This is a genomic window from Psychromarinibacter halotolerans, assembly GCF_029168315.1.
GTDB classification, from domain to species: Bacteria; Pseudomonadota; Alphaproteobacteria; order Rhodobacterales; family Rhodobacteraceae; genus Psychromarinibacter; species Psychromarinibacter halotolerans.
The window spans coordinates 1-56005 of record NZ_JARGYD010000001.1 but is presented as its reverse complement, the minus strand read 5'-3'; the positions used below and the strand labels follow the sequence as shown (position 1 = coordinate 56005).

At 66.8% G+C, this 56005-nt stretch carries 53 protein-coding genes and 1 tRNA gene (1 of these 54 cut by a window edge); 17 read left to right on the top strand and 37 right to left on the bottom strand.

All coding sequences use genetic code 11. The annotated features are described in order from the left end of the window. Nucleotides 1-333: the final stretch of an MFS transporter gene (locus tag P1K30_RS00270; protein ID WP_275630669.1), read on the top strand. It extends 966 nt beyond the left edge of the window; only the last 333 of its 1299 coding nucleotides appear in the window; its start codon lies off the left edge, out of view; its stop codon occupies nt 331-333. 106 nt (nt 334-439) lie between these two features. Next, nucleotides 440-937 (top strand): P-loop nucleotide/nucleoside kinase family protein, encoded by a 498-nt coding sequence (locus P1K30_RS00265; protein ID WP_275630668.1) that lies wholly within the window; start codon nt 440-442, stop codon nt 935-937. A 9-nt stretch (nt 938-946) separates the two neighbouring features. Here the strand turns inward: P1K30_RS00265 and P1K30_RS00260 are convergent, their stop codons facing one another. After that, nucleotides 947-1141, bottom strand: a complete 195-nt coding sequence (locus P1K30_RS00260) for a hypothetical protein (RefSeq protein WP_275630667.1) — start codon at nt 1139-1141, stop codon at nt 947-949. A 240-nt stretch (nt 1142-1381) separates the two neighbouring features. Between P1K30_RS00260 and P1K30_RS00255 the strand changes: the two genes are divergently transcribed. Continuing rightward, a complete protein-coding gene (locus tag P1K30_RS00255) occupies nt 1382-1852 on the top strand; it encodes a GyrI-like domain-containing protein (RefSeq protein ID WP_275630666.1) in 471 nt (156 codons plus the stop codon). A 6-nt stretch (nt 1853-1858) separates the two neighbouring features. On the opposite strand, the gene glmM is transcribed toward P1K30_RS00255, so the two are convergent. From glmM to P1K30_RS00230, 5 genes are all read right to left on the bottom strand, one after another. After that, nucleotides 1859-3208 carry a phosphoglucosamine mutase gene (gene glmM / locus P1K30_RS00250; RefSeq protein WP_275630665.1) on the bottom strand — a complete coding sequence of 450 codons (1350 nt, stop codon included), beginning with the start codon at nt 3206-3208 and terminating at the stop codon, nt 1859-1861. A 165-nt stretch (nt 3209-3373) separates the two neighbouring features. After that, a complete protein-coding gene (locus tag P1K30_RS00245) occupies nt 3374-4048 on the bottom strand; it encodes a cell wall hydrolase (protein WP_275630664.1) in 675 nt (224 codons plus the stop codon). Between the two features lie 195 nt (nt 4049-4243). Continuing rightward, nucleotides 4244-6790, bottom strand: a complete 2547-nt coding sequence (locus tag P1K30_RS00240) for a putative PEP-binding protein (RefSeq protein ID WP_275630663.1) — start codon at nt 6788-6790, stop codon at nt 4244-4246. A 138-nt stretch (nt 6791-6928) separates the two neighbouring features. Next, the gene (gene glyS / locus P1K30_RS00235; RefSeq protein ID WP_275630662.1) at nt 6929-8989 is read right to left on the bottom strand and encodes a glycine--tRNA ligase subunit beta; all 2061 of its coding nucleotides are present in this window, start codon (nt 8987-8989) and stop codon (nt 6929-6931) included. 1 nt (nt 8990) lies between these two features. Next, nucleotides 8991-9461: a DUF6446 family protein gene (locus P1K30_RS00230; RefSeq protein ID WP_275630661.1), complete on the bottom strand. Its 471-nt coding sequence runs from the start codon at nt 9459-9461 to the stop codon at nt 8991-8993. A gap of 145 nt (nt 9462-9606) precedes the next feature. Here P1K30_RS00230 and P1K30_RS00225 point away from each other — a divergent pair, with 145 nt between their 5' ends. Then, nucleotides 9607-10440, top strand: a complete 834-nt coding sequence (locus tag P1K30_RS00225) for a glycosyltransferase (protein WP_275630660.1) — start codon at nt 9607-9609, stop codon at nt 10438-10440. A 3-nt stretch (nt 10441-10443) separates the two neighbouring features. Here the strand turns inward: P1K30_RS00225 and P1K30_RS00220 are convergent, their stop codons facing one another. Together P1K30_RS00220 and P1K30_RS00215 are read right to left on the bottom strand one after the other, a co-directional pair. After that, entirely contained in the window at nt 10444-10911 is a 468-nt protein-coding gene (locus P1K30_RS00220) for a hypothetical protein (protein ID WP_275630659.1), read from the bottom strand. Next, entirely contained in the window at nt 10901-11833 is a 933-nt protein-coding gene (locus P1K30_RS00215; RefSeq protein WP_275631541.1) for a glycine--tRNA ligase subunit alpha, read from the bottom strand. The genes P1K30_RS00220 and P1K30_RS00215 overlap by 11 nt, the downstream gene beginning before the upstream one ends. A 159-nt stretch (nt 11834-11992) precedes the next feature. On the opposite strand from P1K30_RS00215, the gene P1K30_RS00210 reads away from it, so the two are divergent. Further along, nucleotides 11993-13864: a serine protease gene (locus P1K30_RS00210; protein ID WP_275630658.1), complete on the top strand. Its 1872-nt coding sequence runs from the start codon at nt 11993-11995 to the stop codon at nt 13862-13864. A gap of 70 nt (nt 13865-13934) precedes the next feature. Here the strand turns inward: P1K30_RS00210 and P1K30_RS00205 are convergent, their stop codons facing one another. The 5 genes from P1K30_RS00205 to P1K30_RS00185 all read right to left on the bottom strand — a co-directional run bounded on the left by P1K30_RS00205 (nt 13935) and on the right by P1K30_RS00185 (nt 20335). Beyond that, nucleotides 13935-14930, bottom strand: coding sequence for a molybdopterin-binding protein (locus P1K30_RS00205; protein ID WP_275630657.1), 996 nt, complete (start codon nt 14928-14930; stop codon nt 13935-13937). Then, nucleotides 14927-15907, bottom strand: a complete 981-nt coding sequence (locus P1K30_RS00200) for an XdhC family protein (RefSeq protein WP_275630656.1) — start codon at nt 15905-15907, stop codon at nt 14927-14929. The genes P1K30_RS00205 and P1K30_RS00200 overlap by 4 nt, the downstream gene beginning before the upstream one ends. A gap of 185 nt (nt 15908-16092) precedes the next feature. Further along, entirely contained in the window at nt 16093-18009 is a 1917-nt protein-coding gene (locus P1K30_RS00195) for an OmpA family protein (RefSeq protein WP_275630655.1), read from the bottom strand. A gap of 114 nt (nt 18010-18123) precedes the next feature. Then, nucleotides 18124-19389 (bottom strand): vWA domain-containing protein, encoded by a 1266-nt coding sequence (locus tag P1K30_RS00190; RefSeq protein WP_275630654.1) that lies wholly within the window; start codon nt 19387-19389, stop codon nt 18124-18126. 34 nt (nt 19390-19423) lie between these two features. Beyond that, nucleotides 19424-20335 carry an AAA family ATPase gene (locus tag P1K30_RS00185; protein ID WP_275630653.1) on the bottom strand — a complete coding sequence of 304 codons (912 nt, stop codon included), beginning with the start codon at nt 20333-20335 and terminating at the stop codon, nt 19424-19426. A 134-nt stretch (nt 20336-20469) separates the two neighbouring features. Here P1K30_RS00185 and P1K30_RS00180 point away from each other — a divergent pair, with 134 nt between their 5' ends. After that, a complete protein-coding gene (locus tag P1K30_RS00180; protein ID WP_275630652.1) occupies nt 20470-21498 on the top strand; it encodes an AbrB family transcriptional regulator in 1029 nt (342 codons plus the stop codon). Here the strand turns inward: P1K30_RS00180 and P1K30_RS00175 are convergent. Beyond that, nucleotides 21495-22307: a methyltransferase domain-containing protein gene (locus P1K30_RS00175; RefSeq protein WP_275630651.1), complete on the bottom strand. Its 813-nt coding sequence runs from the start codon at nt 22305-22307 to the stop codon at nt 21495-21497. The genes P1K30_RS00180 and P1K30_RS00175 overlap by 4 nt on opposite strands. Before the next feature lie 240 nt (nt 22308-22547). On the opposite strand from P1K30_RS00175, the gene P1K30_RS00170 reads away from it, so the two are divergent. Then, nucleotides 22548-23021: a GNAT family N-acetyltransferase gene (locus P1K30_RS00170; protein WP_275630650.1), complete on the top strand. Its 474-nt coding sequence runs from the start codon at nt 22548-22550 to the stop codon at nt 23019-23021. A 98-nt stretch (nt 23022-23119) separates the two neighbouring features. On the opposite strand, the gene xseA is transcribed toward P1K30_RS00170, so the two are convergent. Beyond that, on the bottom strand, nt 23120-24694 hold the full coding sequence (xseA, locus tag P1K30_RS00165) for an exodeoxyribonuclease VII large subunit (RefSeq protein WP_275630649.1): 1575 nt from the start codon (nt 24692-24694) through the stop codon (nt 23120-23122). A gap of 37 nt (nt 24695-24731) precedes the next feature. Next, on the bottom strand, nt 24732-25292 hold the full coding sequence (locus P1K30_RS00160) for a type 1 glutamine amidotransferase domain-containing protein (protein WP_275630648.1): 561 nt from the start codon (nt 25290-25292) through the stop codon (nt 24732-24734). A 138-nt stretch (nt 25293-25430) separates the two neighbouring features. Here P1K30_RS00160 and purD point away from each other — a divergent pair, with 138 nt between their 5' ends. Continuing rightward, nucleotides 25431-26696 (top strand): phosphoribosylamine--glycine ligase, encoded by a 1266-nt coding sequence (gene purD, locus P1K30_RS00155; RefSeq protein WP_275630647.1) that lies wholly within the window; start codon nt 25431-25433, stop codon nt 26694-26696. 7 nt (nt 26697-26703) lie between these two features. On the opposite strand, the gene P1K30_RS00150 is transcribed toward purD, so the two are convergent. Next, complete coding sequence (locus P1K30_RS00150) at nt 26704-27504, bottom strand: FG-GAP repeat domain-containing protein (RefSeq protein ID WP_275630646.1); 801 nt, start codon at nt 27502-27504, stop codon at nt 26704-26706. After that, nucleotides 27504-27827: a 2Fe-2S iron-sulfur cluster-binding protein gene (locus P1K30_RS00145; protein WP_275630645.1), complete on the bottom strand. Its 324-nt coding sequence runs from the start codon at nt 27825-27827 to the stop codon at nt 27504-27506. Before P1K30_RS00145 ends, P1K30_RS00150 begins: the two co-directional genes overlap by 1 nt. 169 nt (nt 27828-27996) lie before the next feature. On the opposite strand from P1K30_RS00145, the gene P1K30_RS00140 reads away from it, so the two are divergent. Together P1K30_RS00140 and P1K30_RS00135 are read left to right on the top strand one after the other, a co-directional pair. Continuing rightward, nucleotides 27997-28377, top strand: coding sequence for an OB-fold nucleic acid binding domain-containing protein (locus P1K30_RS00140; protein ID WP_275630644.1), 381 nt, complete (start codon nt 27997-27999; stop codon nt 28375-28377). Between the two features lie 69 nt (nt 28378-28446). Further along, nucleotides 28447-28989: a peptidoglycan-binding domain-containing protein gene (locus P1K30_RS00135; RefSeq protein ID WP_275630643.1), complete on the top strand. Its 543-nt coding sequence runs from the start codon at nt 28447-28449 to the stop codon at nt 28987-28989. Between the two features lie 16 nt (nt 28990-29005). Here the strand turns inward: P1K30_RS00135 and P1K30_RS00130 are convergent, their stop codons facing one another. The 3 genes from P1K30_RS00130 to P1K30_RS00120 all read right to left on the bottom strand — a co-directional run bounded on the left by P1K30_RS00130 (nt 29006) and on the right by P1K30_RS00120 (nt 32239). After that, nucleotides 29006-29767 carry an ion channel gene (locus P1K30_RS00130; protein ID WP_275630642.1) on the bottom strand — a complete coding sequence of 254 codons (762 nt, stop codon included), beginning with the start codon at nt 29765-29767 and terminating at the stop codon, nt 29006-29008. Nucleotides 29768-29999: 232 nt separating this feature from the next. Continuing rightward, nucleotides 30000-31421, bottom strand: a complete 1422-nt coding sequence (locus P1K30_RS00125; protein ID WP_275631540.1) for a Do family serine endopeptidase — start codon at nt 31419-31421, stop codon at nt 30000-30002. Nucleotides 31422-31792: 371 nt separating this feature from the next. After that, nucleotides 31793-32239 carry a hypothetical protein gene (locus P1K30_RS00120; protein WP_275630641.1) on the bottom strand — a complete coding sequence of 149 codons (447 nt, stop codon included), beginning with the start codon at nt 32237-32239 and terminating at the stop codon, nt 31793-31795. A 136-nt stretch (nt 32240-32375) separates the two neighbouring features. On the opposite strand from P1K30_RS00120, the gene pyrE reads away from it, so the two are divergent. Then, nucleotides 32376-32912, top strand: coding sequence for an orotate phosphoribosyltransferase (pyrE, locus tag P1K30_RS00115; RefSeq protein ID WP_275630640.1), 537 nt, complete (start codon nt 32376-32378; stop codon nt 32910-32912). Nucleotides 32913-32950: 38 nt separating this feature from the next. Here the strand turns inward: pyrE and P1K30_RS00110 are convergent, their stop codons facing one another. The 6 genes from P1K30_RS00110 to rpiA form a co-directional block, all read right to left on the bottom strand. Next, nucleotides 32951-33418: a GNAT family N-acetyltransferase gene (locus P1K30_RS00110; RefSeq protein WP_275630639.1), complete on the bottom strand. Its 468-nt coding sequence runs from the start codon at nt 33416-33418 to the stop codon at nt 32951-32953. Continuing rightward, nucleotides 33415-33609 carry a DUF2065 domain-containing protein gene (locus P1K30_RS00105; RefSeq protein WP_275630638.1) on the bottom strand — a complete coding sequence of 65 codons (195 nt, stop codon included), beginning with the start codon at nt 33607-33609 and terminating at the stop codon, nt 33415-33417. Before P1K30_RS00105 ends, P1K30_RS00110 begins: the two co-directional genes overlap by 4 nt. 1 nt (nt 33610) lies before the next feature. After that, nucleotides 33611-34657 (bottom strand): protease modulator HflC, encoded by a 1047-nt coding sequence (hflC, locus tag P1K30_RS00100; protein WP_275630637.1) that lies wholly within the window; start codon nt 34655-34657, stop codon nt 33611-33613. A gap of 18 nt (nt 34658-34675) precedes the next feature. After that, entirely contained in the window at nt 34676-35845 is a 1170-nt protein-coding gene (gene hflK, locus P1K30_RS00095; RefSeq protein ID WP_275630636.1) for an FtsH protease activity modulator HflK, read from the bottom strand. A gap of 78 nt (nt 35846-35923) precedes the next feature. Further along, nucleotides 35924-37396: an FAD-dependent oxidoreductase gene (locus P1K30_RS00090; protein WP_275630635.1), complete on the bottom strand. Its 1473-nt coding sequence runs from the start codon at nt 37394-37396 to the stop codon at nt 35924-35926. 4 nt (nt 37397-37400) lie between these two features. After that, on the bottom strand, nt 37401-38189 hold the full coding sequence (gene rpiA, locus P1K30_RS00085; protein WP_275630634.1) for a ribose-5-phosphate isomerase RpiA: 789 nt from the start codon (nt 38187-38189) through the stop codon (nt 37401-37403). 169 nt (nt 38190-38358) lie between these two features. Between rpiA and P1K30_RS00080 the strand changes: the two genes are divergently transcribed. From P1K30_RS00080 to P1K30_RS00070, 3 genes are all read left to right on the top strand, one after another. Then, entirely contained in the window at nt 38359-38715 is a 357-nt protein-coding gene (locus tag P1K30_RS00080; RefSeq protein WP_275630633.1) for a YbaN family protein, read from the top strand. Between the two features lie 109 nt (nt 38716-38824). Beyond that, a complete protein-coding gene (locus tag P1K30_RS00075; RefSeq protein WP_275630632.1) occupies nt 38825-40198 on the top strand; it encodes an L-serine ammonia-lyase in 1374 nt (457 codons plus the stop codon). 211 nt (nt 40199-40409) lie between these two features. Beyond that, on the top strand, nt 40410-41363 hold the full coding sequence (locus tag P1K30_RS00070) for a Hint domain-containing protein (protein ID WP_275630631.1): 954 nt from the start codon (nt 40410-40412) through the stop codon (nt 41361-41363). 79 nt (nt 41364-41442) lie between these two features. On the opposite strand, the gene P1K30_RS00065 is transcribed toward P1K30_RS00070, so the two are convergent. Then, on the bottom strand, nt 41443-41997 hold the full coding sequence (locus tag P1K30_RS00065; protein ID WP_275630630.1) for a fasciclin domain-containing protein: 555 nt from the start codon (nt 41995-41997) through the stop codon (nt 41443-41445). A gap of 317 nt (nt 41998-42314) precedes the next feature. On the opposite strand from P1K30_RS00065, the gene P1K30_RS00060 reads away from it, so the two are divergent. Next, complete coding sequence (locus P1K30_RS00060) at nt 42315-43118, top strand: class I SAM-dependent methyltransferase (protein WP_275630629.1); 804 nt, start codon at nt 42315-42317, stop codon at nt 43116-43118. Between the two features lie 294 nt (nt 43119-43412). Here the strand turns inward: P1K30_RS00060 and P1K30_RS00055 are convergent, their stop codons facing one another. The 9 genes from P1K30_RS00055 to yajC form a co-directional block, all read right to left on the bottom strand. Then, entirely contained in the window at nt 43413-47102 is a 3690-nt protein-coding gene (locus P1K30_RS00055; RefSeq protein WP_275630628.1) for a vitamin B12-dependent ribonucleotide reductase, read from the bottom strand. A gap of 683 nt (nt 47103-47785) precedes the next feature. After that, nucleotides 47786-47862, bottom strand: a tRNA-Pro gene (locus tag P1K30_RS00050). A gap of 121 nt (nt 47863-47983) precedes the next feature. Beyond that, nucleotides 47984-48637: a heme exporter protein CcmB gene (gene ccmB / locus P1K30_RS00045; RefSeq protein WP_275630627.1), complete on the bottom strand. Its 654-nt coding sequence runs from the start codon at nt 48635-48637 to the stop codon at nt 47984-47986. Beyond that, nucleotides 48634-49251, bottom strand: a complete 618-nt coding sequence (gene ccmA / locus P1K30_RS00040) for a heme ABC exporter ATP-binding protein CcmA (protein WP_275630626.1) — start codon at nt 49249-49251, stop codon at nt 48634-48636. Before ccmA ends, ccmB begins: the two co-directional genes overlap by 4 nt. Before the next feature lie 38 nt (nt 49252-49289). Next, on the bottom strand, nt 49290-49643 hold the full coding sequence (locus P1K30_RS00035) for an Mth938-like domain-containing protein (protein WP_275630625.1): 354 nt from the start codon (nt 49641-49643) through the stop codon (nt 49290-49292). Nucleotides 49644-49692: 49 nt separating this feature from the next. After that, a complete protein-coding gene (locus P1K30_RS00030; RefSeq protein WP_275630624.1) occupies nt 49693-50457 on the bottom strand; it encodes a sulfite exporter TauE/SafE family protein in 765 nt (254 codons plus the stop codon). A gap of 91 nt (nt 50458-50548) precedes the next feature. Then, complete coding sequence (secF, locus tag P1K30_RS00025; RefSeq protein WP_275630623.1) at nt 50549-51517, bottom strand: protein translocase subunit SecF; 969 nt, start codon at nt 51515-51517, stop codon at nt 50549-50551. A 1-nt stretch (nt 51518) separates the two neighbouring features. After that, nucleotides 51519-53180: a protein translocase subunit SecD gene (gene secD, locus P1K30_RS00020; protein WP_275630622.1), complete on the bottom strand. Its 1662-nt coding sequence runs from the start codon at nt 53178-53180 to the stop codon at nt 51519-51521. A 25-nt stretch (nt 53181-53205) separates the two neighbouring features. Further along, complete coding sequence (gene yajC, locus P1K30_RS00015) at nt 53206-53535, bottom strand: preprotein translocase subunit YajC (protein WP_275630621.1); 330 nt, start codon at nt 53533-53535, stop codon at nt 53206-53208. A gap of 357 nt (nt 53536-53892) precedes the next feature. Between yajC and serS the strand changes: the two genes are divergently transcribed. Together serS and P1K30_RS00005 are read left to right on the top strand one after the other, a co-directional pair. After that, entirely contained in the window at nt 53893-55179 is a 1287-nt protein-coding gene (serS, locus tag P1K30_RS00010) for a serine--tRNA ligase (protein WP_275630620.1), read from the top strand. Nucleotides 55180-55223: 44 nt separating this feature from the next. Continuing rightward, on the top strand, nt 55224-55916 hold the full coding sequence (locus tag P1K30_RS00005) for a hypothetical protein (protein ID WP_275630619.1): 693 nt from the start codon (nt 55224-55226) through the stop codon (nt 55914-55916). The last annotated feature ends 89 nt before the right edge of the window (nt 55917-56005 follow it).

Genomic DNA, 56005 nt, shown 5'->3' with positions numbered 1-56005 from the left:
GCGCTGATCGCCGCGTTCTCGTTCCTGCTGTCGCCGATGCTGGGCGGCGGGCTGGCCGGGATCTATGGCTTCGTGACCGTCGGGATGTTCCTGATGGGCCTGACCTATGGCGTCATCGGCGCCGCGCTGGCCGCGCCCTTCCCGACGCATGTGCGCTATACCGGGTCGTCGCTGACCTTCAACTTCGCGGGCATCTTCGGCGCCTCGCTGGCGCCCTATGCCGCGACCTATCTGCAGTCGACCTACGGCCTGTCCCACGTCGGCTATTACATGCTGGGCGCTGCGGCGATCACGATGGCCTGTATCCTTGCGATGGGCCGCAACAAGGTCTGAGACCAAGCCAAGGGCGATCCCCCGGTCTGCCGGACCCGATCCGGCGGCCGGGGTGTCCCCGCCCCCAAGGACGTGCCACTCTGCCCCGACAACACGGGAGACCGACGTGGCCGTCCTCATCTCATTCTCCGGTCTGCCCGGAACAGGGAAAAGCACCGTCGCGCGGGCGTTGTCGCGCGAGACCGGCGCCGTTTACCTGCGGATCGACGCGATCGACGCCGCCATTTGGGCCCGTGATCCCGACCGCGACATCGGACCCGAAAGCTATCACATCGCCGCCGCGCTGGCCGTGTCCAACCTTGAGATTGGGCACGACACGATTGTCGATTGCGTGAACCCGTGGGACCTGACGCGGGCCATTTTCACGGACGCCGCCACACGTGCGGGCGCACGGTTCCTTGGCGTCGAGACGCGGTGTTCCGATGCCGCCGTGCACAGGGCCCGCATCGAACAACGCAAAGCAGAGGTGCCGGGGCTGAAGCTGCCGGACTGGCAGGCGGTTCTGGACCGCGACTACACGCCGTGGGACACGGCGGACGTCCGGCTGGATACCTGCCGCCTTAGCGTGGCGGACAGCGTCGAGCGGATCACCCGCACGCTGTAGCCAGACCGATCAGGCGTCGCTGCCCTGCTTGAGACGGAACGCCGCGTCGATCTTCGGCGCATTGGTGCACCACTGGTCGCCTTTGACCTGCCAGACCGCATCGCGGACCTCGGCGCGGACGACGATCCGGTCGTCCGAGACGTCGACGATATGCGCCGGCAGCATTCCAATGAACAGCATGAGAGCTTCGGTGGTGAGACACATGGGATAGATCCTTTCTGCCCGGTCTTGTCCTCCCACATCTGAAAACTGTGCCGCGCAGTCGGGTTTGACCATGCCGGACCCCCGAAAATGCTGCACCGCAGCAAATGCGCGCGGCCCAGAGGTTCTGAATGCCGTTAAAGTGGGCGGCACGCCCGAAAAACCGGCACCTTTGGCCTAGATTTCTCTGTACCGGCGCCGGCATCGCCCTATCGTCGGAGTGAGACCCCGAGGGAGCCAGCCATGAAGTTCGAACGCGTCACCCTGCCAGAGCAACCCTATATGTATGTCGAGCGCGCGTGCCCGATGGCCGAGATCGGCCAGCACATGGGCACCGCCTTTACCGAGCTGTTCGATTTCTTCGCCCGACACGGTATCCAGCCGCAGGGCGGGCCGATGGCGGTCTATCCCTCGATGCCGTCCGCCGACACGGTGCGGTTCCGTTGTGGGGCGCTGGTGCGGGCCGAGGATCTGGGCAAGGGCGAACGCATGGTCCAAGGCGGCACCCTGCCCGAGGGGCCTGCGATGAAGACTGTGCACGTCGGACCCTATTCGACGCTGAACCAGACGCATGGCGCGCTGTGGGACCACATCACCGAAGAAGATCTGGATGCGGCGATGCCGGTCTGGGAAATTTACATCGACGATCCGCAGAAGACGCCCGAAGGCGATCTGCGGACCGAGGTGTACCGGGCCCTGAGCGAGGGACGCTAGGCGCGTTCAGGAAACGCCGGCTGCCTCGACCTCGGCGACGATGCCGTCGACGACCTGCGTCAGCAGCGCCTCGTCCTCGCACTCTGCCATGACGCGGATCAGGGGCTCCGTCCCGGATTTGCGGATCAGAAGCCGCCCGCTGCCGTTCAGGCGCGCCTCGGCGTCGCCGATGGCGGACTTGACGTTGGCCAGCGCCAGCGGTTCGGTTCCGGCGGCGTAGCGGACGTTCTTTAACAGCTGCGGGACGCGGTCGAAGCTGACCGACAGGTCCGAGGCCCGGCGGTTGCCTTCGACCATCGCCGACAGGAACTGCAGGCCCGCGATCAGGCCATCGCCGGTGGTGGCGTAGTCGGTCATCACGATGTGGCCCGACTGTTCGCCGCCAAGGTTCCAGCCGCCCGCGCGCATCCGCTCGACGACATAGCGGTCACCCACCGGGGTGCGTTCCAGCGTGATGCCCCGGCCACCAAGGAAGCGTTCCAGCCCGAGGTTCGACATCACCGTCGCGACCAGCGTGTTGCCCGCCAGCCGCTGGCTTTCGGCCCAGCGGGCCGCGAACAGCGCCATTATCTGATCGCCGTCTGCGACCTCTCCGTTCTCGTCAAGGATCATCACCCGGTCGGCGTCGCCATCAAGGCAGATGCCAACGTCGGCCCCGGTCTCGCGGATGGTGCGGGCGGCAAGCGCGGTGTCGGTCGACCCGCAGCCGTCGTTGATGTTGGTGCCGTTGGGCGAGGTGCCGATCGAGATGACCTCGGCCCCTAGTTCCCACAGCACCTCGGGCGCGGCGCGGTAGGCGGCGCCGTTGGCGCAATCCACCACGACCTTCAGCCCGTTCAGGCGGCGGCCCGTCGGGAAGGTGGTCTTGGCGAATTCCATGTACCCCCGGCGGCCATCGTCAATCCGACGGGCGCGGCCGATGTTCTCCGGGCGGGCATAGTCGATCTCGCCCTCCAGCAGTGCCTCGATCTCGGCCTCGGCGTCGTCCGACAGCTTGAAGCCGTCGGGGCCGAACAGCTTGATGCCGTTGTCCTGGTGCGGGTTGTGGCTGGCCGAGATCATGATGCCCACGTCGGCCCGCATCGAATGCGTCAGGAAGCCCACGGCGGGGGTGGGCACCGGGCCCAGCAGCAGCACGTTCATGCCGGTCGAGGTCAGCCCCGCCGTCAGCGCGTTCTCGATCATGTAGCCGGACAGCCGCGTGTCCTTGCCGATCACCACGCGGTGGCCGTTGGTGCCGTCCTTGCGGAAGAAGCGGCCGGCTGCCGCGCCAAGGCGCAGGGCAAGGTCCGCCGTCATCGGGTAGCTGTTCGCGCGGCCGCGAACACCGTCGGTGCCGAAAATCTTACGTGTCATGCCCTAACCTCGTTCCATGAACGGCCGGTGCGGGCTGATCGCCCGTCTTCCTGAAGCCTGTCTGCCGTGCAGCATATCATGGACCTACGACCGCTGACACCCGTCGCGGCGCGCACCGGCGACAGGGCGCCGGGCCGGAACGCAGCGTCGTCCGCCGCGCGCGGGTCAGGGCATGTGGTAGAAGTGGTGAACGCCGATGGTCGTGGTACGCGGAAAGCGGCTGGCCCAATAAGGATCGACAGCAACGGTATGGTAGTGCGTCGCGCCGCGCGTCAGGCGACGGTCAACGCCGCCCAGCATCAGCGCGGCGATCTTGCCCGCCCGCTCGAACGACAGGGGCTCGTGCACGGTTTCCGGGGCGCCGTCGCAGGTATAGCTGAACTGGCACTGGTATTTGCGGCCCGTGCCCTGCTTGACCACGCCGCAGACGCTGTTCGGGAACTCGGCCCGGTCGACGCGGTTCAGGATCACCTCGGCCACGGCGAACTGGCCACGGATGCTTTCGCCGCGCGCCTCGAAATACAGGGCTTCGGTCAGGCAGCTCCATGCGTCGCCGCCTTTCGGCGTCGGCAGAGCGTCGAGAAACGCGGCCGAGAATTCCACCCCTTCCGGTACGTCCGGCCGGGCGCCACGGGTCGGCAGGTTCGCAAGCCGTTCAAGGCGGCCCACGCCGATGCGTTCCAGCGCCGTGCGTTCGCGTGTGAGAAGGTCGGTCAGGCGGCCGTTCAGGGCGATGCCGGGATCGTTCGCTTCGCTAAGCACTTCATCGGCAGTCGCCACGCCGCCCACGGAGACCGCAGCAACAATGAATGCCGTCTGTACGAGACGCCGGATACCCATAACATTTCCCCCAGCTGTGCCCGCAACAGGCACAATCCAACCTGAGACGAGGGATAGTCTAAAAAACAAGACTGAGTCGAGTCTTGCCAGCCGGGCTAATGGCACTAGCGCGGCAAAAGCAAGCGTTAAAATTACAAATTATTGTTTTTTGCGAACCATGTGGTGCAAGGGATTCCAACGACTTGGCCGAATGGCCTAGTCCTTCGGATTCAAAAGCGCCAGATGCGCCGCGGCCAACCGCACCACGGGCACGCGGAACGGAGAGCACGAGACATAATCGAATCCGACGTCGCGGCAGAAGGCGATTGATTCGGCGTTCCCGGCGTGTTCGCCGCAGATCGACAGCACGATGTCGGGGTCCGTCGCCCGTGCCCGTTCGGCGCCCAGCTTCAACAGCTCGCCCACCCCGTCGACGTCCAGCATGTGAAACGGATCTTCGCGGAACACGCCCTGGTTCACGTAGTCCGACATGAAGCGGCCCGCGTCGTCGCGCGACAGGCCATAGGTCATCTGGGTCAGGTCGTTGGTGCCGAAGGACATGAACGCCGCGTGCTGGGCGATCTCGTCGGCGCGCAGGCAGGCGCGCGGGGTCTCTCCCATCACACCGAGGCGATAGTCGAACGGCTTGCCGCGTTCGTTGCGGACGGCGGCGGCGACGGCATCGATGCGGGTCTTCACCAGCTCGACCTCGCGGTTGGCGGACACCAGCGGGATCATGATCTCGGGGACGATGGGGTCGCCGTTGCGGCTGGCCTCGATCGTGGCCTCGAAAATTGCGCGGGCCTGCATCTCGTAGATCTCGGGCATGGCGATGCCCAGCCGCACGCCGCGCATCCCCAGCATCGGGTTGAACTCGGTCAGCTGCTCGACCCGGCGGGTGATCTCGGCGATCGGCAGGTCCAGCGATTCCGCCAGCCCGCGCATCGCGCTGCGGTCGGTCGGCAGGAATTCGTGCAGCGGCGGGTCGAACAGGCGGATGCAGACCGGCAGGCCCTGCATGATCTCGAACAGTTCGACGAAGTCGGCCCGCTGCATCGGCAAGAGTTGTTCCAGCGCCGCCGCGCGGTCGCCAGCGGATTTGGCGAAGATCATCTCGCGCATGACCGTCAGGCGGTCCTGTTCGAAGAACATGTGCTCGGTCCGGCACAGCCCGATCCCCTGCGCCGCAAAGCTGCGTGCCAGACGTGCATCCGCAGGCGTGTCGGCGTTGGCGCGGATGCCGATGTCGCGCACCGCATCGGCCCAGCTGAGAAGCGAGCGGAAGCTGTCGTCGAGCGCCGGTTCCAGCATCGGGACGGCGCCGGCCAGCACCTCGCCCGTGCCGCCGTCGATGGTGATCTCGTCCCCTTCGGCAAAGACCTTGCCCTCGGCGGTGGTCAGCGTCTTGCTGCGGTGGCTGATGGTGACGGACGATGCCCCCACCACGCACGGCAGGCCCAGCCCGCGCGCGATCACTGCCGCGTGGCTGGTCATGCCGCCGCGTTCGGTCAGGATGCCGCGCGCGGCGTGCATCCCGCGGATGTCCTCGGGCGCGGTTTCGCGGCGGACAAGGATGCAGGGCTCGTCCCGCGCCGCCGAGGCTTGCGCCGCCGTCGAGCTGAACACGATCTTCCCGCGCGCCGCGCCGGGGCTGGCGCCGATGCCGCGCGTGGCCAGCACGCGCTTGGCGGTCGGGTCGATCTGCGGGTGCAGGACCTCTGTCAGGGCGCGGGGGGCGATGCGCAGAAGCGCGTCGGACTGCGGGATGATGCCGTCGTCGGCCAGCGCGACCGCGATCCGCACCGCCGCGCGGCTGGACCGCTGGACACGCAGGGCATCAAGGATGCGCAGGTTGCCGTCCTCGATCGTGAATTCCAGCTGCATCTCTTCGCGCAGCTTCTCGCGGCACAGCGCGCCATAGCGGCACAGGTCCGCGAAGATCTCTGGCACGATCTCTTCCAGCGAGGGGCCGCGTTCGTCGCGGGTGAGATAGACCTGCCCCTTGCCGGGCTTCAGCGCGTCGCGGCTTTGGCTTTGGCAGCGGTAGCGGCCGGTGATCTGCGGCTCGCCCGTGGCGGGGTCGACGAACTGGATCACCCCTGCCCCGGATTCCCCCGGCCCCACGCCCAGCGCCATCCGCTGCACCACAAGGCCCAGACCGGCATCGGCGGGCGCGCCCTTGGCCTGCCGCAGCAGGCGCGCGGTGGTGCCACCCCACGCCCGCGCCATCGAGCGCAGGACTTCGCCCAGTTGCGCGGCGGGGTCTTGCGGGAAGGGATCGTCGGTTTCGTCCTGATAGGTGTCCAGCGCGCGGTCCAGCGCCTTGCGGTCCACCTTTTCCGGCTGTTCGAACATATCGGGGTCCAGCCGCGCGACATGGACCGAGTACGCCTGCACGAACCGCAGATACAGCGCCGTCGCCGCCGGTTCGCCAAGGCTTTCGGACAACGCCGCGTGGCGGTCCCAGTTCATGCCGATGTTCAGGATCGCGCCGGGGCCGCCCCAGTCGGGATCTTCGCTGGAGGGCCGCACCGACAGCAGCGGGTCGGACCCGAATTCCGACAGGATCGACGTCATCGACGGAAGCTGCCCCGCCGCGATCCGGGTCACCGTTTCGAAGCTTAGCGCGACGGTCGTCGGCACCGGCAGGTTCAGACGGATCAGCCGCTGCAGGCACTTCGCCCGGCCACCATGCGTGTGCACGCTGATCGGCGCGGTCGCTGTGATGTGGACGAATGGCTTGAGGGTGACGATCTTCTGCACTGCGGCATCTCCGCTCGGTCGCGTCATGATAGCGTTCGCGCCCCTTCGGGCAACATTAAAGCACGACTTCGCGGCAATCGCGTGGCATGTCGCCGCCCCGACCGGACAGGTCCTGCGGGGCCGAAGCAGCGGTTCGTGTCAGCCGTCCAGCCGGGTCAGGTCGGCGACGCCAACACAGGTCTGGCGGATACGGCTGAGCAGGTTCAGGCGGTTACGGCGCACCACGTCGTTGTCGGTGTTGATCTGCACAGCCTCGAAAAAGGCGTCGATCGGTGCGCGCAACTGGGCCATCGCGGCCATCGCGGTTTCGAAATCCTCGGACTGCATCGCGGGCTTGATCCGCTTGTCGGCGTCGTCCAGCGCCGCGAACAGCCCCTTCTCGGCCGGATCGTCGGCGAATTTCACGTCGGCGCCGAAGCTGTATTCGACGCCGTCCTTCTCTTCGGCCTGACTGAGGATGTTGTTGGCGCGCTTGAAGCCCGCGACAAGGTTCGCCCCGTCCTCGGTCTTCATGAAGCCCGCCAGCGCGGTGGCGCGGTTGACCAGCAGTGCAAGGTCGTCGTTGCCGTCCATCGACAGGCAGGCGTCGATGACGTCGTGCGGGATGCCCTCGTCGCGCAGGTGGACCTTCAGGCGGTCGTGGAAGAAGGACAGGAGGTCGGCGGCGTCCGCGCCCGGGTAGCCCTTGGCGAACACCTCGGTCAGGTTCAGGCGCAACTGGTTCGTCAGCACCAGCCGGATCACTCCCAGCGCAGCACGGCGGAGCGCATAGGGGTCCTTGGACCCGGTGGGCTTTTCGTCGATGGCCCAGAAGCCGGTCAGCGTATCGATCTTGTCGGCCAGCGCCACGGCGATGGACACGGGGCCCGTGGGCACCTCGTCCGAGGGGCCAAGCGGCTTGTAGTGCATTTCACAGGCTTCGGCGACGGCCTCTGGCAGACCGGCGTGGGCGGCATAGTATCGGCCCATGATGCCCTGAAGCTCGGGGAACTCGTAGACCATTTCGGACACGAGGTCGGCCTTGCAGATGCGCGCGGCCTCGTCCGCGAGGTCCGGAGAGGCGCCGACCATCGGCGCGATCTCGGACGCCAGCGCGGCGACGCGGCCCACCTTGTCGCCCACGGTGCCCAGTTGCGCGTGGAAGGTGACGGCGGACAGACCTTCGGCCAGCCCGGTCATCCCCTGCCGTTCGACGGTGCGCAGGTCGTTTTCCCAGAAGAACTTGGCGTCCGACAGGCGGGCGGCCAGCACCTTCTGGTTGCCCGCAAGGATCGTGGCGCCTTCGTCGGCGGTCTCGATGTTCGCGACGGTGACGAACTTCTCGATGCGGCCGGTCTTGGGGTTGCGGACCGAGAAGAACTTCTGGTGTTCCTTCATCGAGGTCTGAAGCACCTCGGGCGGCAGGCCAAGGAAGTCTTCGCCGATGTCGCCCATCAGCACGACCGGCCATTCGACCAGCCCCGCGACCTCGGCAAGCAGGCCCTTGTCCTCGACGACCTCAAGGCCCCGCGCGAAGGCGGCGTTGTGGGCGTCGGTCCAAATGTGGTCGGCGCGCTCTTCGGCGCGCAGGATCACCTTGGCGCGCTTGAGCTTCACCTCGTAATCCTCGAACGACGTTACCGAAAAACGGCCCGACCCCATGAAGCGGTGGCCTTCCGTCGTGTCGCCCGCCTTGATGCCGTCGACGTCCATCGGAACGACGGTGGCGCCGGCTTCGTCCGACATCAGGCACAGGATCGAATGCAGCGGACGCACCCAGCGCAGGCTGCCCGCGCCCCAGCGCATCGACTTGGGCCACGGGAAGTTGCGGATCGCGTTTTCCAGAACCTCGGCGACGATCTCGGCCGCCGGGCGGCCGGGGCGTTCGATCACGGCGAAGTAGACCTGCCCCTTCTTGTCGTCGCGCGCTTCAAGCTGGTCCTTCGTCAGCCCGGTCGAGCGCAGGAAGCCCTCTAGCGCCTTTTCCGGCGCGTCGGTGCGCGGGCCCTTGCGTTCCTCGCGGGTGGTGGGGCTTTCGGCCAGCAGGCCCTCGACCGTCAGCACCAGTCGGCGCGGGGTCGAAAAGGCGCCCGCGTGGGCATAGGTCAGGCCGGCCTCGACCATGCCGTCGGTGACAAGACGCTTCAGGTCCTGCGCGGCGCGCGTCTGCATCCGGGCGGGGATCTCTTCCGAGAACAGCTCTATCAGAAGGTCGGGCATGTCAGTCCTGGTATGTCTCGTTCAGCTGGTGCCACGCGTAGGCGCGCCCGTCATCGAAGACGGCGACCACGCGGTCAACCCCGTCGTGTATGTTCTTCTCGCCCAGAAAGGCGATGGCGTCTCCTGCGGCCAGCGCCTCGCCGATCTCGCGGGCGTCGAAACAGTCGAACCATTCGGGCGCGTTCAGCGGGTCGGCGGCGTCGTAGATCACGAACTGTTCCGTCAGCCCGGCGATGGACCGCCCGGTTTCGAAACAGGCGCGGAACCGGATCGGGGAACTGTCGCCGTCGATCGCCTGCAGCGCGTCGGTCAGGATCGGTTCGGGTTCCTCGCTGGCGATGCCGGTCATGCGGATCTCGACCTCGGCGGGATCGAGTTGCACGTAGAAGGCATAGACCTGCAGATAATAGATCGAGATGCCGGTCACGAGCGCAGCGAGCACGATCACGCCTCCTACCAGTTTTCCGTTCATGCATAGGCCTCCGGACGGGGTTGTCGGGTAGACCGAACGGGGGCGGCTTGCAAGCGTCTTCGGCAACAAACGCGGGCGTCGCGCCGCTTCGCGGCCCACGCCATTCCCGATTGTCGGCCGCCCGCAAACGTGCCATTTCCGGCCCATGCGGACCGAGATCATCATCTCTACCTATAACGCGCCAAGGTTCCTGCACCTGACGCTGACCGGCATCCTTGGGCAGGATGTCCGGCCCGACAGCATCGCCATCGCCGACGACGGGTCCGGCCCCGAGACGTTGCGGGTGATCGAGGCGTTCCGCACCGCGCACCCGAAGATCCCGGTGCGCCATGTCTGGCACGCGGACAACGGGTTTCGGAAGAACGTGATCCTGAACCGGGCGACCGAAAGCTCGGATGCCGATCACCTGATCTATACCGACGGCGACTGCCTGCTGGCGCCGGGCTTCGTCGCGCGTCACCGGCAAATGGTACGGCCGGACCGGTTTTGCAGCGGCAGCCTGATCCGGCTGACCGACGCCGCGACGAAGAACGTGACCGAGGGCGACGTGGCCACCAGGCGGGTGTTCCAGCAGGACTGGCTGAAGGCGCGCGGCACGTTCGACCGCACGACGACGTGGCTGAAGTCGATGCCGTTCCCCCTGCCCGTCCAGTCGGCGCTGGATGCGCTGTACCCGATCCGGATCACTTGGATGGGGTCCAATGCCTCGGCCTTGCGGGATGCGATCCTGTCGGTGAACGGCTTTGACGAGACGATGGCCTACGGCGGCGGCGACAAGGAATTCGGCATCCGTTTGTCGAACAGTGGCGTGAAAGGACGGCGGCTGCGGTTCACCGCGCCTGCCGTGCATCTGGATCACCCGCGCGGCTATCGCGATGCCGAGGCGATCCGCCGCCAGCGCGAGATGATCGGCGCCGCGCGCAGCACGGGCAAGACGTGGACCGAACACGGGATCTTTCCCGGCCCCGACCCGCGTTAAGGCTTAGGCCTCGCGCGGGGAGTCCACCGCAACGACATAGCGCAGCGCCTCGGCGAACAGATAGCTGTCGCCCTGCTCGTCGATCTGCGCCCCGCCCGAGAACGCGTCCCAGCCCTTGTCGAACACCATCTGGATCTTCAGCGCGTGGCCGAAGACCCGGTCGATGAACCCGCCCGAGACCGGCAGGAACAGCACCGCCCATTCCGGGCGGTCCCCTTCGAGGTAAAGCTTGGCAAACGGTCCAAGGCCCGCGCGGCGGCCCGACAGGGTTGCTCGGTCGAACAAGACGACGTGTGTGGTCAGGCCGGACAAGGTGTCCGTCCCGCCGCCGAAGAAGCCGTCGGACACGCCGGTGCAGCGGGCGGCGTAAATCGAGGTGTCGGCCCCTTGCAGGTTCGACTGGCCCCGGAACCCGACGCCGTATTGCGGCGCCGAGCGGGTCAGGTATTCGACGCTGCCCTCAGGCCGCATCTTCGGCCACGTAGCCGCCGGACCCCGTCTGCACAAAGGCATCGGCACATTGCTTGGCCAGCGCCCGGACGCGGCCGATATAGGCCTGCCGTTCCGTGACCGAGATCACGCCCCGCGCGTCCAGCAGGTTGAACAGGTGCGAGGCCTTGATGCAGAAGTCATAGGCCGGGTGCACCATGATGATGCGCTTGCCCGTCTTCGGGTCCATCACCGGTTCGTTCAGGATCCGGGCACACTCAGCCTCGGCCTCTTCGAACTGTTTCAGCAGGATGTCGGTATTCGCCGTGTCGAAGTTGAACCGCGAATATTCTTCTTCGGTCTGCTTGAACACGTCGCCATAGGTCAGCGCGATGGGGGTCTGCGGGTCGTTGAACGGCATTTCCATGACGTGGTCGATACCCAGCACGTACATCGCCAGACGTTCCAGCCCGTAGGTCAGTTCGCCCGAGACAGGGTGGCAGTCGTGGCCGCCGACCTGCTGGAAATAGGTGAACTGCGACACTTCCATGCCGTCGCACCAGACTTCCCAGCCAAGGCCCCACGCGCCCAGCGTCGGGCTTTCCCAGTCGTCCTCGACGAAGCGGATGTCGTGCAGCGACATGTCGATGCCGATCGCTTCCAACGACCCAAGGTACAAGGCCTGAAGGTCCGGCGGCGACGGTTTGATGATGACCTGGTACTGGTAATAGTGCTGCAGCCGGTTCGGGTTCTCGCCATAGCGGCCGTCGGTCGGTCGGCGCGAGGGCTGGACATAGGCCGCCGCCCACGGCCGGGTTCCGAGGCTGCGCAGCGTCGTCGCGGGATGGAAGGTGCCTGCGCCGACCTCCATGTCATAGGGCTGCAGCACAGCACAGCCGGCCTTGGCCCAGTAGCTCTGGAGCCGCAGGATGATCTCCTGGAAACTCTTCGGCGCGTCGCCCATCGTCCGTCCTGACGTGTTCGTGAAAATCGCGTTCTGAATAGGCAACAGGATGGACAGGGTCAATCAACCTTCGCAACGGGTTGTTGACCTTCGGACCGTTCCCGCTTTGAAAGGATGGGATCAAAATACCGTGCCTAGCGTTCAGGGGAAATCGTACCGATGAAGAAGGCCTTTTCCGCCCTTTATTCACTTGTTTTCATTGTCTGGGCCGGCGTCGCCGCGGCGCAGGGCACTTTCATCCAGCTCGAGGCCCGGCCCGACCTGAATTCGGCCACGCAGGCGGCGCGGACCTATGCCGCGAACCTGACCGAGGTGAACGGGTTCCGCATGGCCAGCGGCTGGTACGGGATCGCGCTTGGCCCCTACACCGAGGAACAGGCGATTCAGGCGTTGGCGCAGCTGCGCGCGCAGGGCGCCATCCCGCCCGACAGCTTCCTGACCGAGGCCGCCGCCTATACCCAGCAGTTCTATCCGGTGGGCGCCAACGCGCTTGGAACCCAGACGGAAACGGACACGCCGACGGGCACGCAGGCGCAGGGCCAGACCCAGACGCAAGCTGAAGCAGAGGCCGAGGCAGAAACGCCCGAGGCGGAACAGACCAATGAGATCCCGCTGGTGACCGAGGCAGAACCCGAGGTCGTGGCGGAACCCGAGCCTGAGCCCGAGCCCGAGATCGTGGCAGAGCCCGAAGTCATCGAAGACACCGAGACCCAGCAGCAGGCCTATCAGTCCGAGGCCGCGCTGAGCCGCGAGGCCAAGATGGAACTGCAGCGCGCGCTGCAATGGTTCGGCTTCTACGCTGGCGCCATCGACGCCGCGATCGGCCCCGGCACCCGCCGGTCGATGGCCGCTTGGCAAGAAGCCGAGGGCCTGCCCGTCACCGGCGTGCTGACCACGATGCAGCGGGACCGCCTTGTCGGCAGCTACCAGTCGGTGCTGTCCTCGCTGGGCCTTGGCCTGCGGATGGACGAGACGGCGGGGATCGAAATGACCATGCCGCTGGCGATGGTCGAGTTCGACCGCTACGAGCCGCCCTTCGCGCATTACGAGTCGATCAACGACAGCGGTGTCCGCGTCCTGCTGATCAGCCAGACCGGCACCGAGTCGACGCTGCTTGGCCTGTACGACATCATGCAGACGCTTGAGATCGTCCCGGTCGAGGGCGAGCGCAACCGCACCGCCAACAGCTTCACCCTGACGGGCGAGAACAACCGCATCAAAAGCTACACCTACGCGGTGCTGACGGGCGGCGCGCTGAAGGGGTTCACCCTAATCTGGCCCGCTGGCGAGGACCGCCGTTTCGACGTGGCGCTGCGCGCGATGCGCGACAGCTTCCGCGCGGTTCCGGGCGCGGTGCTGCCCGACACCATCGGCGACGCCGCGCTGGACCGGTCGGTCGACCTGATCTCGGGCCTGAAGATCCGCCGTCCCACCAGCTCGCGGTCGGGGTTCTTCGTCGACAACAGCGGCATGGTCCTGACCACGACCGAGGCGGTCGCGGGCTGTGGCCGGATCTCGCTGGACGAGGTGTACACCGCTGACGTGGTGGCCGAGGACACGGGCCTTGGCCTTGCCCTGCTGCAACCGCAGGAACGGCTGGCGCCGCTGGACTTTGCCCGGTTCCAGTCCGCCCCGGTGCGTTTGCAGTCGGAAATCGCCGTGTCGGGCTACAGCTATGAAGGCCTGCTCAGCGCCCCGACGCTGACCTATGGCACTTTCGCCGATGCGCAGGGGCTGAACGGCGAACCCGGCCTGAACCGTCTTGCGCTGGATGCCAGCGCCGGCGACGCGGGCGGTCCGGTTCTGGATGGCACCGGCGCGGTTGTCGGGATGCTGCTGCCCGCCGAGAACCCGGAAGGCAAGCGCCTGCCCGAGGACGTGACCTTCACCGCCGCGGGCACCGCGGTCGCCGAGTTCCTGTCGAACAACGGCGTGTCGCCCGCGGCCTCGACCGAGATCGCGCGGCTGTCGGGCGAGGACCTTGCCGCCTATGCCGCGAAGGTCACCGTTCTGGTCAGCTGCTGGCCGTAATCATCTTGCGACCCGGCGGCCTTGTGTCGCCGGGTCTTTCCCGCTTCCTTACAGGCGGAACCAACGCCCCCTAGCGCGACTTTCGTTCGCGCGGATGCGGGCGCGCCGGGCTTTCCTTCAGCAGACCGCCCACGCCCATCGCGGCGATATCGGTGTCGCTGACGTCCAGCCCACAGGCCACCCGTTCCAGCACCCAGTCGGCCCCGTTCAGCGCCGGGGACCGCGCACAGCCCGGCAGGCCGATCACGGGTCGCCCGCCTTGCGCGCCAAGGAACAGCAGGTTGCCCGGGTCCACCGGCATTCCGAACCGCGTGACCTCTCCGCCCGCCGCGCGCACCGCTTCCGGCGCCACGTCGTGCGGGTCAGAGGTGGCCGACGCCGTCAGGATCAGGACAAGATCGCCCTCGGCCTGTGTCACCGCCTTGGCCAGAGGGGCGGTGCGGTGCGGCACGGTGCGGGTCGCGATCAGGTCCATCCCCAGCGTTTCCAGCCGGGTGCGCATCGCGTCCTCGCCCTTCCCTGCCCCGGCGCCGATGTCCGTCTGGATCAGCGTCGCGGTGCGCAGGGTCACCGGGCACAGCCGCATCGCGTCGCGGATCGCGTCCTCGGCGGCGGCGACCGACGCTTCGGCCACGCCGTAAGAGATGATCTTGACCGTCGCCACCATCGTCCGGTCGCCGCAGCGCGCGAAGGGCGGCAGCGTGGCGACGGTGACCAGCGGGTCGATCCGGTTCGCGGCCTCGATCCGGGCGACGTCCAGTTCCAGCACGCCGGGGGCGGTGGAATACAGGTTCACCCGGCCCGTGCTGGCCTTGGTCATCCGCAGGTGCACCGCGTCCGGGTCGGGCACCATCGCGTCGGCGATGCGTTGGGCTGCCGGGTCCTCGGCCAGATCGCCGGTGTCCAGCCGCGCGACGATGACCTCGGTCAGCCCCTCGGCGCGCATGGCGTCGACGTCGGCGGCGTCCAGCACGCGGCCCTTGCGCAGCTTCTTCGCGCCAAGCTGAAGCGAGTGCGCCAGAACGGCGCCGCCCGCTTCGTCCAGGGGAACGGGACCGAACCTCATGCGCCCTTCCGCAGCACCTGCGTGATCTGGGCCATCACGGAAATGGCGATCTCGGCGGGCGACATCGCCCCGATGTCCAGCCCGACCGGCGCGTGAATCCGTGCGATCTGGTCGGCGGTGAACCCGGCCTCTTCCAGCCGCGCCACGCGCTTGGCGTGGGTCCGCTTCGAGCCGAGACTGCCAAGATAGAAAACGTCGGATTTCAGCGCCGCCGCAATCGCCGGGTCGTCGATCTTGGGATCGTGGGTCAGCGTCACCACCGCCGTGCGGGCGTCCAGCCCGTAGGCGGCCAGCGCCTCGTCCGGCCAGTCGTGGCTGATCGTTTCATCGGGGAACCGGCTTTCGGACGCGAACGCCTCGCGCGGGTCGACGAGGAAGGGATCGTATCCCGCCAGACGCGCCATCTGCAGCAACGGCTGCGAGATATGCACCGCCCCCACAACCGCCATCCGCAGCGGCGGGTTGTGGATCGCGACGAAGGTGGTTGCGTCTTCCTCGAACCCGGAACGGTCCATGCGGAAGCGGTCAGGAAACTCGGCCGGGGTGGCTGTGCGGCGGGACCAGTCGTTGGTGTCGACCACATGGGCAATCGGCGTACGGGCCGCGCGCGCGGTCACGAGATCGGCCAGCACGTCCTCGGGCAGGCCCTTGTCCGAGCCCACGGGCTGCACCATCACCCGGATCTGGCCGCCACAGGCAAGACCGACGGCGAACGCCTCGTCATCGCTGACGCCGAATTCGAGGATCTTCGAGATGCCGGTGTCCAGCGCATCGAACGCCTCGGCCACCACCGCGCCTTCGACGCAGCCGCCCGAGACCGAGCCCATCAATTCGCCCTCGCCCGACACGGCAAGCATGGCGCCGACCGGGCGCGGGGCCGAGCCCCACGTCTGCACGACCGTGGCAATCACCGCGCCCTTACCGGCGCGATGCCAGTCCAGCGCGATTTCCGGGATGTCGTCGAAACCCTGTTGCATGGGACCACCTCCTGATGCGCGCAATATGGGGTGGCGCATCGGGCTTCGCCACCGGAAAACCCGTGCGCCCCCGCAGAGGGAAGCGTGCGGTCGGGCGCCAAAGGTCCGGTTTTGGCAACGAAAAGGGCGCGCCCCGCGAAGGGCGCGCCCGGTTAGGATCGCTTCAGGTCAGCCTGTGCGGCCGGTCAGCGCACTGCCGCGGTCTGCAGCAGCGGGGTGATCCGGCGGACGGCGGCGCGGCGGTTCGCGCGTTCCGCGTCGCCCGTCGGGACCAGCAGGAACTCTTCGCCGTAGCCTTGGACGACCATGTTTTCCGGCGGAACGTCGAAGTATTCCGTCAACGCCAGCGCCACGCTTTCCGCACGGCGGTCCGACAACGCGAGGTTCAGCGCGTCATTACCGACCGCATCGGTGTGGCCTTCGATCAGGAACAGCTCGTCCGGGTTTTCAGCGATGAAGTCGGCCATCGCCCGTCCCAGCGCATAAAGGCTTTCGGCCTCTTCGGGACGGATCGCCGCCGAGCCGGTTTCGAAGTTGATGGCGTCAACGTTGATCACCGGCATCAGTTCGCGCACCTGCTCGATGTTGCGCACCTGACCCAGCGTGAAGGTCCGGTCCAGATCCGCGCGGCGCTCTGCTTCGAGCGCGGCCCGAAGTTCGGCGTCGTTGTCGACCGCGATTTCGCGGCTTTGCGCGGGTTGCGGCAGGTCGCTCAGACGCACCGGGCGGCTTTCGACGGTGTCGTCGAACAGGATCACCTCGCGACCGTCGGGCAGCAGACGGGTGCGGCGCAGCACCGTGCCGTCGGCGGCCGAGACCGTCACGACCTGCACGCCGTTGTCGCGCGTGACCGTGGTGCGGGTCGAGCCGTCGCTGAAGGTTTCGGTGCGGACGTCCGCGCCGGGACGGCGCAGCAGTTCGTCATCGTCCTTCAGAACGTAGTAGCTGCCGTCCTGACGCTGGACCACGACACGGTCGCCGGTGTTCTCAACCACCTCGTCGTTCTGACCGATCAGCTCGTTAAGAACGACCAGACCAGCCGCGCCCAGCGCGAACTTTTCGAAGTTCGACAGGCCGCCACGGTCATCGTCGTCGTTGTTACGGGCCGCAGGAGCAGCGTCCGGGGTTTCCGCGAAGTCCTCGTCGCTGGACCGGGCGTCTTCCTCGGTGACCGTGGTCTCGGTGGTTTCGACCGCTTCGGCCTCGCCTTCGGTCGCTGCGGCGGCAGACGCGGCAGCGGCGGGGCGACCGTTGTTCTCGACGACCACGTCATCGTCAGCCGCTTCGGTTTCAGACGCGGCGTCTTCGGCGACCTCTTCGGTTTCGGCGGCGGGCGCTTCTTCCTCTGCCACCTCTTCTTCGACGGCTTCCGGTTCCTCGGGGGCTTCCGTCACAGCGGTCGCACCTTCGGTGTTGCCGGCGGCTTCGCCGCCAAGGTCATCGGCCAGCGACTCGGGCGTTACCTCTTCCGGGGCTTCTTCGACCTCGGGGGTTTCCGCGACTTCGGGTTCAGCTTCGACTTCGGGGGCCGCGTCTTCGGCGGTCTCTTCCTCTACCACCTCCGGCTCGGCGGGGGCTTCGGTCACCTCGGCCTCTGCCTCGGCCCCGGCGCCAGCGTTGCCGCCAAGGTCCTCGGCCAGCGATTCCGGCGTCACGTCTTCAGCTGGGGCAGCCTCGGGCTCGGGCGTCTCGGCCATTTCAGGTTCCGCCTCGGGTGCCGCTTCGGGCGCGGGGGTCTCTTCCTCGGCCACGTCCTCGGCGGGGGCGTCCTCTGCGGGGGCTTCTTCCGCCGCCGCGGCGTCTTCGTTCTGCGGTTGCTCGGGTGCAGCGCCAGCGCCGGCACCAGCGCCCGCCGAGCCTTCGCCCGTCATGCGGATGTTGCCGTTGTTCTGAACGCAGACCTGACCGCTTGCGGCCATCGCCGCGACATCGTCGATCGACTGGTTGCCGTTCAGCTGGTCAGGCGTCACCTCGGACAACGCGATGCCAGCACCGTCGCCGTTGCACGACGGAATGGTCTGTGCAGCGGCGATCTGCGGACCGGCGGCGAACAGGGTGATCAGCGCCGTGGAGGCGCCGAGTTTCGTGAGTGGATGCGTCATCTTTTGCCTTTCTCCGTTATAGACGGGGACGGCGCATTGCGGGGTCCATAAAGGTACTCCGCCCCGTTGGCGCCTCAACGCGGTGCAAATCGAAACGGTTCCAAGGGGTTCGCGTCAGTCGGCGTGAAGCAGCGAAATCGCGCGATTTTTTTTGCCTGAATCGCGAGAATCCGCCAATGCGGCGGCAAGTCCCTGCAAAGACGCAATATTGTGTCCAGATCGGAAACTATCCACATGCGGCAGCATCGCCCGGATGCCCTGTGCACGGGGCGCGAAGCCGTCCCACCGCAGCAACGGGTTCAGCCAGATCACGCGCCGGGCGGACAGATGCAGGCGCTGCATCTCGCGCTCCAGCAGGCTTGGGTCACCGCGTTCAAGCCCGTCTGTGATGATCAGCACCACGGCGCCCTGCCCCAGCACACGGCGGCCCCAGTCGCGATTGAAGGCATGTAGGCAATCGCCGATGCGGGTGCCGCCCTCCCAATCCTGCGCCTCGGCCCCGGCGGCCGTCAGCGCGGCGTCGACATCGCGGGTGGCAAGATGGCGGGTGATGTTGGTCAGGCGGGTGCCGAAGGTGAAGGCATGGACCTTCGCCCAGCCCGCGCCCTTGTGGTTCGACACCGCGTGCAGGAAATGCAGCGCGGCGCGGGAATACTGCGACATCGACCCCGAGATGTCGCACAGGACGACAAGGTTCGGCCACCGCAGACGCCGGTTCTTCGTCGAGAAATCATAGACCTCGCCCCCGTTCCGCAGGGCGGCCCGCATCGTCGCGCGCCAGTCCGGCCGGGTGCCGCGTGCGTCCGCCACCGTGCGGCGCGACCGGATCGGGTTCACCGGCAGCGTCATCCGCGCCAGCATACGCTTCGCTTCGGCCATCTCTGCGGTCGTCATCTGCTCGAAATCGAGCGTGCGTAGCCGTTCCTCGCCCGACGCGGTCTGCGAGGCGTCGATGCGGATCTCGCTGTCCTCGTCGCCGCCCGCCTTGTCCTGTTCGGGCGCGTCGCGGTCGACCCCGTCCAGCAGCGCCTCGGCGGCGCGGCGCTCGGCGGCCTTGGCGCTGCGGTCCTCCTGCACGCCACGGATCGCGGGCAGCATCATCGCCATCATGTGTTCCACATAGCGCGGGTCGCGCCAATACAGCCGGAACACCTGCGCGAACACCGCCCGGTGCTCGGGGCGCGAGACGAAGCAGGCGTGCAGGGTCCAGAAGAAATCGGTGCGCTCGGTGAAGCCCGCCGCCTCGACCGCGCGGATCGCGTCCAGCGTGCGGCCCGGCCCCACCGGCAGCCCCGCCTTGCGCAGCGCCCGGGCGAACCAGACGATGTTATGCGTCAGCTTGCCGTCTTCGGGGATCTCTAGGGGGATCTGTTCCGCCATCCGGCTCACCGCCCCTGCTTCGCCGCGCCCGTCATCAGCCGGCCGCCAGCCCGGTGCGCACCTCGTCCAGCAGGCGCTTGGCCTCGCCGCCCTGCAGGCGCTGGATGTCGTCCTGATACTTCAGGATCGCGCCGATGGTGTCGGCGATGACCTCGGGCGACAGCGTGATTACGTCCAGCGCCAGCAGGCATTTCGCCCAGTCGATGGTCTCGGCCACGCCCGGCTTCTTGAACAGATCCTCTGTGCGCAGGCGCTGGACGAAGGCCACCACCTCGCGGCTTAGCGCCTCTGCCGCCTCGGGCGCGCGGGCATTCAGGATCTCCATCTCGCGGTCGAAGTCGGGATAATCGACCCAGTGGTACAGGCAGCGCCGCTTCAGCGCGTCGTGCACCTCGCGCGTGCGGTTCGAGGTCAGCACCACGATCGGCGGCTCCGGCGCCTTGACGGTGCCCAGTTCGGGGATCGTCACCTGAAAGTCCGACAGCGCCTCTAGCAGGAAGGCCTCGAACGGTTCGTCGGTGCGGTCGAGTTCGTCGATCAGCAGCACCGGCGCGCCCCCGGCCTGCGGGCGCATCGCCTGCAGCAGCGGGCGCTCGATCAGGAACTCGTCCGAGAACAATTCGTCCTGCAGCACGTCGCGGTCCATGCCGCCGCCTGCCTCGGCGGCGCGGATCGCCACCATCTGCGCCGCGAAGTTCCATTCGTAGACCGCCGAAGAGGCATCCAGCCCCTCGTAACACTGCAACCGGATCAGCCGCCGCCCCAGCCCCGCCGCCAACGCCTTGGCGATCTCGGTCTTGCCGACCCCGGCCTCGCCCTCCAGAAACACCGGCCTGCCCAGCCGCAGCGCCAGAAACACCACCGTGGCCAGTGGCCGCCCGCAGACATAGCCCTGTTCGGACAACAGCGCCTGAACCGCTTCGATCCCCTCCACCTGTTCCGTCACCTGCGCCTCCTCTCGCCGGGATGTCCCATAGAGATGACATGGGGTCATGCAGGCGCGCAGGGGTCAAGGGTGACTTCGGGAATGACTTAGCGAGCGTCTTGTCCCCACCTGAAATCCGTGGCTTAGGGAACGCCATGTCGATCCTGACGCCCGCCCGCCTACGCACCTTGGCCATCGCCGCCATTGGCGCGGCGGTCTTCGTCATGCTGGGCCTGCCGCTGCCGCTGCTGCTGGGGCCGATGCTGGGCTGCCTGCTGGCCGCGCTCGGCGGCGTGCGACTGCAGGGCACCGGGACGCTGGGCGTCGCGATGCGGACGCTGCTGGGCGTGGCCATCGGCGCGTCAATCACCCCCGAGTTGGTGCGCGAATTGCCGGGCTATGCTCCGACGCTAGCGATGATCCCGGTGTTCATCTTGGTGATCGGCGGCATCGGATATCCGTTCTTCCGCAAGGTGATGAAGTTCGACCACCCGACGGCGTTCTACTCGGCGATGCCGGGCGGTTTGCAGGACATGCTGATCTTCGGAGAAGAGGCCGGCGGCGACGTCCGGGCGATGTCCCTGATCCACGCGACGCGCGTGCTGGTGATCGTGACCGTCGCGCCGTTTCTGCTGACCTTCTGGTACGATCTGGACCTGACCGCGGCACCGGGCGCCCGCGCGACCGACCTGCCGCTGGTCCAGATCGCCCTGATGGTCGCGTCCGGGCTTGTCGGCTGGAAAATCGCGGAACGGATCAACCTGTTCGGCGCATCGATCATCGGGCCGATGGTGCTGACGGCCGCGTTGTCGCTGACCGGGGTGCTGCAACACCGCCCCCCGGCCGAGCTGATCTGGGCGGCACAATTCTTCATCGGACTGGCCGTCGGCGCGAACTACACCGGTATCACCGCCCGCGAAATCCGGGTGGACGTCGGCGCGGGGCTTGCCTTCTCGCTGATGCTGGCGGTGATCAGCCTTGTTTTCATCGAGGCAGTGCTGTGGGTCACCGGAGCACCGGCGCTGGACGTGATGCTGTCCTTCCTGCCCGGCGGACAGGGAGAGATGGTGGTCGTCGCGCTGGTGTCGGGCGCGGACCTTGCCTTTGTCATTACGCACCACCTGACGCGGGTGGCTTTCGTGGTCACGATGGCGCCGCTGGCCGCGCGCTGGCTGGACCGCTAGACCGCCGTCGCGACGGTCACCACCGCCGGGATCGGCACCTCCCACTCGGGCCCCGCGCCATGCCGGGCCAAGACCTCTTCGACCACCGCCGCGCGGATGGCGGCAGCGTTCGCCTTGGGCTGCGGGCGCAGCAACGCCCCGCCGCGCGCGGTGCCTTCGCGGAAGAAATCGAACGGTGCGCCGGGGTCCGTCACCCGCCACATCGAGGCAACCGTGTCCTGCCCGCAGTGGCCGAACCCCGCCGCGTCCAGCACCGGGAAGGCCAGCGCCGGGTCGGCATAGTCGTTCGCCCCCGGCCCGGGCGGCAGCTGAATCGCGGGATCGCCATGCGCCGCGATCGCCCCGAACACATAGCCCAGCGCGGTCTCGACCTCGGGTCCGCACCAGACCGAGAACGCCAGCCGCCCGCCCTGCCGCAACACCCGGCGCGCCTCGGCCAGCACACAGGGCGGATCGGGAACGTGAGGCATACCGAACCCGATGGTCACCGCATCGAAGGCACCGGCATCGAACGGCAGGTCCATCGCATCGCCCTCGACGAAAGTGGCATCGGCCACCGCCTCTCGCGCCATCGCCAGCATCGCCGCAGAGAAGTCCAGCCCGGTGACGGTGGCCCCCGCCGAGACCAGCCGCCGCGTCACGTTGCCATGCCCGCAGCACAGGTCCAGCGCCCGCACCCCCGGCGCGGCACCGACCGCCGCCACCAGCCGCGGCGCCACCATGTCGGCGGCGCGGGCAAAGGCCCCGGCATAGGACTGCGCGACGGCGGGGTCCGACCATTCCCGGCGCTCAAGGCTGGCAAAATCCATCCGGTCTCTCCTGCATCGCCTTCCCCGACCATAGGGGCGGCGCGCCATCGGCGATACGAAAACCTCGTTCCCTCCAAGACGCGCCGCCGATTGCCCCCGCCCCGGCAGTGGCCTATCACCCGGTGCAGGCCAGCAACGAGAAGGGCAACACCATCGCCATGCCGATCGCATACGGACCCACCCCTAACGCCCCGCCCCGCCCGGCGTGGGCCTGATCCCGCCTGCCCACCAATGAAGCCGATGCCGCAACTGTCCTTCACCCGCCTGACCGACGTCGCCCCCGAGGCGATCGCGGCCCACATGTCCGACCCGCGCATGGCCGCGCATATGCCGCTGCTGTCGGGCCGCGCCTGGACGGCGGACGACGCCCGCGCCTTCGTCGCGATGAAAGAAACCTACTGGACGCGCGACGGCCTTGGCCACTGGGCGTTCCTTGCGGACGGCGACTATGCCGGCTGGGGCGGGTTCCAGAAGGAAGGCGAAGACTGGGATTTCGGGCTGGTGCTGCGCCCGGACCGCTTCGGGCTCGGGCTGCCGCTCAGCCGCATGGCGCTGGACGTCGCACGGCAGGATCCGCGCATTCCCTATGTCACCTTCCTGCTGCCGCCGACCCGCCGCCACCTTGGCGCGCTTGGCCGTCTGGGCGCCACCTATACCGGCGACGTGGACCACGACGGCGAGACGTTCAGACGGTTCCGCCTGACCACGTCCTGAGCCTCTTCTTCTCTTTCAAAATACCTCGGGGGAGTCGCGCAGCGACGGGGGCGGAGCCCCCCCTGCACACGTCCATGAACGCCCTTGGCGCGACGGCGTCAGAACAGCGATCCCTGCTCGGGCTTCTTGTCGGGCGCACTGCTCGACGCCTCGCCTTGCGGCTTCCGCTTCGCGGGCTTGCCGCCGCCGCCAATGGCAAGACGGCCGTCCATGAACTCGATCTCCAGCCCCGATGCCGCTTCGGCCTCGGCCTTGCGGGTCACGACGCCCGCGTCGCCGCGCACCACCGCATAGCCGCGTTTCAGCGTCTCGCGGTAGCCAAGGCTTTGCCGCAGCCGTTCCAAAGCCTCCAGCCGGGCGGTCCAGCCGGAAACCTGCGCCCCGCCCGCGGCGGACAGGCGCCGCACGGTGCGGGCGAACAGATCGCGCTGGCGGGCAAGATCGCGCTCCAGAACCGAGCCGCGCAGGCGGGCCGCGACGGTGCGATAGCCGCGATCCTTGTCGCGCCGCAGACGGTCCAGCGCCGGACCCAGCCGCGCGGCAAGCCGGTCGGTGTCGGCCTTGCGCTGCGCCAGCGACCGGCGCAGGACGGCGGGGCGCAGATGCACCGCCGCCTCGTTCAGGCGGCCGCGGCGGCGTTCGACCAGCGCGGTCAGGGCGCGGGGCAGACCGGCCGACGCATAATCCAGCCGCTGGCGGGCCTGCCCGACCAGCGCCTCGGGGCGCGGCAGGGCGCGGCTGACATCGGCAAGGCGCTGGCGGCGGCGGGCCACGGCCTCGGCCATCGCGCGGTCCAGACGCGCCTCTTGTTGCGACAGCCACGCCTGCAATTCCATCCGCACCGGCACCGCGATCTCGGCGGCGGCGGTCGGGGTCGGCGCGCGGCGATCCGAGACGTAGTCGATCAGCGTCGTGTCCGTCTCGTGCCCCACCGCCGAGATCAGCGGGATCTCCGACGCGGCGGCGGCACGGGCGACGATTTCCTCGTTGAAGCCCCACAGATCCTCGATCGAGCCGCCGCCGCGCGCGACGATCAGCAGGTCGGGGCGCGGCAGCGCGCCGCCGGGGGTCAGGCGGTTGAAGCCTTCGATGGCGCGCGCGACGTCGGGGGCGCAGCGGTCGCCCTGCACCGCGACCGGCCAGATCAGGACCTTGCGGGGGAACCGCTCGCGCAGCCGGTGCAGGATGTCGCGGATCACCGCCCCCGAGGGCGAGGTCACGACGCCGATCACCTCGGGCAGATACGGCAGCGGACGCTTGCGCGCGTCGTCGAACAACCCTTCGGCAGCCAGCGCCTTCTTGCGCTTTTCCAGCATCGCCATCAGCGCGCCGACACCCGCCGGGCGGATGTCTTCCACCGTCAGCTGGTACTTGGACTGCGACCCGAAGGTGGTCAGGCGTCCGGTGGCGACCACCTCCATGCCTTCCTCGGGCTTCACGGCAAGGCGCGCCGCCTGCCCCTTCCACGCGACCGAGGCCAGCACGTTCCGGTCGTCCTTGATGTCGAAATACAGGTGCCCCGAGCGGGCGACGAAGACGCGGCCCACCTCGCCCTTGACCCGGACGCGGCCGAATTCGCCTTCCAGAACACGTTTCACCGCCCCGGAAATCTCCGAGACGGTGTACTCGTGGGCGTTCTCGCCCGGTGCGGGATCGTCGATCAGATCGGACATGGGCGGACCATGCCCGATCCGATCGCGAAGGAAAAGATCAGGCCGCCTCGCAGACGTGCAGGCCTTCGTTCACTTCCTCGATGATCTTGGCGCAGAACGCGTCCAGATCGCCCGGGTTGCGGCTGGTGACGATGCCGTTGTCGGCCACGACCTCGGCGTCGGTCCAGCGTGCGCCGGCGTTTTCGACGTCGGTGCGCACCGAGGGGTACGAGGTCATCTCGCGGCCACGCGCGATGCCCGCCTCGATCAGCAGCCACGGGGCGTGGCAGATCGCGGCGATCACCTTGCCGTCGTCGTGGAACGCGCGGATGAAGTTCAGCGCGCTGTCCTCGACCCGCAGCAGGTCGGGGTTGATCTGCCCGCCGGGCAGAACCAGCGCGTCGTAGTCGGCGGCCAGCGTTTCCGGCAGCGTGCGGTCGACCTTGACGGAGCGACCCCAGTTGTCGGTATCCCAGCCCGTGATTTCCCCGGGCTTGAGCGAGATGATGTCGATCTCGGCCCCTTCTTCGCGCAGCTTGGCGTGGGGCACTTCAAGTTCCGACTGCTCGAAGCCGTCGGTTGCCAGAATGGCGATTTTCTTTCCAGTCAGCTTGGACATGATCGTTTCTCCTGTCTTGCCGTGTTGCGGTGTCAACGAGGCATCGCGTGGGGTTGTTCCATCACCTTGTCACCAAGCGCAGGTCCGCCTATTGAGCCGCCACGGCAGCACGGGCGGCAGCAAGCAAGGGGCGGCAGCATGAACATCCTCATTCTCGGTGGCGGCGGACGCGAGCACAGCCTTGCGTGGGCGGCGATGCAGAACCCGAAATGCGACCGGCTGATCGTCGCGCCGGGCAATGCCGGGATCGCGGCCATCGCCGAATGCGCCGCGCTGGACATCCTTGACGGCGGCGCCGTGGTGGACTTCGCGCAGGCCAATTCCATCGACTTCGTGATCGTCGGCCCCGAGGCGCCATTGGCCGCCGGGGTGGCGGACGATCTGCGCGATGCGGGTCTGCTGGTCTTTGGCCCCTCGAAAGCGGCGGCAGAGCTTGAGGCGTCGAAGCGGTTCACCAAAGAGATCTGCGATGCCTGCGGCGCGCCGACCGCCGCATGGGCCCGGTTCACCGAAGCCGAGCCCGCCAAGGCCTATATCCGCGAACAGGGCGCGCCCATCGTGGTCAAGGCCGACGGGCTGGCCGCTGGCAAGGGCGTGATCGTCGCGATGACCGAGGCCGAGGCGCTGGACGCCATCGACGAGATGTTCGGCGGCGCTTTCGGCGCGGCGGGCACCGAGGTGGTGATCGAGGAATTCATGGACGGCGAGGAAGCGTCGTACTTCGTGCTGTGCGACGGCGAGAACGTGCTGCCCGTGGGCACCGCGCAGGACCACAAGCGCGTCGGCGACGGCGACACCGGCCCGAACACCGGCGGCATGGGCGCCTATTCCCCCGCGCCGGTGCTGTCCGACGCGGTGGCACAGCGTGCGCTGGACAAGATCGTGAAGCCCACGGTGGCCGAGATGGCAAAGCGCGGCACCCCCTATCAGGGCGTGCTGTACGTCGGCCTGATGATCAAGGACGGCGCGCCCCGGCTGGTGGAATACAACGTCCGCTTCGGCGACCCGGAATGTCAGGTGTTGATGTTGCGGCTGGGCGCACAGGCGCTGGACCTGATGCACGCCTGTGCCGAAGGCCGTCTGGCCGAGGCACAGGCCAACTGGGCCGACGACCACGCGCTGACGGTGGTGATGGCCGCCAACGGCTATCCGGGCTCTTATGAAAAAGGCACGCCGATCAAGGGGCTGGACGGGCTTCCCGAGGACAGCTTCAACATGGTCTTCCACGCCGGCACCGCCGAGAAGGATGGCCAGATCGTCGCCACAGGCGGCCGCGTGCTGAACGTCACCGCCCGCGGCGCCACGCTGGCCGAGGCGCGGGACCGGGCCTATGCGATGGTCGACGGGATCGACTGGCCGGACGGGTTCTGCCGCCGCGATATCGGCTGGCGCGCGCTGGACTAAGCCCGCGTCAGAGGCAGGCCATCGCCGCCGTCATGGCATCCGCCGAGTAACGCCCCAATCCGCGCGACGTCAGCGCCCCGTCCTTCATGCGGGTCGCCACCAGCGCGGACCAGTCGCCGCTTGCAGTGATCATCTCGGGGCCGTCGCCGCATTCGCGGATGCCGCCCGATATGTGGTCTTCGCCGATGCGGTGGTTGGTCAGCCCAGACACCGCCGCGATTTCCGTCAGCCGCCCCGGGGCGTAACGCCAGACCCGCAGCACCTTCGCCAGATGCGGGCGGTCAACATAGGCCAGTTCCATCGCCCCGTCTCCATCTAGATCCGCCGCCCCAAGCGGCGCGAGCCAGCGGTGCGTCTGACCGATGTAGGGGGTGGCGGCATCCAGCACGAGGTCGTCGCCGGTCCAGCGGTAGACGGCAAGCTGCGCGCCCTGCCCGACATGGGTCCGGACCACGATCACCTCGTTCACGCCGTTGCCGTCAAGATCGGCCAGCCGGGGGGCGATGTCCTCGAACACGTGGGCGGGGTCCAGGGTGATGGCATGGCCGCACAGGCCCCGGTTTCCATCGGCATCGACCCACAGCGTCCCGGGTTCGCGGTCGCGGCCAAGGATGGCGTGGTCATAGCGGCGCGTGGCATCGGCGAACCACGCGCGGCGCACGGGGCCGCTGGCCTCGCGGTCCTCGGTCAGGCTGTCGGGATAGTCGGTATCAAGCCACGCGGGCCGGTCGCAGGCGGCGGCGCCAGTGGGCCCGGTGGACCCGACAGCCGCCATCGCAAGGACCAGAGCCAGCGCGGCCCGGCGCATCAGATCTGCTTTTCGGGCATCTGCACGATAAGGCCGTCCAGCGCATCGCTGACCTTCAGCTGACAGGTCAGGCGCGAGCGGTCGGGGTTCGGCTCGAACGCGAAGTCCAGCATGTCTTCTTCCATCGCTTCGCGCTCGGGCAGTTTGCCGATCCAGTCGGGATGAACATAGACGTGGCAGGTCGAACAGGCGCAGGCGCCGCCGCAGTCGGCCTCGATCCCGGGGATGTTGTTGTCCCGCGCGCCTTCCATCACGGTCAGGCCGTTGGGCACGTCCACGGTGTGCTCGGTGCCGTTGTGTTCGATATAGGTGATGCGCGCCATCGTCTGCCTTTCGCCTGTCGTCCGTGGTTCAAAGGCGAAATAAGCCCTGTCACCGGGATTTTCCAGCCGCTTTCTGGCCGTCGCCCGGATTCCGTGACGCCATGGCGGATTTACCGAGATCATGCCGAATCCGTTGGCAGGACGCGGCATTTGTTCTACCTTTGTTCTAATGACAGACTCGCATGCCGTTCCCGACGACTGGCCCCGCCCGCCCTCGTGCTGCCCGCACGCGTGGCTGGATCGCGTGCCCGGCGGCGCGCGGGTGACGGTGGCCGGGCTGGTGCTGGTGCGACAGCGCCCCGGCACCGCGAAGGGCGTGATCTTCGTCACGCTGGAGGACGAGACCGGGGTGTCCAACGTCGTGGTCTGGAAAAAGATCTACGAACGCTTCCGCCGCGCCGTGATCGCGGGGCGGCTGTTGCGGGTGACCGGACGGCTTCAGCGCGAGGCGAGCGTGGTCCACATCGTCGCCGAAGAGATCGAGGACCTGTCGCACATGCTGGACAGCCTGTTGCAGCACGAGCCCGCCCGCCACGACGGCGCGCCCTGAGGCTTTCGCCCGCCCCGCATCCGGGTTATTCTTTGACCCAACGAAAAGCCCCTTAGAGAGGCACGAGCGGTGATCGGACACAGACGCAAAGCGGTGACGCTTGGGATGGCGCTTGGCCTGCTGACGGCCTGCGGCTCGGGCGACGGGCTGCCTGACGTGACCCGCATCGACGAGCCCGCCCCGATCCGCCTGCGCGGCGAGGGCCCGCCGGGCAGCAACCCAGAGACCTGCCACGGACAGGACGAGACACCGGCGGTGATCGAAACGGTCACACACCATGTCGAGGTGCCCGCCGTGCTGGACGCCGAGGGCGACGTGGTCAGCCCGGCCTCGGTCCGGACCGAGGTGGTGCAGGAGATCGTCGAAGAACGCGAAGAGGTCTGGTTCGAAAGCCTGTGCCCCGACCAGCTGACGCCGGAGTTCGTCGCCTCGGTCCAGCGGGCGCTGGCGGTGCGCGGGCTATACACCGGTGCGGCGGATGGCCGGATGACCCCCGGCACCCGCGCCGCGATCCGCGCGTTCCAGAAGCCGCAGGGGCTGAACAGCGCCGTGCTGTCGCTGGCCGCCGCCCGGCAGTTGGGGCTGGTCGAGGTCGAGCGGATCACCCGCTAGCGGCTGCCCGGCCCCGCTAGACGTCGCCGTCGGTGTCGATGTGGATGGTCGCGCCGCAATGCTTGCAATGCACCGCGTCCGCATCGTGCAGCGCCAGCCCGCAGGTCTGGCATTCCTCGCGCACCTTGGTCGGTCGGAACAGCACCTGCGCCAGCCGCAGGAACAGCGTCACGCCGACGATCATCACCCCGACCGACAGCATCCGCCCCGCCGTTCCGGTCAGGGTGATATCACCGAAGCCGGTGGTGGTCAGCGTGGTGACGGTGAAATACAGCGCGTCGGCGTAGTTGCGGATGTCCGGGTTCTCGTCGACCTGCAGCGCATAGATCAGCCCGGTGGTCACGAACAGGAAAACCACGAGGTTGACCCCGGCCAGCGTCGCCTCTTCGAACTGGCGGAACTTCGGGAAGTCCAGCCGCAGCCGGGACAGGATCTGGTAGGTGTGCAGCAGCCGCAGGGTGCGCAGGATGCGCAGGAAGCCGAACCCCTCGCCCGCGACGGGGGCGAGGAACGAGATCAGCGCGATGATGTCGGCCCAGACCGGCGGGCGCAGGAACCAGTGCAGCCGCCGCCGTTCAATCGCCAGACGGGCAAGGAAATCGCCAAGGATCACCAAACCGAACACCGCGTCGGCCACCTCGACCCCGGTGCTGCGCGGGAAGAACGAAGTCACCACGACGAAGATCACGGTGATCAGGTCGAACCCGAGCAAGGCATAGCGGAACCTGTGCGCCGCGGGGCTGTGGCCCTCGTAGAGGTGTCGAAGTCTGTCCAGCATCACGCCAAGGCTTGCCGCATTCCGCCGCGCTTGGCCAGACGCGGTGTCGGGGTTTCGGCGGGCCTGGGCGGTCGCGGGGGGATGGATGGGGGCTCTGCCCCCGCCGCTGCGCGGCTCCCCCGAGGTATTGGGGAAGAGAAGAAGCAGGGGCGGTGCCCGGGGTGTCGGACGCCCGGGCAAGAAAAAAGGGCGCCCGGAGGCGCCCTTTCCAGTTCTCGGAGTGGTGGGGTCGTCAGCTGTCTTCCAGCGTCAGCGCCACGAAGCGGGGTTCGCCTTCGCGGCGGACCAGCAGCAGCAGCGAGCGGCGGCCGGCGTCCTGCGCCTCGGCGATCTGGTCTTCGAGATCCTCGACCGACTGCACCTTCTGCTGGCCGGCTTCGATCACGAGGTCGCCCGCGCGCAGGCCCTTCTCGTAGGCTTCGCTCATCTCGTCGACGTCGGTCACGACAAGGCCGGTCATGTTCTCGTCAAGGCCCAGCTGCTCGCGCAGTTCGTCGTTGAGGGTCGAGATGGTGATGCCCAGGATCTCTTGCTCGACCGGGTCGGCCTGACGTTCGATCGAGGCGGGCACGGCGCCCTCGGCTTCTTCGCGCCGGCCCAGCGTGACCATGAGGGTCTGGGTTTCGCCATCGCGGAAGACGATCACGCGTACGGCCTTGCCGACCGGCGAGTTGCCGACGACGCGGACCAGCTGGCGGGTATCCTCGACCTCGGTGCCATCGAAGCTGGTGATCACGTCACCGGCCTGAATGCCCGCTTCCATCGCGGGGCCTTCCGGCACGTCGGTGACCATCGCGCCCGAGGCGGTTTCGAGACCCAGCGCGTCGGCCATGTCGGCGTCGACGTCCTGAATGCGCACGCCCAGCCAGCCACGGCGGGTTTCGCCGTATTCCTGCAGCTGGTCGACCACGCGGGTGACGACGTTCGAGGCCATCGAGAAGCCGATGCCGATCGAGCCGCCGTTGGGCGACAGGATGGCGGTGTTCACACCGATGACGTCGCCGTCCATGTTGAACAGCGGGCCGCCCGAGTTGCCGCGGTTGATGGCAGCGTCGGTCTGGATGTAGTCGTCATAGGTGCCCGACAGTGCCCGGTTGCGGGCCGAGACGATCCCGGCCGAGACCGAGAAGCCCTGCCCCAGCGGGTTGCCCATCGCCATGACCCAGTCGCCCACGCGGGCGGTGTCGCTGTCGCCGAAGGTGACGAACGGCAGCGGCGTCTCGCTTTCGACCTTCAAGAGCGCGATATCGGTGTTGGGGTCGGTGCCGACGATCTCGGCGTCCAGTTCGACGCCCGAGAAGAATTCGATCGTGACCTGATCGGCGCCTTCGATGACGTGGTTGTTGGTGACGATGAACCCGTCTTCCGAGATCACGAAGCCCGAACCCAGCGCCTGGCTGCGGCGGGGCCGGTCGGGACCCTGGTTGCGGTCCATGAAGTCACGGAAGAAGTCCTCGAAGGGGGAGCCTTCGGGAACGACGGGGCCGGGAACGCCGTTGGTGGCGACGCTGGTCGAGGTGGTGATGTTCACCACCGAGGGGCTGATCCGTTCAGCCAGGTCGGCGAAGCTGTCGGGCCGCGTCTGTGCGGTCGCGACGAGGGCCTGCGCAAGAAGCAGGGCCAGACCCAGGAACGAGATCCACGCGGCGCGCATCCAGCGCGCATCGTCGGATTGTCGTTGGATTGAGATTGCCTGAGGTTTCACACGTCTCTCCGTTTGCTTGTCTTCCCGGCGGGAAACGCAGCCGGGACGTACTGTGCGTCGGACCATTTACCTAGGTGCGGAAATGCACAACTCAAACCCCCGTCGCAAAGTCTCAAGTCAACGTGAGGGTCCTGTAACGAAAACTGTGGCACGACGCGGGGGGCGCGCGCCAGTCCCGTGACCGAGGAAGGCGAAGATTCGCTTCCAATTCGTTAATGCAGCGATCTTTTCCCTTCGCACGCGCAACACTTTCGCGGTCTTTCGCCGCGCACGCCGCGACCGCAAGCCCCGGATTGTGCGAGGCGGTCGTGGCGCGCCGATCAGGCGGACATGCCGCTGACGTGGAGCCAGACGAACACGGCGTAGGTCAGCAGCCCGGCGACCAGCAAGGCCATACCAAGGTTGAACTTGTAGCCGTGCCGCGCCCAAAGCCCGGTTTCGCCATCGAAGACCAGCTGTCGCGCGTCCTCGCCGTTTCCGGTCTGCAGCATGAGACGGGCGACGGCAAAGGCGTTCATGTGGACCCGGCGCATATAGGTCCAATGGACGGCGGCGGCCGCGAACAACAGCACGATGCTGATCCCGAGTGAGATCCGCAGCGCATCGGGGATGGTTTCGGACGTGTCGAACACGACCTTTCCGAAAGACAGATCCTTCAGCGTCAGGATCGGCAGACCGATTTCCAACCCGATCAGGATCATCAACTGCTGCTTGTCCGCTTCGAGCAGCGAGATGAGGGTTTTGAAATAGTCTTGGTCATTGGGCATTGGCGGCGGTCCTGCAATAACTGATGAATATGCGACGGAGGGTGCGGGCACCGGACGATCGGTGTCAAAGCTTTTGCCCGGACGGTCGGCTAAAGAGATTGGACACGTCTAATTCACGCTTATCGGGGGCGCACATATGGCTGAAGACGACAGCATATCGAAAGAAGATCTCGCGCGCCGGGTGGCCGATGTCGCGACGCTTGACGGCACGTTCGTGCTGCGGTCGGGGCAGACCTCGCATCGGTATTTCGACAAGTACCGCTTCGAAGGGGACCCGGTGCTGCTGAAGCATTTGGCCCGGGGCATGAGCCGCCTTCTGCCCGCCGAGACAGAGATCTTGGCCGGTCTGGAACTGGGGGGCGTGCCGCTGGTCACGGCGATTTCGCTGGAAACCGGGCTGCCGGCCGCCTTCGTGCGCAAGGAGGCCAAGACCTATGGGACCTGTCGCGCGCTTGAAGGACAGGACGTCGGCGGCAGGAAGGTGACCTTCATCGAGGACATCATCACCACCGGCGGCGCGGTCGCCGACGCGTACCGCCTTGCGTCGCAGGAAGATGCCAAGGTTCTGGCGGTCGTCTGCGCGATCTGGCGCGGCGACGGCGCGCCGCAGGTTCAGGGCGTGCCCGGGCTGCCGGTCCTGCCCCTGTTCACGCGCGCCGATCTGGACGGCTGAGCGGACAGGTTTTCGGGTCAGGCGTGCGGCGGCGCGGGTTATCGGCGTTTCTGGAAGCCGGTCTTCGACTGCTCGAACCCTGCGCTGCGATAGAAGTCGAGCGTTCCGGGCTGCTTGGAGCCGGTCATCAGCATGACCTTGTAGCACCCCGCCGCCCACGCGGCGTCGCAGGCGGCGTCCAGCACCTTGCGGCCATACCCCATGCGGCGGTGATCGCCGTGGGTCACCACGTTCTCGATCAGCGCGTAGGGGCGTGCGCCCCGGGTCAGGTTGGGCACGACGACAAGCGTGCACGAGGCCACGGCCACGTCGCCGACCAAGCAGAGCAAAATCGCGCTGCCATCATAGGCGAGGAAGCGATTGAACACCGACTCTGCCGTCGTGACGGACGGCCTGTCGGTGTCGCTGTTCAGGTGTCGGTACAGGTCCAGAACCGCAGGAAGATCCTGCCGTGTCGCAGACCGGACGCTTGGCGCAGAAACCGCCCGGTCACCGCGCGCCGTCAAACGCCCAGCAACCGCGCTAGCCAGACCAGCAGGACACCAAGGGCCAGCGCCCCAAGGCCGAAGGCGCGGCGGGTTTCGACGGGAAGTTCCGCCAAGCTGCGCAGCAGGTCCTCGATACGCGAAGGGGCCAGTGCGAACACCAGCCCCTCGATACACAGTACAAGGCCAAGGGCCAGGACGAGCGTGGCCATATCAGCCGTTCTGCTCGGCGTCCGTGGCGGGTTCCTCGGGCTCTGGCTCGGCCTCGTCCGCCTCGGGAACCTCCGGGGCTTCGGTTTCGGCCTCGGGTTCAGCCTCGGGCGCTTCGTCCGCTGCGGTGTCGGTGCCGGCGGTGTCCGTCGGCGTTGCCACCGGAGCCGGACCGTTGCGGCCCGTCGAGCTTTCGAGGAAGTCGAAGAACTCGCTGTCCGGAGAGATCACGAGGGTCGAGTTGTTGCCGTTGATCGACCGGGTGTAGGCCGTCAGCGAGCGGTAGAACTCGAAGAAATCCTCGTCCTGGGTGAACGCGTCGGCGAAGATGCGGTTCCGGGCGGCGTCAGCCTCACCCCGGATGATCTCGCTGTCGCGGCGGGCGTTGGACACCTGTTCCACCACGGTACGATCGGCCTGAGCGCGGGTGATCTGCGCCAGCTCCTCGCCTCGGGCGATCTCGTCGGCAGCCTCGCGTTCGCGTTCCGCCCGCATCCGGGCAAAGGTCGCATCAAGGTTCTGCTCCGGCAGGTTGGTCTGCTTCAGCCGAACGTCGATCACCTCGATCCCGATGGCTTCGGCGCGCGCGCGCGCCTGTGCGGTGATCCGCTCCATCAGTTCGGACCGGTCGGACGACAGGATGGTGTTCGAGGTTACGCCGTCCGAACCCAGCACCGCGCGGATCTGCGCGTTCAGGATCGATTCCAGCCGGTCCTCGGCCGAGCGGATACCGCCCACGCCAACCGCCTGCCGGAACTGGACCACGTCGGCGATCCGGTACCGCGCGAAGGCATCGACCACGAGGCGGCGGTCATCCGACGGCGTCACCTCGGTTTCGTCGGTGTCGAGGCTGAGGATCCGGGCGTCGTAGGTCACGACCTCTTGGATGAAGGGCACCTTGAAGGCGAGACCCGGGTCTTCCTTGACCCGTTTGATCTGGCCGAACTGAAGCACCAGCGCCTTTTCGCGTTCATCGACCACGAAGATCGAAGAGCCGACGAGCGCCAGAAGCACCACGATGGCGGGAAGGATGAAGGTTGTCTTACGCATAGTCGTGTCCTCCCTGCCTTATTGGGTTGCCGTAGAGGTGTCCGCGCCGCGGCGCAGTTCGTTCAGCGGAAGGTAGGGAACCACGCCCTGCCCGCCGCCATTGCCCGAAACGGCATCGTCGAGGATGATCTTGTCCACGTCACCCAGCACCGATTCCATCGTTTCCAGATAAAGCCGCTTGCGCGTCACGTCGGGCGCGTTGCGGTATTCCGTCAGAACGGCAAGGAAGCGGCTGGCGTCACCTTCGGCCTCGTTGACGACCTGAGCGCGGTACGCCTCGGCCTCTTCGAGGATCTGGGCGGCCTCACCCCGCGCGCCGGCGAGGACGCGGTTGGCGTAGGCGTCGGCCTGACGGCGAAGACGGTCGGCCTCTTGCTCGGCAGCCTGCACTTCGCGGAACGAGTCGATCACCTCGGCCGGCGGGTCGGCCTTGTCGAGGTTGAGACGGACGATGTTCACGCCAGCGTCGTAGCTGTCCAGCGTTTCCTGGATCAGCGCCTGCGCGTTGTCGGCGATCAGACCCCGGTCACGGTTGAGGATCGGCGCCAGCTGCGAGGCGGCAATGATCTCGCGCATCGCGGATTCAGACACCGCGCGGATCGTCTCGGACGGGTCGCGCAGGTTGAACAGGAATTGGGCCGGGTCCTTGATGTTCCACACCACCTGGAAGTCCAGGTCGACGATGTTTTCGTCGGTGGTCAGCATCAGGCCGGTGTCGCCGCTGCGCCCGTTCGAGGTACCGATGTTGATGTTTTCTTCGCGGGTGACCGGCAGCACCTCGGCGGTGACGAAGGGCCACGGCGCGAAGTTCAGACCGGGATTACCGACCGAGTGATAGCGGCCCAGGAACAGTTCGACCGACTGTTCTTCGGGACGCACTGTATAAAGCGAGGCTGCAAGCCATGCGCCCACCAGCAGCAGGGCGCCGAGGCCCAGCGTGCCACGGGTGAACTGAAAGCCGCCGCCGCCGCCCGAGCCGTTCGGCCCGTTCGGACGGCCACCGCCGCGCCCGCCCATGAGAACGCGAAGACGCTCCTGGCCTTTTTTCATGATCTGGTCGATCTCGGGGATCTGCGAGCTTTCGCCCGGTCGGCGCGGGCCCTGCCCGCCTGCGGGACGGCGGTCGTCGTCACCACCCCCGCGATTACCGCCTCCTCCACCCCAGGGTCCGCCTGAATTATTGGCCATCTACGTGTCGTTCCTTCCCTTGCCGTAACAGCGTTCCTAGCTACCTGTGCGCCGAAGCGCGCGAAATCAAGCCGAAGCTTAGCTGGTTCTCGCTGGTGACTTCATCGTGACAAGCTCTTCTGCCATTGTCGGGTGTACCGCACAAACACGGTCGAAGTCTTCCTTCGTCGCACCCATCTTTACAGCGATGCCCGCCAACTGGATCATTTCGCCGGCATCATCCGCGACGATATGACATCCCAGAACCTTCCGGGTTTCCTGGCTGACGATCAGTTTCATCAGCACCCGGTCGTCGCGTCCCGCGAACGCGTGGTTCATCGGCTTGAACGAGGTCGCGTAAACTTCGATCGGCTCCTGATCGCGGGCCTGTTCTTCGGTCAGACCGATCGCGCCGTATTCCGGCTGCGTGAAGATCGCGGACGGAACCAGCTCGTGATCGGGCTTGGTCGGGTTGCCTTTGAACACCGTCTCGGTGAAGGCCATGCCCTCGCGGATGGCGACCGGGGTCAGTTCGATCCGACCGGTCACGTCCCCGATGGCATAGATCGACGGCACCGAGGTCTGCGAATAGTCGTCGACCTCGATCTCGCCCCGGCGGCCCAGCTTGACGCCGGCCTCTTCCAGACCCAGCCCCTCGACCGACGGGGTGCGGCCAGTGGCGAAGAAGACGTGGTCGAACACGCCTTCGGAGCCGTTCGTCGCCTTGACCCAGATCGGCTTGCCCGCGTCCTCGGACGTGGCGCTTTCCGGGTTGTTGCCCAGCGTCTTGTCCCCGATGTTCGTCAGCCCCACCGGCTCTTCCATCACCGCCTCGGTGTCGGCGCGTTCCTCGTGGTGCGAGGCGGGGGCCATCTCGACGATGTTGGTGCCAAGGTGCAGGTCGATGCCCTGCGCCTTCATCTGTTCCGCGATCAGGCCGCGCGCCTCGTCGTCGAAGCCACGCAGGATTTGCGCGCCACGGTAGAATTGCGTGACCTTCACGCCCAGCCCGTTGAGAATACAGGCGAATTCGCAGGCGATGTACCCGCCGCCGATGATCAGCACCGACTTCGGCATCTCTTCCATCAGGAAGATGTCGTTCGACACCAGCCCAAGGTCGGCGTTCGGAATGTCGGGGCGGACGGGGTGACCGCCGACGGCGATCAGGATGTGCTTGGCGGTATAGGTCGTGCCATCCGCAAGCTCGACCGTGTGCGGGTCTTTCACCTTGGCGCGCTGTGCGAACACCTCGACGTCAGAGCCGTCCAGCAGGCGGCCATAGACGCCTTCCAGACGGTCGAGTTCGGCGTGCAGCTTCTTGCGGAAGTCGGGCCAAGAAAAGTCGCCGGGCGTCACGTCCCAGCCATAGGCCTGTGCATCCTTCATCCGCTGGGCGTAGGACGAGGCGAACACCATCAGCTTCTTGGGCACGCAGCCGCGGATCACGCAGGTGCCGCCCAGACGGTATTCTTCCGCAAGCGCCACCTTGGCACCTTCCTGCGCCGAGGTGCGCGCCGCGCGAACGCCGCCGGAACCGCCACCAATGACGAAAAGGTCGTAGTCGAAGGACATGATATTACTCCGATAGATCCGAGAACATGTTGTCGCTCTCGGCGAATTCGATCCGGCCCTCCTCGTGCGTGCCCGCGTTGATGTCGTTCACTTCCACCCGCCCGTCGCCGTGGCCGATGACCACAACGTCGCAGATGTCGATGAACAGGCCATTTTCGACCACGCCCGGAATTTGATTGAGCACCAGCGAAAGCTGCCGTGGGTTGGCGATACGTTCGAGGTGCAGATCGACGATGTAGTTCCCCTCGTCGGAAAGGAAGGGCGCCTCGCCGTTCAGGCGAAGCGTCGTGGTCTGGCCAAGCACGTCAAGCCCGGCCAGTGTCTCCTCCACAAGTGCCTTGGTCGTTTGCCAGCCGAACGGGATCACCTCGATCGGCAGCGGGAAGTTCCCCAGCGTTTCCACCTTCTTGGACGCATCGGTGATCACGATCATCCGGTCCGAGGCGGTCGCCACGATCTTTTCCATCAGGTGCGCGCCGCCGCCGCCCTTGATCAGGTTCAGGTCGGGATCGAACTCGTCGGCGCCGTCGATGGTCAGGTCGAGCCACTTCGCCTCGTCCAGCGAGATCACCTCGATGCCGACCTTGCGCGCCAGTTCGGCGGTGCGGGTCGAGGTCGGCACGCCCTTGATGCGCAGCCCGTCCTCGCGCACCAGTTCGCCAAGGCAACGGACCATCCACGCGGCGGTCGATCCGGTGCCCAGTCCCACGCGCATTCCGTCCTCGACAAACTCGACGGCCCGCTTGGCAGCGACGAACTTGGCGGTGTCGATGGGCGAAAGGTCTCCGTTCATTCCTGGCAGCTCCCCTGAAAGTCCCCGGCCTTATAGGCAAGAAGACGCCGGGGCGCGAGTGCGGATTTCCCCGCCGCACGCCGCGGCAGATCGGGCCCTGCGGAAGGGAGGTTCGCCGCGCCGTGCAAGCAGGCTATCATCAAACGTCGGATGGCAAGGAACGAGCACGATGGGCAGACACGTCTTTCTGGCACTGGGGTGGATTTCGGTCGCGCTTGGCTTGGTCGGCGTCGTGCTTCCGGTGCTGCCGACGGTGCCCTTCATGATCCTTGCGGCGTTCCTGTTCGGCAAGGGATCGCCGCGCGCCCGCGCGTGGCTGATCGACCACGCGCATTTCGGGCCGCACATCCAGCGGTGGGAGGCCACCGGCGCCATTTCGCGGCGGGCCAAGATCATGGCGGTGTCGACGATGGCGGCGGTGCTGCTGCTGTCGGTGCTGATGCGGCTGGACCTGTACCTGATCGCGATACAGGCCGCCTGCATGATCCCTGCGGCGATCTTCGTCTGGACGCGGCCCGACGGGTAAGCGTGGGCGCTACGTCCCGCCGTGCCGCCCGCCCGCGTCAAGCGGTCGCTTTTCGCATGGCGTCCCCCGCGCGGCTTTGGCACCAAGGGACAACTGGGAAAGGCGCGCGATGTTCATTTCCGTATTCGACATGTTCAAGGTGGGCGTCGGGCCGTCGTCCTCGCACACGATGGGGCCGATGGTGGCGGCGGCGCGGTTTCTCGACACGCTGCGCGGGTCGGCCTTTACGGCGCACGGGCTGAAGACGCGGCTGTACGGCTCGCTCGCCTTTACCGGGATCGGGCACGCCAGCGACCGCGCGGTGATCCTTGGCCTCGCCGGGTTCACGCCGCAGGACTATGACCACGAGGCCGCCGAGCGCGTGCTGAAGCAGATCGCCGAGACCGGGACGGTCACGCCCGAAGGCTTGTCGCCGCTGGCGCTGGACCCAGACACGGACGTGGTGCTGGACTATGGCGACCCCCTGCCCGGTCACGCGAACGGCATGACCGTCGCCGCCACCGACCGGCAGGGCGACGTGATCTTGCAGGAAACCTATTACTCGGTCGGCGGCGGCTTCGTCCTGACCGCCGAGGAACTGGCGCGCGGCAAGGACACCGACGACGGCCCGCCCGTCCCCTACCCGTTCAAGACCGCCGCCGAGATGCTTGAGATGTGCGCCCGCGAGGGCAAGTCGGTGGCGGACCTGAAGCGCGCCAACGAACTCAGCCGGATCGGCCGCGCCGCGCTGGACGACGGCATCGCGCGGGTGTGGCAGGTGATGCGCGATTGCATGGATCGGGGGCTGGACACGCATGGCACCCTGCCCGGCGGGCTGGGCGTCAAGCGCCGCGCCGCCGCGATCCGCGACCGGCTGGTGGCCGAACGCGGCACCAACCTTGCCCCGCCGCATGTGATCAACGACTGGATGTCGGTCTATGCGATGGCGGTGAACGAAGAGAACGCCGCTGGCGGACAGGTCGTCACCGCCCCCACCAACGGCGCCGCGGGCGTGGTGCCCGCCGTGATCCGCTACTGGCTGGACCACGTGCCCGGCGCGGGCCCGTCGAAGCTGCCGGATTTCCTGCTGACCGCCGCCGCCATTGGCGGGCTGGTGAAGCACAACGCGTCGATCTCGGGCGCCGAATGCGGCTGTCAGGCCGAGGTCGGCAGCGCGTCGGCAATGGCGGCAGCCGGTCTGTGCGCGGTGATGGGCGGCACGCCCGAGCAGGTCGAGAACGCCGCCGAGATCGCGCTGGAGCATCATCTTGGCATGACCTGCGACCCGGTGCGCGGGCTGGTGCAGGTCCCCTGCATCGAGCGCAACGGGCTGGGCGCGATCAAGGCGGTGTCCGCCGCGTCGCTGAGCCTGCGCGGCGACGGCACCCACCTTGTGCCGCTGGATGCCGCGATCGAGACGATGCGGCAGACCGGATCGGACATGAGCCACAAGTATAAAGAGACTTCGCTTGGCGGGCTCGCGGTAAACGTGCCGAACTGCTGAGAACGTCAGGTAAACCTCCGACTAATTCAGTCAGGTTTTCTTTCCGAACGATGACTCGCGTGTTAACTTTTGTCCGGACGACGGGGAATCGCCCCGTCCAACCGGGCCTTTAGCTACAGCCACGCGACACTGCCCCTTTTCGCGGAGTGTGAGCGCAGCCAGCCGCCACCGTCTGGCTTCTCAGCACATCCGAACCGAAGGGGGATCAGCAATGGCTGACGTACTCACCACCAACAGCATCATTCTTTCCAGCGCCACGTTCAATGACACCGGCTCTGGCTTCACCCTGACCTATAACGACGCAAGCGAATATGGCTCTGGCGGCCCGGTCATCGACAGCGACGATTCCGGCACGGCCAGCGACGGCGACAAGCTGTGGAACGACCACGGCGGCGACGCGGGCTATACCGGCTATACCGTCGAGATCAACGGCGACACCTACGGCGTCTTCACCTATTACTACCTGCCCGGCAGCGTCGTCATTCCGCACAACGGCGAACTGGAGCCGTCGGACTTTACCTCCGGCATGGACGTGACCGAGGCCGCCGAGGCGTCGGTCGTCAACTGCTTTGCCGGTGACACGCTGATCGCGACCCCCGATGGCGAAGTGCGCATCGACGCGCTGTCCGCCGGCGACCGGGTTCTGACCGCTGACGGCCGTTCGGAAGAAGTTCTGTGGGTCGCGCGCCAGACGCTGCAGATGATCCACGGTCTGTACCCGCAGGGCGACCTTGTCCGCATCTCGGCTGGCGCACTGGGCAACGGCCTGCCGCACCGCGAACTGGTCGTTACCGCCGAACACGCGATGGTGCTGGACGGAATGCTGGTCAACGCCGCCGCGCTGGTGAACGGCGACACGATCCGCCTTGAACTGGCCGAAGCGCGCAACGCCGAGGTCACCGTCTACCACGTCGAGACCGCGCGTCACGACGTGCTGCTGGCCAACGGCGCCGCGACCGAAAGCTTCGTCGAGGCGAACGGCCGCGCCGCTTACGACAACTATGCCGACTACGTCGCCCGGTTCGGCGAGGACCGCACGATTGCCGAGATGGCCCTGCCCCGCGTGACCAGCGCACGTCTGCTGCCGGCCGACCTGCGCGCCCGCCTTGGCCTGACCGAAGCCGATGGCGCGGCCGTCTCGCGCGAACTGGAGCTGGCGCTCTGATTGCGGCACAGCCGATCCGCACAAAGAAAAAGGGCGGCCAGTGGCCGCCCTTTGACGTCTGGGATACCGTGTCCGGCGATCAGTTGACCTGACCGGCCGGGATCAGAACCTTGTCGATGACGTGGACCACACCGTTCGACTGGTCGACATCCGCGACGGTCACGGTCGCAACGCGGCCGTTCTCGTCCTTCAGCTTCAGCATGCCGCCTTCCATGTAAGCGGTCAGCGTGCAGCCGCCCACGGTCTCGACCGGGTGCATCCCGCCGTCATCGGCGATCATGCCCGCGATGTCCTGCGAGAACGCCTCGGTCGCGACGACGTGGCAGCCCAGCACCTGTTGCAGCTGCGGCTTGTTCGCCAGCAACTTTTCAAGCGACGCGGCGTTGATCTCGCCAAAGGCGGCGTTGGTCGGCGCGAACACGGTGAAGGGGCCCGCGCTCATCAGCGTGTCGACCATGTCGGCCTCGGTCACGGCGGCGACCAGCGTGGTCAGGTTCGGCGCGGCGGATGCGTTCTCGGCGATGGTCATGTCGGCCATCATCGGCGCACCGCCGACAGTGGGGTTGCCTTGAGCGGCGGCGAAGCCAGCGGTCGCGGTCATCAGGACGGCGGCAGAAGCGATGGTCTTGAACATTGTGGGGTCCTCCCGTTTACCATTTACACCCGGACAAACAGCGCCTCGGGTTATTGGAAGGTACGGCAGGGGTCGCGGGACGGTTTCAATTCGGCCCGCACGGCGCGTTCAACTATTTGTCAGATGCCGGAACCTTGCCCGCGATCCAACGCGCGCTAAAGGCGCCGTGAAGCGGCTGGAGGGTACGCGTCCGGCAGAGGTTAGCTGCACATCGTAAGCCTGGTGTTAGGCAAAAGCTTCCTTCCAGCCCGGCGTGCATATTTTGAGTTTCATGATTTTCCTTGTAGCATTGCGTTCAGCTTACCTGGAGCACGCCGATGGCAGACCCATTTCAAGACGTAGATGCCGCCGGGCCCGAGTTCATCAAGATGTTCGCCGACTCTATGGACGTGCGCCAAGCCGATCCGACAATGGAGCGGATCGTTGCGGACTATTTAAGACGGCTGCCGCTTGCCCCCGACAGTATAACGATCGAAGTCGGGGCTGGCGCGGGCGCCGTGACACGTCGCATCGCAGCAGCGGCAGATCCGGCGAAGGTGGTCGGCTTTGACCCGTCTCAGGGCTTTGTGAACGAAGCAATCGAACGATCGCGGTCCCACGCCAATCTGTCATTCACGGTCGCCGATGGCGCAAATCTTCCGATTGAAGACAACAGCGTCGATGCCGTCATCATGCATACGGTTCTGACCCATGTGACGCACCCGGACTCTCTTTTGGTCGAAGCGTTCAGAGTTCTGAAGGCAGGCGGATCGCTTGTGGTATGCGATGCGGATTTTTCGAAGGCGACATTCAGCAGCATGCCAAACGATCCGCTGAACATCTGCGCTCAGGAGTTCGTCCGAGAGTTCGTCACCGATGCCTTTATTGTCGGGAAGTTGAGATCCCTGATCTCAAACGCGGGCATGGAGATCGCCAGCTTTGACGTCGTGAGCCGTATCGTCACAACCCGAGAACAAATGCTGCCGTGGGTCGAGGTTACAACACAAAGAATGGTTGAGCGTGGCGACATCGGCAAGCAATTGGCGGACGCGCTTGTGGCGGAACATGACCGCCGTGCCGAAGCAGGGTCTCTGTATGGGTATCAGGCCTTCGCAACGGCAATCGCGCGAAAGCCGTCCTAGCTGAAACGGACAGCGTGTCCGCATGGCGGACCACCACGGCTTGCCGGCACCCCAAAAGAAATCGGGGCGCCCAAGGGCGCCCCAGTTTTGCCGATCGGACTCATCGTTTGTACCGCCCGGTTTCTGCCTGCGGCCCGACCTGCATTCAGGGCAAGCGCACTCGCCCCGGGTTAAGGTGGGCAAGGACAATAGCCCGCCCCCACCCTGTTCGTGCCCATTTGCCGCCGGGCCAGCGGGTGGATCGGGGCGTCGCGGGTTGTTGGTTGGGGAAAGCGCGACGCCCCGGTCCGAAACTTAGCTGCAGCCCGACGTGGCGCCGCAGGTGTTGCACTTCATGCAGGTGCCGTTGCGCACCAGCGTGTAGTTGCCGCAGTCGCCACAGGGATCGCCCTCGTAGCCCTGCATCTTGGCCTTGGTGCGCAGGTCCATCGACATGGTCCCGCTGGCCACCGCCGTGGCAGAGGTGCTGGCCGCACCGCCGGGCTCGGGGACCAGCGTCTGCAGCGTGGCGACCGGGTCGCCCGATGCCGCCAGCGCGACCGCACCGGACTGACCGCCCTGAACCACCAGCAGTTCCTGCGGCAGACGCTTGCGGGTGAAGCCCGCCGACGCGACCTGCTTGAGCACCTCGAAGGGCGAGGTTCCGTTGCTGTCCGGCACTTCGGTGAAGTTGCGCTTGCCCTCTTCCTCGCCGCGGCCCAGCTCGTCGAAGGACACGCCTTCGGGCTTCACATGGGCCAGATCGGTCCGGTCGAGGTAGGACACCGCGAGTTCGCGGAAGATGTAATCAAGGATCGACGTCGCGTTCTTGATCGTCTCGTTGCCCTGCACCATGCCCGCCGGTTCGAACCGGGTGAAGGTGAAAGCGTCGACGAACTCTTCCAGCGGCACGCCGTACTGAAGGCCGACCGAAACCGCGATGGCGAAGTTGTTCATCATCGCCCGGAAGCCAGCGCCTTCCTTGTGCATGTCGATGAAGATTTCGCCAAGCTTTCCATCGTTGTACTCGCCGGTCCTCAGGTAAACCTTATGGCCGCCGACGACGGCTTTCTGCGTGTACCCGCGACGCCGCTCGGGCAGCTTGTCGCGCTGACGGCTGACGATCTCTTTGACGATGACCTTCTCGACGATCTTCTCGGCCAGCACCTGCGCCTTCTCGGCGGGGGTTCCGCTTTCCAGCGTATCGGCGGCGTCGTCATCGTCTTCGACCAGCGCGGCGGCCAGCGGCTGCGACAGCTTCGACCCGTCGCGGTACAGCGCGTTGGCCTTCACACCCAGCGACCACGACAGTTCATAGGCCTTCTGGCAGTCCTCGATCGTGGCGTCGTTCGGCATGTTGATCGTCTTCGAGATGGCACCCGAGATGAACGACTGGGCCGCAGCCATCATGGTGATGTGGCTGTCCACCGACAGGAACCGCTTGCCCTTCTTGCCGCACGGGTTGGCGCAGTCGAAGATGTGGTAATGCGCCGGGTCGAGGTGCGGCGCGCCTTCCAGCGTCATCGTCCCGCAGACGTGGTCGTTCGCCGCTTCGATGTCGCGCTTGGTGAACCCAAGGTGCGCCAGCAGGTTGAAGGTCGGATCGGACAGCTTTTCCGCAGGGATGCCCAGCGGGCCGGTCAGGAACTCTTCGCCCAGCGTCCACTGGTTGAACACGAAGCGGATGTCGAAGGCCGACGGCAGCGCCGCCTCGATCTTCTCGATCTGCGCCTCGCCGAAGCCGTGCCCGATCAGCGCGGTGTGGTTGATGCCCGGCGCGTTGCCCAGGGTGCCGTGGCCCACGGCGTAGGACACGATTTCCTCAATCTGGGCCGAGGAATAGCCCAGCCCTTCCAGCGCGGCCGGAACCGAGCGGTTGATGATCTTGAAATAGCCGCCACCGGCCAGCTTCTTGAACTTCACCAGCGCGAAGTCGGGCTCGATCCCGGTGGTGTCGCAGTCCATCACCAGACCGATGGTGCCGGTCGGCGCGATGACCGAGGTCTGCGCGTTGCGGTAGCCGTTCTTCTCGCCCAGCTCCAGCGCCTCGTCCCACGCGGCTTCGGCCAGCGCGACCAGTTCGCTGTCGGGGCAGTTGGCGTGATCCAGCGGCACCGGCTTGATCGCAAGGTTGTCGTAGCCATCGGTCTTACCGTAGGCGGCGGTGCGGTGGTTGCGGATGACCCGCAGCATGTGCGCCGCGTTGCGGTCATAGCTCGGGAAGGCGCCCAGTTCACCGGCGATCTCAGCCGAGGTGGCATAAGCCACGCCGGTCATGATCGCGGTCAGCGCACCGCCCATCGCGCGGCCGGCGTCGCTGTCGTAACCAAGGCCCATGTTCATCAGCAGACCGCCGATGTTGGCATAGCCAAGGCCCAGCGTCCGGAAGTCATAGGACAGCTGCGCGATTTCCTTGGACGGGAACTGCGCCATCATCACCGAGATTTCCAGCGTCAGCGTCCACAGGCGGGTGGCGTGTACGTAGTCCTGCGCCTGAAACTTGCCGTCCTTCCAGAAGGTCAGCAGGTTCATCGAGGCAAGGTTGCAGGCCGTGTCGTCCAGGAACATGTACTCGGAACAGGGGTTCGAGCCCCGGATCTCGCCATCTTCCGGGCAGGTGTGCCACGCGTTCACGGTGTCGTGGAACTGGATGCCCGGGTCGGCGCAGGCCCACGCGGCGTGGCCGATCTTTTCCCACAGCTGGCGGGCGTTCACTTCCTTGGAAACTTTGCCGTCCACACGGTTGATAAGCTTCCAGTTTTCGTCCTTGCGCACGGCTTCGAGGAACCCGTCCGTCACCCGGATCGAGTTGTTTGAGTTCTGCCCCGAAACGCTGGCATAGGCCTCGCTGTCCCAGTCGGTGTCGTAGGTCGGGAACTCGATCGAGTCGTAGCCCTGCCGCGCGTAATCCAGCACGCGCTTGATGTAGGTCTCGGGAATGGCGACCTTCTTGGCCTCGCGGACCGCCTTCTTCAGGCCCTCGTTGACCGACGTGTCATAGGCGTCCGCCTCGGCCCCGTCCCACGCGCGGATCGCCGCGAAAATGCCGTTCAGCATCTTCTCGTGCATCTTCGAGCCCGCGACGATCGACGCCACTTTCTGCTCTTCCTTCACCTTCCAGTCGATGAAGTCCTCGATATCCGGGTGGTCGGCGTCGACGATGACCATTTTCGCCGCGCGGCGGGTGGTGCCGCCCGACTTGATCGCGCCGGCCGCCCGGTCGCCGATCTTCAGAAAGCCCATCAGCCCCGACGACTTGCCGCCGCCCGATAGTTTCTCGCCTTCCGCGCGGAGCGACGAGAAGTTGGTGCCGGTGCCCGAGCCGTATTTGAACAGGCGCGCCTCGCGCACCCACAGGTCCATGATGCCGCCGTCCGACACAAGGTCGTCCTTCACCGACTGGATGAAGCAAGCGTGCGGCTGCGGATGCTCGTAGGACGACTTCGACTTGGTCAGCTTGCCGGTCTTGTAGTCCACGTAATAGTGGCCCTGCGCCGGACCATCGATGCCGTAGGCCCAGTGCAGGCCGGTGTTGAACCACTGCGGGCTGTTCGGCGCGGCCTTCTGGGTGGCCAGCATGAAGCGCATCTCGTCGAAATAGGCCTGCGCGTCGTCCTCGGTGGTGAAGTAGCCACCCTTCCAGCCCCAATAGGTCCAGGCGCCGGCAAGACGGTCGAACACCTGACGGGCAGAGGTTTCGCCGATCTTCTGCTCGTCTTCGGGCAGGTCGGCCAGCGCCGCGTCATCGGGAACTGACCGCCACAGGAATTCGGGAACGTCCTTCTCGCGGACCTTCTTCAGCCGGGCGGGAACGCCGGCCTTGCGGAAATATTTTTGCGCGATGACATCGCTGGCGACTTGGCTCCAGCTGGCCGGAACCTCGACCTTGTCATTGCGGAACACGATCGTGCCGTCCGGATTCCGAATCTCGGAGACCGTCGTCGTGAAGTCGATATCGGCGTACGCGTCGAAACCTGCCTTGGTAAACTTGCGTTCGATTTTCATCGTGGAAAATGCCCCGTGGTATCTTGTTGTTGCCACCGGCCTCCCGTCTGACGCGGGATCACCGGCACGATCGTCACGCCGTGTGTTTCAGGCAGGCGAAGGGCAAAACCGTACCGCAAGCGGAAGAGTGCCTCCGCCGCGATGCCGCGGGTTGCCACCGCGGTTTCTCTTTTAGATTGTGTCCCTCGCCGTGCGCGTCGCCACCAGATTTTGTGGTCTGTCACTCGGCCCGTACAAACTGGCGTGAGAGGATGGGTCGGTCAACGCCAAATGAATCGCTGTCCACAGAAAACTTCCCGTCTGTGGATGACAGCCGACCGCGCCCTGCACGCGCAAGGCGATTCCCTGCGGGCCTTCGTCACGGCGCCGCGCGGGGGGACCGTAACGAATATGATCCGCAGATAAGAGGCTTAGCCTGCATTATTGGTAAACGGGGTGATGTTCGCCGCCGGGCCGCAGACCGCGGCCGGCGCCCGCATCGGCCGGGTGACGCGACGTTGCATCCCTACAACGCCAAGCATTTCCGTCACCGAAGCTGCGCCAATTTTGGGCGATTCCACGACGCCGAAACCGCATCATCTGGTGTGAATTCGCCCCGGCACCCCACCAGATGTAGTCAGAGAACGGGATCGCAATCGCGCCGGAATCGCCCACACGGCGCCAACAAACCCAGATGTGGTGGATGGTCGGGGCGGCGAGATTCGAACTCACGACCTTCTGTACCCAAAACAGACGCGCTACCAGGCTGCGCCACGCCCCGACGGATTGGCTCTTAGCGCAACCGCTCCCCGGTGGAAAGTCCTGCTTCTTCTCTTTCCAAGTACCTCGGGGGAGTCGCGCGAAGCGCGGCGGGGGCAGAGCCCCCTGTCCACCCACCAGCCTTAGCGCAGGTTCACACGCAGCGCCGCTGCCGCCGCGAAGGGCAAAAGCGCCAGCGTGCCCAGCGTGATCCCCGCCAACAGCGCAAGCGGCGTGCCCACGGCCAGCCCCTCGGTCCCGCGGCGGACCACCTCGGCGCCGAAGATCAGAGTCGGCACGTACAGCGGCAGGACCAGCAGCGACAGCAGCAGCCCGCCCCGCTTCAGGCCCACCGTCAGCGCCGCGCCGAACGCGCCGATCATCGACAGCGCCGGGGTCCCCAGCGCCAGCGACAGGGTCAGCCAGCCAAAGCCCGACTCCATGTTCAGCAGAATCGCCAGCACCGGCGCCGCCAGCGTCAGCGGCAGGCCCGTGGTCATCCAGTGCGCCGCTGCCTTCATCGCCGCCACCGCCTCGAGCGGGATCGGCGCGGTGGCCAGCAGGTCCAGCGAGCCGTCCTCGAAATCCAGCTGGAAGATGCGGTCCAGCGACAGCAGGCAGGCCAGCAGCGCGCCCACCCACAGCACGCCCGGCGCGATGATGCGAAGGGTCTGCGACTCGGGGCCGACGCCGAAGGGCACCAGCACCACGACGATCAGGAAAAACGCCAGCCCAAGGCCAAAGCCGCCGCCCGCCCGCACCGCCAGCGTCAGGTCGCGCAGGAACAGCCGGATCACAGGAACGCCTCGTCAAATCCGGTCGCGACGGCGGGCTCGACCGCGCGGAACGGCGCCACGTCCAGTTCCCGCGCCTCGAAACCCAGATCGATATGCGTCGCGATCAGCGCCGCGCCCCCGGCCCGGCAATGGCTGCGCACTGCCTCGGCGAACAGCGCCACGCTTGCCACGTCCAGCGAGACCGTCGGCTCGTCCAGCGCCCAGACCGGGCGCCCGGTCACCAACAGCCGCGCCAGCCCCAGCCGCCGCTTCTGTCCCGCCGACAGGTTCTGCGCCGCGCGGTCGCGCAGCTTCTCAAGGTTGAACGCCGCCAGCGCCGGCTCGATATCCGTGCCGCCATAGACCCCGGCCCAGAACGACAGGTTCTCGGCCACCGACAGCGTTGCTTTCAGGCCGTCCGCATGGGCGCCGTAGGCAATCGCGTCCGGCGCGCAGTCGACCACGCCGGCCAGCGGCGGCTGCAGCCCCGCGATGGTGCGCAACAGGGTCGTCTTGCCGATCCCGTTCGGCCCGCGCAACAGCAGCACCTCGCCCGGCGACAGGGCGAAGGTGACGTGCTCCAGCACCGGGATGCCCCCGCGCGCGCAGGCCAAATCTTGGACGGTCAGTACCATGCCGGAACGCTTAGCGGATCGCGCAGGCGCGGGAAAGCTTACACCGGCAACAGCGCCACTCCGACGCGGCGGCCTTCCGACAGCAGCACGTTGTAGGTGCGCGCCGCGGGCGGCGAGGCCATCGGTTCCAGCCCCAGCCCGACTGCTTCCAGCGCGGTGCGGAAGGCGGCGGGCAGATATTCCGGATCGGCCCCGGTGCCGATGAACAGCACGTCGATGTCCCCGGCCGCTTCGACAAGCGGCGCGGTATCGTCGAACCCGGTCCAGCCCTGCACGCCCGATGGCGTGACGAACACCCCGCCCTGCCAGACGGTACCGCCGACGCGGAAGAAGCCGGGGCCGTAACCGTCGATGGGCGGGCCGTCGAAGTTGCGGATCTCGTTCAGGCGCATGGTGCCTCCGTTGGGTTCGGTTTCGGGTCGCGGGCGCGGTCCCGGGTGGTCAGGACCAGATCGGCAGACCGCTGATCGCCGAGACGGCGATGATCGTGTACGCGGCCCAGCGGTAGACCGTCGCAAGGCGCGGATGGAACAGGCGTGCGCCCAGCATCACGGCGGCAAGATAGGGCGGCACAAGGCAGAGGCCAAGCACCAGCGACGGGCCGTCCAGCAGTCCCCGGATGCCGAAGATCGCCATCACAAGGATGTCGGCAAGGAATAGGAACAACAGAACCGAGGCGCGGATCACCTCGACCGGAAGCGGGCGCGCCATGTACAGCAGGATCACCGGCGGCCCCGGCAGCCCCGCTGCGCCGTGCAGGATGCCGGAAATCCCGCCGATCCCGTAGATCATCGGGCGGCTCACGGTGCCGGTATAGCGGACACCAGAAATCAGCGCCGCCAGCAGGGCAAGGCTGATCAGCGACACCCCCGCCCGGAACGCGTCGGGCGGCAGCAGCAGCAGGATCGCCACCCCGATGGGCGCACCCACAAGCACGCCCGCGACCAGCCGCATCACGTCGCGGGTGTGGCCTTCGCGGATGGCGCGGGGCACGGCGGGCATCGGGCCGATGAAGTCGATCAGGATCAGCGTGACCAGCGCCTGCACCGGTGGCAGGAACTGCCCCGCGATCGGCAGGTACACCATCGCGGTGCCAAAGCCGGTGAAGCCGCGCACGAGCCCCGCAAGGATCGCGGCGACGGCCAGCCAAGCGAAACCATCGGTGCCAAGCGCGGCTTCCACGGCGGTCAGTGCGGCGGTCAGCATGGCGGCAGAAGGCGCGCGTCGCGCGGCGGCCAAAAGAAACGCGCCACCCGGCTGGGCAGCGCGCTTTTGTCTTCCATCAAGGCCGACCCTCTCACGGGTCGACGTTCGCGAACTGGTTGCCCTCGGTCTTGTCCGGCTTCGACCAGTCGCGCTTGGTGCCCAGCATCAGCACGATGTTCTTTGCCACGTAGACCGACGAATAGGTCCCGACCACAACGCCCCAAGTGATCGCGAAGACGAAGCCCCGGATCACGTCGCCGCCAAGGATCAGCAGCGCGATCAGCGCGATCAGCGTGGTGCCCGACGTCATCACCGTGCGCGACAGCGTCTCGTTCACCGACAGGTTCATGACGTCCTGAAGGGCCTTCTTCTTGTACTTGATCAGGTTCTCGCGCACCCGGTCGAAGATGACCACGGTGTCGTTGATCGAATAGCCCACAATGGTCAGCAGCGCCGCGATCGTCGCAAGGTCGAAGCGGATCTGCGTGATCGAGAAGATCCCGATGGTCAGCAGCACGTCGTGGAACAGCGCCACCACGGCCCCCAGCGAGAACTGCCATTCGAACCGCAGCCAGATGTAGATCATGATCGCCGCAAGCGACAACGCCACCGCAAGGAACGCGGTCTGGATCAATTCGCCAGACACCTTCGGACCGACGCTTTCGACCGAGGTGAAGCGGATCTCGGGATCGACCTCTTGCAAGGCCGCCTCGACCTGCGCCACCGTTTCGGCGGTGACGCTTTCCTGATCGTCCTGCGCCTGAATGCGGATCATCGCAACGTTCTCGTCGTCGCCGAAGGTCGGATCGAACACCTCGGAGATCGCCACGTCGCCCAGTTCCAGCGGCTGCATCGCATCGCGATAGGCGCCCACGTCGACGGCGTTCACCGATTCCGTCCGCAGCGTGGTGCCGCCCCGGAAGTCGATGCCGAAGTTCAGGCCCAGCGTGAACCAAGCGACCAGCGAAAGGACCATCAGCACCATCGACACGCCGAAGGTGATCTTCCGCGCCTTGAAGAAGTCGATGTTGGTTTCCTGCGGAACAAGTCTCAGTCGCATCTTACACCTCGATGGTTTTCGGACGGCGGCGCTCGAACCACATCACGATAAGCAGGCGCGTCACGAAGATGGCGGTGAAGACCGAGGTCAGGATGCCCAGACCCAGCGTGACGGCAAAGCCGCGCACCGGGCCGGACCCCATGACGAACAGGATCACGGCGGTGATGAACGTGGTGATGTTGGCATCAAGGATGGCCGACAGAGCCTTCTCGTAGCCAAGCTCGATGGCGCGGGACGGTCCGCGCGCGGTTTTCAGTTCTTCGCGGATACGCTCGAACACCAGCACGTTGGCGTCGACCGCCATACCGATGGTCAGCACGATCCCCGCGATGCCCGGCAGCGTCAGCGTCGCGCCGATCATCGACAGCAGGCCAAAAATCAAGCCCACGTTCAGCAGCAGGGCGACGTTGGCAAGGATGCCGAACCAGCCATAGCTGAGGCCCATGAACAGCAGCACCGCAACGAAGGCGATGATACAGGCGATCCGACCGGCGGCGATCGAGTCCGCGCCCAGTTCCGGCCCGATGGTGCGTTCTTCAAGGAACGTCATCTCGGCGGGCAGCGCGCCTGCGCGCAGCAGGACGGACAGCTGGGTCGATTCCTCGACCGAGAAGTTGCCGGTGATCTGCCCCGACCCGGAGGGGATCGCCTCGCGGATCTGGGGCGCCGAGATCACCTCGTCGTCCAGCACGATGGCGAACAGCGATCCGACGTTCTCGGCGGTGTACTGGCCGAACTTCCGTGCACCCGACGGGTTGAACCGGAAGGTCACTGCCGGCTGGCCGTTCTGGTCGAACGCCGGCTGGCTGTCGTTCAGTTCCTCGCCGGTGACGACTGCGGTGTCCTCTAGAACGTAATACACGCCCTCTTCGTCCAGCGACGGCAGGATCACGTTGCGTGCGCCGGGCGACTCGTCAGCGTTGGTGGTGCGGCGGACGACCGGCTGGAAGGTCAGCTTCGCGGTGGTGCCGATCAGCGCCTTCAGTTCCTCGGCCGACCCGATGCCGGGCACCTGGATCAGGATGCGGTCCGCACCCTGCCGCTGGATCGTCGGTTCGCGCGTGCCGACCTCGTCGACGCGGCGGCGGATGATCTCCAGCGACTGCTGGATGGTGCGGTCGTCGGTGGCCTGCTTCTCGGCGTCGGTCAGTTGCACGATGATCGTGTCGCCGCTGCCCGCCACCGTGATGTCGGTGGCGCCCGCGCCCGTCAGGCTGACCACGGGCCGCGCAAGGCCGCGAACGACCTCCAGCGCGCGGGCCATGCCGTCGGACTGGCTGATGCGGACATGCAGTTCCCCGGCCGGCGCGTCGACACGGCGGATCGTCCCGACCGTGTCACGCTCGTCGCGCAGGGCATCGCGGATCTCGGGCCAATAGCCGTTCATCCGGTCGACGTAGACATCCTCGACCCGGACTTCGGCCAGAAGGTGCGCCCCGCCCCGAAGATCGAGACCAAGGTTCACCAGCGTCGCCGGAAGCCACGAGGGCCAGGACGACGCGGCCGCCTCGCGCTCCGGCGTGGCGCCCATGCGCTCGATTTCGGCAACGGCGTCGTTGTGCATCTCGACGCGCGGATAGAACAGGTTGGGCAGCGCGAAAAGAAGCCCGAACACCACGAGGCCGAGGATGACGACCCGTTTCCACAGAGGGATCTGCAGCATGAAACGCCCTTCCGAGGCTAGTCGATCACTCTTCGGCGGCGGGTTCGGTCTTGGACACGACCTGCGCGACGGTGCTCTTGATCACGCGCACCTTGACGCCGGTGGCGATCTCGACCTCGATCTCGCCGTCTTCCTTCACCTTGGTGACCTTGCCGATGATCCCGCCCTGCGTGATCACCTGGTCGCCCCGGCGCAGCGCTTCGACCATCTTCTGGTGTTCCTTCACCTTCTTCTGCTGCGGACGGATCAGCAGGAAGTACATGATGGCGAAGATGAGGATCAGCGGAATGAAGGAACCGAAGGCTCCGGCGGCTCCGCCTCCGGTGGCTTGCGCGAAGGCAGGCGTGGCAAACATGAGGTCTTCCCTTGCGTGGCGAGGGCTTGTCCGCCCCCTTCTCTGAATTGGCGCGCACCCTAGCGGCGGTCAGGACCGGACTCAACCCGATCCGCCCCGCCCGGTGCGACATGCGCTACATACGCATTTGGCGTGGGGTGACAAGGCGGACGGGGTGGGATTTCCGCCGGAAACAGCCACGGCAAGGGCCCTGCGGCGCTTTTCGGCGCACACGCGGCTTCACGGTTTCGCAGGGTTTGTGTCATCGCCGCCGGACAACCGGCACGCCGCCCGCGCCCTTGGCGGGCGTCAGGCTCATTGACCGGCCCCGCGTTTGATGCTTTGACGCCCGCGCATCACAAGCAAAGGGCCGATCCCATGCACGACATCCGTTTCATCCGCGAAAACCCCGACGTCTTCGACGCCGCTTTGGGGCGGCTGGGCGTGTCGCCTGTATCGGCCGAGATCCTCGCCGCCGACGCCGCGCGCCGCGAGGCGATCTCCAAGGCAGAGGCCGCGCTGGCCGAACGCAACGCCGCCTCCAAGCAGGTGGGCGCCGCCAAGGCCAAGGGCGACGAGGCAGAGTTCGAGCGCCTGCGCGCATTGGTCGCCGCCAAAAAAGACGAAATCGCCGCCCTCGACGAAGAGGCGAAGGCCGGCGACGAGCGGCTACGCGACATGCTGCTGGGCCTGCCGAACCTGCCGTTCGACGACGTGCCCGACGGCACATCTGAAGACGACAACGTCGAGATCCGCCGCTGGGGCGAGCCGCGCAGCTTCGACTTCGCGCCGAAGGAACATTACGAGCTGTCCTGCGCCGCGGGGCTCGATTTCGAGACCGCCGCCAAGCTGTCGGGCGCGCGCTTTGTCGTGCTGCGCGGCGCGATGGCGCGGCTGCACCGGGCGCTGGCGCAGTTCATGCTGGACACCCACGTCACCGAACACGGGCTGGCGGAAACCAACACCCCGGTGCTGGTCCGCGAAGAGGCGATGTACGGCACCAATCAGCTGCCGAAATTCGCCGAGGACAGCTATCAGACCCGCGAGGGCTGGTGGCTGATCCCAACGTCCGAGGTGACGCTGACCAACACGGTGCGCGAACAGATCCTCGACGAGAAAGACCTGCCGATCCGCCTGACCGCCCATTCGCTGTGCTTCCGCTCGGAAGCGGGCAGCGCCGGCAAGGACACGGCCGGCATGCTGCGCCAGCACCAGTTCGAGAAGGTCGAGATGGTGTCGATCACCCATCCCGACGCCTCGCTTCAGGAACACGAGCGGATGACCGGCTGCGCCGAGGCGATCCTGCAAAAGCTGGGCCTGCCCTACCGCACCATCGTTCTGTGCACCGGCGACATGGGCTTCGGCGCGAAGAAGACGCATGACATCGAGGTCTGGCTGCCCGGTCAGGACACCTACCGCGAGATCAGCTCGGTCTCGGTCTGCGGCGACTTCCAGGCCCGGCGCATGAACGCCCGCTTCCGCCCCGAAGGCGGCAAGCCGGATTACGTGCACACGCTGAACGGGTCGGGCGTCGCGGTGGGCCGCTGCCTGATCGCCGTGCTCGAGAACGGCCAGCGGGAAGACGGCTCGGTGGACTTGCCCGCCGTGCTGGCGCCCTATCTTGGTGGAAAGACCAGGATAACGGCAAACGGCGGGTTCGAGTGACCGAAACACAATCCCCCCGTCCCCCGGTCGACGACCGGGGGCGGATGAAAGCGATCATCGTGGCAACGGCGGCCATCGCCTTCGTGCTGTCCCCCGTGGTGTCGCAAAGCTTCGGCGGCTTCGAGCCGGACCAATTCCCCATTCCGCAGGACCACCCCCCGGCCCAGCCCGCAGGCTATGCCTTCGCGATCTGGTCGCTGATCTACGCGTGGCTTGTCGCCCACGCGGGCTTCGGCCTGCTGAAACGCGCCGACGCGGCGGACTGGGACGCGACGCGCTGGCCTCTGGCCATCTCTCTGGTGATCGGCGCCGCGTGGATTCCGACGGCGCAACAGTCGGTGCTGACCGCAACGGTCCTGATCTGGCTGATGCTGGGCACCGCCGTCTGGGCCTACCTCAAGGCGCCCGCGCGCGACGAGTGGTGGGCGAAAGTGCCGCTGGGCCTGTATGCCGGCTGGCTGACCGCCGCCAGCTGGGTGTCGGTCGCGCTGGTCGGCGCGGGCTGGGGCATCGGCCCCGGCGCGCTGGCCTGGGCGTGGATCGTGCTGGTCCTTGCGCTGCTGTTCGCCGCCGCCGTGTTGACCCGCGCAGGCCGCGCCCCGGAATACGGCGCCGCCGTCGCATGGGCCGCCGTGGGCATCGCGGTCGCCAACTTCGGCAGCCAGACGCTACTCGCCATCGCCGCCCTGCTCGGCGCCGTCGGCATTCTCGCGCTGTCCCTGCTCGCCCGAAACTGAAGCGCCGCGCCCGTCTTCCGGCGCGGCCCTCATCCGCTTCTTCTGTCTAAAAATATCCTGGGGGTGAATGCGGCGCAGCCGCAGAGGGG

What these genes read in the sequence shown, in the direction of transcription:
- P1K30_RS00260 (WP_275630667.1), bottom strand. Translation starts at nt 1,141, where the DNA reads ATGTGTCTCACCACCGAAGCTCTCATGCTGTTCATTGGAATGCTGCCG.
- P1K30_RS00255 (WP_275630666.1), top strand. Translation starts at nt 1,382, where the DNA reads ATGAAGTTCGAACGCGTCACCCTGCCAGAGCAACCCTATATGTATGTC.
- glmM (WP_275630665.1), bottom strand. Translation starts at nt 3,208, where the DNA reads ATGACACGTAAGATTTTCGGCACCGACGGTGTTCGCGGCCGCGCGAAC.
- P1K30_RS00245 (WP_275630664.1), bottom strand. Translation starts at nt 4,048, where the DNA reads ATGGGTATCCGGCGTCTCGTACAGACGGCATTCATTGTTGCTGCGGTC.
- glyS (WP_275630662.1), bottom strand. Translation starts at nt 8,989, where the DNA reads ATGCCCGACCTTCTGATAGAGCTGTTCTCGGAAGAGATCCCCGCCCGG.
- P1K30_RS00230 (WP_275630661.1), bottom strand. Translation starts at nt 9,461, where the DNA reads ATGAACGGAAAACTGGTAGGAGGCGTGATCGTGCTCGCTGCGCTCGTG.
- P1K30_RS00225 (WP_275630660.1), top strand. Translation starts at nt 9,607, where the DNA reads ATGCGGACCGAGATCATCATCTCTACCTATAACGCGCCAAGGTTCCTG.
- P1K30_RS00220 (WP_275630659.1), bottom strand. Translation starts at nt 10,911, where the DNA reads ATGCGGCCTGAGGGCAGCGTCGAATACCTGACCCGCTCGGCGCCGCAA.
- P1K30_RS00215 (WP_275631541.1), bottom strand. Translation starts at nt 11,833, where the DNA reads ATGGGCGACGCGCCGAAGAGTTTCCAGGAGATCATCCTGCGGCTCCAG.
- P1K30_RS00210 (WP_275630658.1), top strand. Translation starts at nt 11,993, where the DNA reads ATGAAGAAGGCCTTTTCCGCCCTTTATTCACTTGTTTTCATTGTCTGG.
- P1K30_RS00205 (WP_275630657.1), bottom strand. Translation starts at nt 14,930, where the DNA reads ATGAGGTTCGGTCCCGTTCCCCTGGACGAAGCGGGCGGCGCCGTTCTG.
- P1K30_RS00200 (WP_275630656.1), bottom strand. Translation starts at nt 15,907, where the DNA reads ATGCAACAGGGTTTCGACGACATCCCGGAAATCGCGCTGGACTGGCAT.
- P1K30_RS00195 (WP_275630655.1), bottom strand. Translation starts at nt 18,009, where the DNA reads ATGACGCATCCACTCACGAAACTCGGCGCCTCCACGGCGCTGATCACC.
- P1K30_RS00190 (WP_275630654.1), bottom strand. Translation starts at nt 19,389, where the DNA reads ATGGCGGAACAGATCCCCCTAGAGATCCCCGAAGACGGCAAGCTGACG.
- P1K30_RS00180 (WP_275630652.1), top strand. Translation starts at nt 20,470, where the DNA reads ATGTCGATCCTGACGCCCGCCCGCCTACGCACCTTGGCCATCGCCGCC.
- P1K30_RS00175 (WP_275630651.1), bottom strand. Translation starts at nt 22,307, where the DNA reads ATGGATTTTGCCAGCCTTGAGCGCCGGGAATGGTCGGACCCCGCCGTC.
- P1K30_RS00170 (WP_275630650.1), top strand. Translation starts at nt 22,548, where the DNA reads ATGCCGCAACTGTCCTTCACCCGCCTGACCGACGTCGCCCCCGAGGCG.
- xseA (WP_275630649.1), bottom strand. Translation starts at nt 24,694, where the DNA reads ATGTCCGATCTGATCGACGATCCCGCACCGGGCGAGAACGCCCACGAG.
- P1K30_RS00160 (WP_275630648.1), bottom strand. Translation starts at nt 25,292, where the DNA reads ATGTCCAAGCTGACTGGAAAGAAAATCGCCATTCTGGCAACCGACGGC.
- purD (WP_275630647.1), top strand. Translation starts at nt 25,431, where the DNA reads ATGAACATCCTCATTCTCGGTGGCGGCGGACGCGAGCACAGCCTTGCG.
- P1K30_RS00150 (WP_275630646.1), bottom strand. Translation starts at nt 27,504, where the DNA reads ATGCGCCGGGCCGCGCTGGCTCTGGTCCTTGCGATGGCGGCTGTCGGG.
- P1K30_RS00145 (WP_275630645.1), bottom strand. Translation starts at nt 27,827, where the DNA reads ATGGCGCGCATCACCTATATCGAACACAACGGCACCGAGCACACCGTG.
- P1K30_RS00140 (WP_275630644.1), top strand. Translation starts at nt 27,997, where the DNA reads ATGACAGACTCGCATGCCGTTCCCGACGACTGGCCCCGCCCGCCCTCG.
- P1K30_RS00130 (WP_275630642.1), bottom strand. Translation starts at nt 29,767, where the DNA reads ATGCTGGACAGACTTCGACACCTCTACGAGGGCCACAGCCCCGCGGCG.
- P1K30_RS00125 (WP_275631540.1), bottom strand. Translation starts at nt 31,421, where the DNA reads ATGCGCGCCGCGTGGATCTCGTTCCTGGGTCTGGCCCTGCTTCTTGCG.
- P1K30_RS00120 (WP_275630641.1), bottom strand. Translation starts at nt 32,239, where the DNA reads ATGCCCAATGACCAAGACTATTTCAAAACCCTCATCTCGCTGCTCGAA.
- pyrE (WP_275630640.1), top strand. Translation starts at nt 32,376, where the DNA reads ATGGCTGAAGACGACAGCATATCGAAAGAAGATCTCGCGCGCCGGGTG.
- P1K30_RS00105 (WP_275630638.1), bottom strand. Translation starts at nt 33,609, where the DNA reads ATGGCCACGCTCGTCCTGGCCCTTGGCCTTGTACTGTGTATCGAGGGG.
- hflC (WP_275630637.1), bottom strand. Translation starts at nt 34,657, where the DNA reads ATGCGTAAGACAACCTTCATCCTTCCCGCCATCGTGGTGCTTCTGGCG.
- hflK (WP_275630636.1), bottom strand. Translation starts at nt 35,845, where the DNA reads ATGGCCAATAATTCAGGCGGACCCTGGGGTGGAGGAGGCGGTAATCGC.
- P1K30_RS00090 (WP_275630635.1), bottom strand. Translation starts at nt 37,396, where the DNA reads ATGTCCTTCGACTACGACCTTTTCGTCATTGGTGGCGGTTCCGGCGGC.
- rpiA (WP_275630634.1), bottom strand. Translation starts at nt 38,189, where the DNA reads ATGAACGGAGACCTTTCGCCCATCGACACCGCCAAGTTCGTCGCTGCC.
- P1K30_RS00080 (WP_275630633.1), top strand. Translation starts at nt 38,359, where the DNA reads ATGGGCAGACACGTCTTTCTGGCACTGGGGTGGATTTCGGTCGCGCTT.
- P1K30_RS00075 (WP_275630632.1), top strand. Translation starts at nt 38,825, where the DNA reads ATGTTCATTTCCGTATTCGACATGTTCAAGGTGGGCGTCGGGCCGTCG.
- P1K30_RS00070 (WP_275630631.1), top strand. Translation starts at nt 40,410, where the DNA reads ATGGCTGACGTACTCACCACCAACAGCATCATTCTTTCCAGCGCCACG.
- P1K30_RS00065 (WP_275630630.1), bottom strand. Translation starts at nt 41,997, where the DNA reads ATGTTCAAGACCATCGCTTCTGCCGCCGTCCTGATGACCGCGACCGCT.
- P1K30_RS00060 (WP_275630629.1), top strand. Translation starts at nt 42,315, where the DNA reads ATGGCAGACCCATTTCAAGACGTAGATGCCGCCGGGCCCGAGTTCATC.
- P1K30_RS00055 (WP_275630628.1), bottom strand. Translation starts at nt 47,102, where the DNA reads ATGAAAATCGAACGCAAGTTTACCAAGGCAGGTTTCGACGCGTACGCC.
- ccmA (WP_275630626.1), bottom strand. Translation starts at nt 49,251, where the DNA reads ATGGTACTGACCGTCCAAGATTTGGCCTGCGCGCGCGGGGGCATCCCG.
- P1K30_RS00035 (WP_275630625.1), bottom strand. Translation starts at nt 49,643, where the DNA reads ATGCGCCTGAACGAGATCCGCAACTTCGACGGCCCGCCCATCGACGGT.
- P1K30_RS00030 (WP_275630624.1), bottom strand. Translation starts at nt 50,457, where the DNA reads ATGCTGACCGCCGCACTGACCGCCGTGGAAGCCGCGCTTGGCACCGAT.
- secF (WP_275630623.1), bottom strand. Translation starts at nt 51,517, where the DNA reads ATGCGACTGAGACTTGTTCCGCAGGAAACCAACATCGACTTCTTCAAG.
- secD (WP_275630622.1), bottom strand. Translation starts at nt 53,180, where the DNA reads ATGCTGCAGATCCCTCTGTGGAAACGGGTCGTCATCCTCGGCCTCGTG.
- yajC (WP_275630621.1), bottom strand. Translation starts at nt 53,535, where the DNA reads ATGTTTGCCACGCCTGCCTTCGCGCAAGCCACCGGAGGCGGAGCCGCC.
- serS (WP_275630620.1), top strand. Translation starts at nt 53,893, where the DNA reads ATGCACGACATCCGTTTCATCCGCGAAAACCCCGACGTCTTCGACGCC.
- P1K30_RS00005 (WP_275630619.1), top strand. Translation starts at nt 55,224, where the DNA reads ATGAAAGCGATCATCGTGGCAACGGCGGCCATCGCCTTCGTGCTGTCC.